This is a genomic window from Rhizobium changzhiense, from assembly GCF_013087625.1.
Taxonomy (GTDB): domain Bacteria; phylum Pseudomonadota; class Alphaproteobacteria; order Rhizobiales; family Rhizobiaceae; genus Rhizobium; species Rhizobium sophorae.
The window spans coordinates 395,443-451,466 of the sequence record NZ_JABFCQ010000001.1; the positions used below are offsets into that span (position 1 = coordinate 395,443).

At 62.2% G+C, this 56,024-nt stretch carries 55 protein-coding genes and 1 pseudogene (2 of these 56 only partly in view); 25 read left to right on the forward strand and 31 right to left on the reverse strand.

The window, feature by feature from the left end; all coding sequences use genetic code 11:
* The 4 genes from G9X68_RS01975 to G9X68_RS01990 form a co-directional block, all read left to right on the forward strand.
* Positions 1-347, forward strand: partial view of an Hsp70 family protein gene (locus G9X68_RS01975; RefSeq protein ID WP_171601055.1) — the final stretch only. The gene continues 946 nt to the left of window position 1, outside the view; only the last 347 of its 1,293 coding nucleotides appear in the window; its start codon lies beyond the left edge, outside the window; its stop codon occupies positions 345-347.
* Between the two features lie 68 nt (positions 348-415).
* Positions 416-1,318 carry a uracil-DNA glycosylase gene (locus G9X68_RS01980; protein ID WP_171601056.1) on the forward strand — a complete coding sequence of 301 codons (903 nt, stop codon included), beginning with the start codon at positions 416-418 and terminating at the stop codon, positions 1,316-1,318.
* Positions 1,319-1,449: 131 nt separating this feature from the next.
* Positions 1,450-1,641, forward strand: coding sequence for a hypothetical protein (locus G9X68_RS01985; protein WP_171601057.1), 192 nt, complete (start codon positions 1,450-1,452; stop codon positions 1,639-1,641).
* 98 nt (positions 1,642-1,739) lie between these two features.
* The gene (locus tag G9X68_RS01990; protein WP_171376485.1) at positions 1,740-1,898 is read left to right on the forward strand and encodes a hypothetical protein; all 159 of its coding nucleotides are present in this window, start codon (positions 1,740-1,742) and stop codon (positions 1,896-1,898) included.
* A 91-nt stretch (positions 1,899-1,989) separates the two neighbouring features.
* On the opposite strand, the gene G9X68_RS01995 is transcribed toward G9X68_RS01990, so the two are convergent.
* Positions 1,990-2,892, reverse strand: coding sequence for a hypothetical protein (locus G9X68_RS01995; protein WP_171601058.1), 903 nt, complete (start codon positions 2,890-2,892; stop codon positions 1,990-1,992).
* A 245-nt stretch (positions 2,893-3,137) separates the two neighbouring features.
* On the reverse strand, positions 3,138-4,076 hold the full coding sequence (locus G9X68_RS02000; RefSeq protein WP_171601059.1) for a DMT family transporter: 939 nt from the start codon (positions 4,074-4,076) through the stop codon (positions 3,138-3,140).
* Positions 4,077-4,421: 345 nt separating this feature from the next.
* Between G9X68_RS02000 and G9X68_RS32145 the strand changes: the two genes are divergently transcribed.
* The 3 genes from G9X68_RS32145 (at position 4,422) to G9X68_RS02015 (ending at position 10,866) form a co-directional block, all read left to right on the forward strand.
* A complete protein-coding gene (locus G9X68_RS32145) occupies positions 4,422-5,528 on the forward strand; it encodes a methyl-accepting chemotaxis protein (RefSeq protein WP_171601060.1) in 1,107 nt (368 codons plus the stop codon).
* A 187-nt stretch (positions 5,529-5,715) separates the two neighbouring features.
* Positions 5,716-8,364, forward strand: a complete 2,649-nt coding sequence (gene pepN, locus G9X68_RS02010) for an aminopeptidase N (RefSeq protein ID WP_171601061.1) — start codon at positions 5,716-5,718, stop codon at positions 8,362-8,364.
* Positions 8,365-8,556: 192 nt separating this feature from the next.
* Positions 8,557-10,866 carry a PAS domain-containing sensor histidine kinase gene (locus tag G9X68_RS02015; RefSeq protein ID WP_171601062.1) on the forward strand — a complete coding sequence of 770 codons (2,310 nt, stop codon included), beginning with the start codon at positions 8,557-8,559 and terminating at the stop codon, positions 10,864-10,866.
* Between the two features lie 183 nt (positions 10,867-11,049).
* Here the strand turns inward: G9X68_RS02015 and G9X68_RS02020 are convergent, their stop codons facing one another.
* On the reverse strand, positions 11,050-13,044 hold the full coding sequence (locus tag G9X68_RS02020; protein ID WP_171601063.1) for a PhoX family protein: 1,995 nt from the start codon (positions 13,042-13,044) through the stop codon (positions 11,050-11,052).
* 346 nt (positions 13,045-13,390) lie between these two features.
* Between G9X68_RS02020 and G9X68_RS02025 the strand changes: the two genes are divergently transcribed.
* Together G9X68_RS02025 and G9X68_RS02030 are read left to right on the forward strand one after the other, a co-directional pair.
* Positions 13,391-13,999, forward strand: coding sequence for a YceI family protein (locus tag G9X68_RS02025; RefSeq protein ID WP_171601064.1), 609 nt, complete (start codon positions 13,391-13,393; stop codon positions 13,997-13,999).
* Between the two features lie 81 nt (positions 14,000-14,080).
* Positions 14,081-15,304, forward strand: coding sequence for a cytochrome b/b6 domain-containing protein (locus G9X68_RS02030; protein ID WP_171601065.1), 1,224 nt, complete (start codon positions 14,081-14,083; stop codon positions 15,302-15,304).
* A gap of 52 nt (positions 15,305-15,356) precedes the next feature.
* On the opposite strand, the gene G9X68_RS02035 is transcribed toward G9X68_RS02030, so the two are convergent.
* The 13 genes from G9X68_RS02035 to G9X68_RS02095 all read right to left on the reverse strand — a co-directional run bounded on the left by G9X68_RS02035 (position 15,357) and on the right by G9X68_RS02095 (position 30,744).
* Positions 15,357-16,007, reverse strand: coding sequence for a glutathione S-transferase family protein (locus tag G9X68_RS02035; protein ID WP_171601067.1), 651 nt, complete (start codon positions 16,005-16,007; stop codon positions 15,357-15,359).
* 100 nt (positions 16,008-16,107) lie between these two features.
* Positions 16,108-19,065, reverse strand: a complete 2,958-nt coding sequence (locus G9X68_RS02040) for a bifunctional [glutamine synthetase] adenylyltransferase/[glutamine synthetase]-adenylyl-L-tyrosine phosphorylase (RefSeq protein ID WP_171601068.1) — start codon at positions 19,063-19,065, stop codon at positions 16,108-16,110.
* A 133-nt stretch (positions 19,066-19,198) separates the two neighbouring features.
* Complete coding sequence (locus G9X68_RS02045) at positions 19,199-20,608, reverse strand: sensor histidine kinase (protein WP_171601070.1); 1,410 nt, start codon at positions 20,606-20,608, stop codon at positions 19,199-19,201.
* Positions 20,605-21,360, reverse strand: a complete 756-nt coding sequence (locus G9X68_RS02050; RefSeq protein WP_372353359.1) for a response regulator transcription factor — start codon at positions 21,358-21,360, stop codon at positions 20,605-20,607. The genes G9X68_RS02045 and G9X68_RS02050 overlap by 4 nt, the downstream gene beginning before the upstream one ends.
* A 66-nt stretch (positions 21,361-21,426) precedes the next feature.
* Positions 21,427-23,022, reverse strand: a complete 1,596-nt coding sequence (locus G9X68_RS02055; RefSeq protein ID WP_171601072.1) for a Do family serine endopeptidase — start codon at positions 23,020-23,022, stop codon at positions 21,427-21,429.
* Between the two features lie 306 nt (positions 23,023-23,328).
* Positions 23,329-23,826, reverse strand: a complete 498-nt coding sequence (locus G9X68_RS02060; RefSeq protein WP_206679611.1) for a cytochrome c-type biogenesis protein — start codon at positions 23,824-23,826, stop codon at positions 23,329-23,331.
* A 143-nt stretch (positions 23,827-23,969) separates the two neighbouring features.
* Entirely contained in the window at positions 23,970-25,964 is a 1,995-nt protein-coding gene (locus G9X68_RS02065) for a heme lyase CcmF/NrfE family subunit (RefSeq protein ID WP_171601074.1), read from the reverse strand.
* Positions 25,961-26,458 carry a cytochrome c maturation protein CcmE gene (gene ccmE, locus G9X68_RS02070; protein WP_171601075.1) on the reverse strand — a complete coding sequence of 166 codons (498 nt, stop codon included), beginning with the start codon at positions 26,456-26,458 and terminating at the stop codon, positions 25,961-25,963. Before ccmE ends, G9X68_RS02065 begins: the two co-directional genes overlap by 4 nt.
* Positions 26,455-27,651, reverse strand: coding sequence for a c-type cytochrome biogenesis protein CcmI (ccmI, locus tag G9X68_RS02075; protein ID WP_420878157.1), 1,197 nt, complete (start codon positions 27,649-27,651; stop codon positions 26,455-26,457). Before ccmI ends, ccmE begins: the two co-directional genes overlap by 4 nt.
* A gap of 182 nt (positions 27,652-27,833) precedes the next feature.
* Positions 27,834-28,256: a hypothetical protein gene (locus G9X68_RS02080; protein ID WP_171601077.1), complete on the reverse strand. Its 423-nt coding sequence runs from the start codon at positions 28,254-28,256 to the stop codon at positions 27,834-27,836.
* 118 nt (positions 28,257-28,374) lie between these two features.
* Positions 28,375-29,778, reverse strand: coding sequence for a sensor histidine kinase (locus tag G9X68_RS02085; RefSeq protein ID WP_018070966.1), 1,404 nt, complete (start codon positions 29,776-29,778; stop codon positions 28,375-28,377).
* On the reverse strand, positions 29,768-30,439 hold the full coding sequence (locus tag G9X68_RS02090; RefSeq protein WP_003546765.1) for a response regulator transcription factor: 672 nt from the start codon (positions 30,437-30,439) through the stop codon (positions 29,768-29,770). Before G9X68_RS02090 ends, G9X68_RS02085 begins: the two co-directional genes overlap by 11 nt.
* Before the next feature lie 56 nt (positions 30,440-30,495).
* Complete coding sequence (locus G9X68_RS02095; RefSeq protein ID WP_027665150.1) at positions 30,496-30,744, reverse strand: hypothetical protein; 249 nt, start codon at positions 30,742-30,744, stop codon at positions 30,496-30,498.
* A gap of 373 nt (positions 30,745-31,117) precedes the next feature.
* Between G9X68_RS02095 and G9X68_RS02100 the strand changes: the two genes are divergently transcribed.
* Positions 31,118-32,344, forward strand: a complete 1,227-nt coding sequence (locus G9X68_RS02100; RefSeq protein ID WP_171601078.1) for an MFS transporter — start codon at positions 31,118-31,120, stop codon at positions 32,342-32,344.
* A gap of 238 nt (positions 32,345-32,582) precedes the next feature.
* Here the strand turns inward: G9X68_RS02100 and G9X68_RS02105 are convergent, their stop codons facing one another.
* Together G9X68_RS02105 and G9X68_RS02110 are read right to left on the reverse strand one after the other, a co-directional pair.
* Positions 32,583-32,888, reverse strand: a complete 306-nt coding sequence (locus G9X68_RS02105) for a Dabb family protein (RefSeq protein WP_168313360.1) — start codon at positions 32,886-32,888, stop codon at positions 32,583-32,585.
* A gap of 51 nt (positions 32,889-32,939) precedes the next feature.
* Positions 32,940-33,644 carry a hypothetical protein gene (locus G9X68_RS02110; protein WP_171601079.1) on the reverse strand — a complete coding sequence of 235 codons (705 nt, stop codon included), beginning with the start codon at positions 33,642-33,644 and terminating at the stop codon, positions 32,940-32,942.
* A gap of 156 nt (positions 33,645-33,800) precedes the next feature.
* On the opposite strand from G9X68_RS02110, the gene G9X68_RS32150 reads away from it, so the two are divergent.
* The gene (locus G9X68_RS32150) at positions 33,801-33,932 is read left to right on the forward strand and encodes a hypothetical protein (protein ID WP_280526503.1); all 132 of its coding nucleotides are present in this window, start codon (positions 33,801-33,803) and stop codon (positions 33,930-33,932) included.
* A gap of 147 nt (positions 33,933-34,079) precedes the next feature.
* Here G9X68_RS32150 and G9X68_RS02115 read toward each other — a convergent pair whose 3' ends face one another.
* From G9X68_RS02115 to G9X68_RS02130, 4 genes are all read right to left on the reverse strand, one after another.
* Complete coding sequence (locus G9X68_RS02115; RefSeq protein ID WP_171601081.1) at positions 34,080-34,640, reverse strand: LmrA/YxaF family transcription factor; 561 nt, start codon at positions 34,638-34,640, stop codon at positions 34,080-34,082.
* 22 nt (positions 34,641-34,662) lie between these two features.
* Positions 34,663-35,124 (reverse strand): nuclear transport factor 2 family protein, encoded by a 462-nt coding sequence (locus tag G9X68_RS02120; protein WP_171601083.1) that lies wholly within the window; start codon positions 35,122-35,124, stop codon positions 34,663-34,665.
* An 86-nt stretch (positions 35,125-35,210) separates the two neighbouring features.
* Entirely contained in the window at positions 35,211-36,143 is a 933-nt protein-coding gene (locus tag G9X68_RS02125) for a pyridoxamine 5'-phosphate oxidase family protein (protein WP_171601085.1), read from the reverse strand.
* Positions 36,144-36,204: 61 nt separating this feature from the next.
* Positions 36,205-36,816: a glutathione S-transferase family protein gene (locus G9X68_RS02130; protein ID WP_171601087.1), complete on the reverse strand. Its 612-nt coding sequence runs from the start codon at positions 36,814-36,816 to the stop codon at positions 36,205-36,207.
* A gap of 141 nt (positions 36,817-36,957) precedes the next feature.
* On the opposite strand from G9X68_RS02130, the gene G9X68_RS02135 reads away from it, so the two are divergent.
* On the forward strand, positions 36,958-37,857 hold the full coding sequence (locus G9X68_RS02135; RefSeq protein WP_171601088.1) for a LysR family transcriptional regulator: 900 nt from the start codon (positions 36,958-36,960) through the stop codon (positions 37,855-37,857).
* Positions 37,858-37,934: 77 nt separating this feature from the next.
* Here the strand turns inward: G9X68_RS02135 and G9X68_RS02140 are convergent, their stop codons facing one another.
* The 3 genes from G9X68_RS02140 to G9X68_RS02150 all read right to left on the reverse strand — a co-directional run bounded on the left by G9X68_RS02140 (position 37,935) and on the right by G9X68_RS02150 (position 41,370).
* A complete protein-coding gene (locus tag G9X68_RS02140) occupies positions 37,935-38,303 on the reverse strand; it encodes a DUF983 domain-containing protein (protein ID WP_171602130.1) in 369 nt (122 codons plus the stop codon).
* 326 nt (positions 38,304-38,629) lie between these two features.
* Positions 38,630-40,033 carry an aminotransferase-like domain-containing protein gene (locus G9X68_RS02145; RefSeq protein ID WP_168313352.1) on the reverse strand — a complete coding sequence of 468 codons (1,404 nt, stop codon included), beginning with the start codon at positions 40,031-40,033 and terminating at the stop codon, positions 38,630-38,632.
* A 377-nt stretch (positions 40,034-40,410) separates the two neighbouring features.
* Complete coding sequence (locus G9X68_RS02150; RefSeq protein ID WP_171601090.1) at positions 40,411-41,370, reverse strand: SDR family NAD(P)-dependent oxidoreductase; 960 nt, start codon at positions 41,368-41,370, stop codon at positions 40,411-40,413.
* A gap of 124 nt (positions 41,371-41,494) precedes the next feature.
* Between G9X68_RS02150 and G9X68_RS02155 the strand changes: the two genes are divergently transcribed.
* Both G9X68_RS02155 and G9X68_RS02160 read left to right on the forward strand, forming a co-directional pair.
* Positions 41,495-42,436 (forward strand): AraC family transcriptional regulator, encoded by a 942-nt coding sequence (locus G9X68_RS02155; protein WP_171601092.1) that lies wholly within the window; start codon positions 41,495-41,497, stop codon positions 42,434-42,436.
* A gap of 156 nt (positions 42,437-42,592) precedes the next feature.
* Positions 42,593-43,498 carry a S1C family serine protease gene (locus G9X68_RS02160; RefSeq protein ID WP_171601093.1) on the forward strand — a complete coding sequence of 302 codons (906 nt, stop codon included), beginning with the start codon at positions 42,593-42,595 and terminating at the stop codon, positions 43,496-43,498.
* Positions 43,499-43,534: 36 nt separating this feature from the next.
* On the opposite strand, the gene G9X68_RS02165 is transcribed toward G9X68_RS02160, so the two are convergent.
* On the reverse strand, positions 43,535-44,536 hold the full coding sequence (locus tag G9X68_RS02165) for a LacI family DNA-binding transcriptional regulator (RefSeq protein WP_171601094.1): 1,002 nt from the start codon (positions 44,534-44,536) through the stop codon (positions 43,535-43,537).
* Between the two features lie 200 nt (positions 44,537-44,736).
* Between G9X68_RS02165 and G9X68_RS02170 the strand changes: the two genes are divergently transcribed.
* Genes G9X68_RS02170 through G9X68_RS02180 form a run of 3 tightly spaced genes read left to right on the forward strand, consistent with a single transcriptional unit; the run spans position 44,737 to position 47,792 of the window.
* Positions 44,737-45,651, forward strand: a complete 915-nt coding sequence (locus G9X68_RS02170; protein ID WP_168313347.1) for a sugar phosphate isomerase/epimerase family protein — start codon at positions 44,737-44,739, stop codon at positions 45,649-45,651.
* Between the two features lie 43 nt (positions 45,652-45,694).
* Complete coding sequence (locus G9X68_RS02175; RefSeq protein ID WP_171601095.1) at positions 45,695-46,618, forward strand: TIM barrel protein; 924 nt, start codon at positions 45,695-45,697, stop codon at positions 46,616-46,618.
* A 7-nt stretch (positions 46,619-46,625) separates the two neighbouring features.
* Positions 46,626-47,792: a Gfo/Idh/MocA family protein gene (locus tag G9X68_RS02180; protein ID WP_171601096.1), complete on the forward strand. Its 1,167-nt coding sequence runs from the start codon at positions 46,626-46,628 to the stop codon at positions 47,790-47,792.
* Between the two features lie 93 nt (positions 47,793-47,885).
* Here the strand turns inward: G9X68_RS02180 and G9X68_RS02185 are convergent, their stop codons facing one another.
* From G9X68_RS02185 to G9X68_RS02200, 4 genes are all read right to left on the reverse strand, one after another.
* Positions 47,886-48,056, reverse strand: a complete 171-nt coding sequence (locus G9X68_RS02185; RefSeq protein WP_168316731.1) for a hypothetical protein — start codon at positions 48,054-48,056, stop codon at positions 47,886-47,888.
* A 66-nt stretch (positions 48,057-48,122) separates the two neighbouring features.
* The gene (locus tag G9X68_RS02190) at positions 48,123-48,515 is read right to left on the reverse strand and encodes a hypothetical protein (protein WP_171601097.1); all 393 of its coding nucleotides are present in this window, start codon (positions 48,513-48,515) and stop codon (positions 48,123-48,125) included.
* A gap of 65 nt (positions 48,516-48,580) precedes the next feature.
* Entirely contained in the window at positions 48,581-50,215 is a 1,635-nt protein-coding gene (gene groL, locus G9X68_RS02195; RefSeq protein WP_171601098.1) for a chaperonin GroEL, read from the reverse strand.
* A gap of 49 nt (positions 50,216-50,264) precedes the next feature.
* Positions 50,265-50,582 (reverse strand): co-chaperone GroES, encoded by a 318-nt coding sequence (locus tag G9X68_RS02200; RefSeq protein ID WP_171601099.1) that lies wholly within the window; start codon positions 50,580-50,582, stop codon positions 50,265-50,267.
* A 512-nt stretch (positions 50,583-51,094) separates the two neighbouring features.
* Between G9X68_RS02200 and G9X68_RS31720 the strand changes: the two genes are divergently transcribed.
* The 8 genes and pseudogenes from G9X68_RS31720 to G9X68_RS02240 all read left to right on the forward strand — a co-directional run bounded on the left by G9X68_RS31720 (position 51,095) and on the right by G9X68_RS02240 (position 55,302).
* Positions 51,095-51,358: a hypothetical protein gene (locus G9X68_RS31720; RefSeq protein ID WP_171601100.1), complete on the forward strand. Its 264-nt coding sequence runs from the start codon at positions 51,095-51,097 to the stop codon at positions 51,356-51,358.
* Positions 51,355-51,690: a hypothetical protein gene (locus G9X68_RS02210; protein ID WP_171601101.1), complete on the forward strand. Its 336-nt coding sequence runs from the start codon at positions 51,355-51,357 to the stop codon at positions 51,688-51,690. Before G9X68_RS31720 ends, G9X68_RS02210 begins: the two co-directional genes overlap by 4 nt.
* The gene (locus G9X68_RS02215; RefSeq protein WP_171601102.1) at positions 51,687-52,016 is read left to right on the forward strand and encodes a hypothetical protein; all 330 of its coding nucleotides are present in this window, start codon (positions 51,687-51,689) and stop codon (positions 52,014-52,016) included. The genes G9X68_RS02210 and G9X68_RS02215 overlap by 4 nt, the downstream gene beginning before the upstream one ends.
* Positions 52,007-52,282, forward strand: a complete 276-nt coding sequence (locus tag G9X68_RS02220) for a DUF1488 family protein (RefSeq protein WP_171601103.1) — start codon at positions 52,007-52,009, stop codon at positions 52,280-52,282. Before G9X68_RS02215 ends, G9X68_RS02220 begins: the two co-directional genes overlap by 10 nt.
* Before the next feature lie 27 nt (positions 52,283-52,309).
* Positions 52,310-53,152 carry a transglutaminase-like domain-containing protein gene (locus tag G9X68_RS02225; protein WP_171601104.1) on the forward strand — a complete coding sequence of 281 codons (843 nt, stop codon included), beginning with the start codon at positions 52,310-52,312 and terminating at the stop codon, positions 53,150-53,152.
* 268 nt (positions 53,153-53,420) lie between these two features.
* Positions 53,421-53,543, forward strand: a pseudogene (locus tag G9X68_RS02230) (D-erythronate dehydrogenase); the annotation flags it as partial.
* Between the two features lies 1 nt (position 53,544).
* Positions 53,545-54,798 carry a 3-oxo-tetronate kinase gene (gene otnK, locus G9X68_RS02235; RefSeq protein WP_171601105.1) on the forward strand — a complete coding sequence of 418 codons (1,254 nt, stop codon included), beginning with the start codon at positions 53,545-53,547 and terminating at the stop codon, positions 54,796-54,798.
* Positions 54,799-54,921: 123 nt separating this feature from the next.
* The gene (locus tag G9X68_RS02240; RefSeq protein WP_171601106.1) at positions 54,922-55,302 is read left to right on the forward strand and encodes a VOC family protein; all 381 of its coding nucleotides are present in this window, start codon (positions 54,922-54,924) and stop codon (positions 55,300-55,302) included.
* A gap of 4 nt (positions 55,303-55,306) precedes the next feature.
* Here G9X68_RS02240 and G9X68_RS02245 read toward each other — a convergent pair whose 3' ends face one another.
* Positions 55,307-56,024, reverse strand: partial view of a LysR family transcriptional regulator gene (locus G9X68_RS02245; RefSeq protein ID WP_171601107.1) — the 3' portion only. Its footprint extends 245 nt past the window's final position; only the last 718 of its 963 coding nucleotides appear in the window; its start codon lies beyond the right edge, outside the window — the gene reads right to left on this strand; the stop codon is at positions 55,307-55,309.

Genomic DNA, 56,024 nt, shown 5'->3' on the forward strand with positions numbered 1-56,024 from the left:
AGATGGCACTCTCGGCATCCGAGGAAGCGCCTTTCGATTTCGCGCCGCTTGGTCGCGGCGGACATCGCAGCATCAAGCGGAGCGACTTCGAAGGCTGGATCGCCGATGATCTCGCCCGCATCGAAGGCGCGCTCGATGACGTGCTCGACAAGACCGAGACGAAGCCTGCGGAGATCGACAAGGTGTTTCTGACCGGCGGCACCTCCTTCGTGCCGGCGGTGCGCCGCATCTTTACCGAACGCTTCGAGCGCGACCGGATCGAAAGCGGCGGCGAACTGCTGTCGATCGCCCATGGCCTGGCGCTGATCGGCGAACGCGACGACATCGCGCAATGGACTGTGCAATAGAGCAAACGAGGGCGGGCAATCTGCCGGCTGCCCTTTCAATGCCTGAGTCACTCCGCTAAGCTTGCCGCATGATCTCCGCCAACGACCTTTCCCCAGCCGAGCTCGCGGCGCTTCTGCATTTCCATGCCGATGCCGGCGTGGAATGGCTGCTGGAGGAAGAGGCGATCGACCGCTTCGCCGAGTTCGAAGCGATGAAGGCCGCCCGCCGCCCGCCGGCGGCACAAGCGCAGCAGCAACGCGCCGCCGCTGGGGAACGCCCTGCCCCAGGTCAGACACCGGTGCGCCCGAATGCAGCGACACGCCCAGTACCTGCCGAACGCGCGGCCTCCGGTCCGCAACCGGCAATCCCGGATGGCGAGGCGGTGCAGCAGGCGCGCTTCGTCGCCGAAACCGCGCGATCGCTCGTCGAGCTCAAGACCGCGATCGAAGCCTTCAACGGCTGCAACCTCAAGCACAGCGCCCGCTCGACTATCTTTGCCAGCGGCGATGCCGAGAGCGGGATCATGGTGATCGGCTCGGCGCCGAGCGCCGAAGACGATCGCGAGGGCATGCCCTTCTCGGGAAAATCCGGTCAGCTGTTCGACAAGATGCTGGCGGCGATCGGGCTGACGCGCTCGGGCGTTCTGTTGACGCAGGTCATCCCCTGGCGACCACCTGGCAATCGTGCGCCCTCGGCGGCGGAAATGGATATCTGCCGACCCTTCATCGAGCGGCAGATCGCGCTTGCCGAACCGAAGGCGATCCTGCTGCTCGGCAATTTTTCGGCGCGCTTCTTCTTCGGCGAAAACGATACGATTCACGGGTTGCGCGGCCGTTGGAAGGAGATTGCCGCTGCGGACTGTGTCATTCCTGCCATAGCCAGCCTGCATCCGCAGGATCTGTTAACCGCACCTGTAAACAAGCGGCTGGCCTGGAATGACCTGCTGGCTTTTCAGGCGAAGCTTAAGTCCCTCTCTTTGCTTAGAAATTAGCCAAAGTTGAATAATTTGTGAATCAATCTATGCGTTTTTCGCATGGCTGTATCCCGCCGTGATGCATTGCGGAATCTATGCTGCATCGCAATATCAGCTGTGTCTTGGGAGGAATCACAGGAACCAAGGCCATGAACAAGCGTTTTCGTCCTATCCATAGCGGGTTTGAAACCCTTCGCCTCGCCGGCGACCAGATTCGTTCAACTCAAGGCTACAGCCGTTTCGGCTTTGCCACGAACGAACAGATGATTGCACGCGGCACCGGCATCAACAGCCGCACGGCGCGCCCGAACGCGATTTTTTCGGACTTCCAGCAATATTGAGCAGGAATTCAACGTCTCGCGGCGTCCTTTGCGCGCCTTAAAAAGACACGCAGCGCGGCAAGCGCCTCGCCTGCCCTTCGTATCAAGAGTACCCCAACATGTCGACGATCCTGATATCGCTTCTGCGCAACATCGAAACCTTCGAGCACATCCGCGTCGCGGTCTGCGCCGCGCGGGAATATGAGCGCGAGCTTTCGGTCAAGCCGGCCGATGTCGGCACGCGCATTGGCGCAGGCGCTGCCTCGATCGTTCTCTAGAACATTTCCGAGTCATGGAAATGCTCTATCTCTTTGTTTTCGCGCATTCCGGACGCAAAACCGCTGCGCACTTTTGCTGGAAGTGCTCTGGTCAAACGGCCATTTCCTCGATCTGGGCCTTTGCCCATTCGAAGGCTTCGTCGACATAGGCGAACTTGACCGCCTGCCAGGCGCAATATTCCTCGACGAAATCCCGCGATATCCAAAGGTGCGTCTTGCGCGGCTCGTCATGCCAGCCGACGCAGCCGCGCTGCGCCGCCTTTGCCAGCAGCCGCTGCAGATGGGTGCGCGACATCATGAAATCGGCAGCGAGCGCGCGGGTTTCGACGCGGCCGACGGACAGCCGTCCCGGCTCTCTGCTTTCCATATCCATCCGGGCCATATCCATCGGGGCCACGTCCATCCGGGCGATGAAGTTGTCGACGACGAGACCGCCGGCTTCCGTCCAGAGGAACAGCGCCACCTGCTCCGGCGGTTCGCGCCAGGCGGCATCTTCGAGGCAATGGCGGGCAATACGCGGCTGAATGAGCCGCATCATTGATGGATTTGCTTGGAAAAAGGCTGCTCTTAGACCGCCGTCGAGCAGGTCGAGCGCAGCGAGATTGGAGTGAATCCAGGCAAACATTCCCTGATGGCTGACGTCGGCCGGTTCGAAATGACGTGGCCGCCGCCGCTCGTCGCCGGGCGTGTGGGTTATGAAGCGATAGGTATAGAGTTCTTCGATGAAGGCGAGCACGGTGTTGCGGCTCGCCACCTTGTTTGCGGTGATACGCCCGGTCAGCCGGACGGCAGTGAAACCCGATGTCGGGTCGCGCGGATCATATTCCAGGTGGAGGGCATAGGCAGTCTGGGTCAGAAGCCAGCGTTGATGGGAGGCGAGCAGTCGCGCCAGCCGCGGGCCGGCATCGAACATGCCGCGCATCTGCCCGGCCAAAAAGCGAATGCTCATCAGAAAGGAAGAGTTCCCTACCAATTGCTCCGCTGTGAATGCCATTATGCTTTTCTCCACCTCCGCTCGCCGGCCAGCGTTCGGAGCAACGACACCCGAGAGCTCCTCCGGCATCAGCGGCCATTCAGACATGCACAGCTTGGAATAAATGATACTCTCTCATGTTCAACAATCATATTCCGCAGACCGGCGGTATCCCAAGAATTCACCATTCTTTTCACTCTCTGCGCGCAAGTTTCAAGCCACCGCAATCCCCGCGTTAAAACCTTGATAACATGCGCTTACGGGCGTCAGGCTTGCGGCGTCGTGGCCTTGCGCGCCTCTCTCTGCTCGATGCCCAGCTGATGCTCGCGATAAATGATGAAGATGCCGGCGGCGATGACGATGACGGTGCCGATCAGCATGGTCACGCTCGGCACGTCGCCGAAGACGAAGTAGGCGACGATGCCGCCGAGCAGGATCGAGGTATATTCGAACGGCGCGATTGTGGAGACGTCGGCATGGCGGTAACTTTCCGTCAGCAGGATCTGCGCGACGCCGCCGCAGAAACCGGCGGCGATCAGATAAAGCGCCGCCGGCCATGCCAGGATGAGCCAGCCGAAGGGAAGAGAAGCCAGCGAGAACACCGAGGCGGTGATCGAGAAATACAGCACGATCGTCGCCGTCTTCTCTTCCTCGACGAGGCGGCGCACCTGGATCATCGCCATGCCGCCGAGAACGGCCGAGAGCAGCACGCAGAGCGCGCCGACGGCCTGTTCTGCTTCCATGCCGCCGTCGCGAAACAGCGTGAGTTTCGGCCAGGAAACGATGGCGACGCCGACGATGCCGACCAGGACGGCGCTCCAGCGATAGATGCGCACGGTCTCACCGAGAAAAACGGCAGCGAAGATGACAGCGACGAGCGGCAACGCGTAGCCGAGCGCGATCGCCTCCGGCAGCGGCAGATGCAGCAGGCCGTAAAAACCGAAAGCCATCGACAAGATGCCGATCGTGCCGCGCTTCAGGTGACCGATTGGATTGGCCGTGTAGAAGGCGGCCCGCAACTGCCTGTTATAGGCCAGATAGGCCATGATCGGGAAAAGCGCGAAGAACGACCTGCAGAAGGTGACCTGACCCGGCGGGATGTCCGAGCCCGCCAGCTTGATGAAGGTCTGCATGGCCAGGAAGACCACGACCGACGAGACTTTCAGCGCAATGCCTCTCATCGGGTTTCTGAGAACCGAGTGCATGATCCTGGCTCTTGATACTGACTTAACCGGAACGGGGAGACGCGTTCGACTCGGGAACGCAGCAGGTGACGCCTTCCATCGTAGCGAAAGAAAAGCCCGATTGGCGAAAAAACCGCAAGCAACTTGAGAGAATCACAAAAACGCCGTCAGTGGCAGGCTCAACCGTGCTGCTTATGCGCCACCGCTCTGAAATTTCCCGTTTTGAGCCATTCACCCCGAAAATGTTCATCTCTCGGGGCTAGCCGTTAACCAATTGAAAACCATAGGCAAGCATCGTTTTTATCGCTGATCTCGAAATTTTCTTCACCACACAAACAATTGCCCGTTCCTTCCAGGATCCATTTGATGAAGCCGCTTAGCGCCGAAACCATTGCCCAGTCGCAGAATGCGACACCGCGCTCCATGCGCGTCGTCACCGACGGTATCAGCACCGACCTCGAGCGCTTCAGCGCTGACAACACCCATATCGTCAAGCAGATCAAACTGCTGGCGATCAATGCGCTGATCGAAGCGGCCAGAGCCGGCGAGACCGGAAAGGGCTTTGCGGTCGTTGCCAACGAGGTGCAGCGGCTGGCGCAGATCGCGACCGACATCACCGGCAGGTTCGAAAGCAACGTGCTTGGCCGCATCGGCCTCAGCCGCGCCATGGCCGATTCGCTGGTCGAGGAGATGGAGGGCGTTCGCCTGACCGATCTGGCGCAGACACTGGTACAGCTCATCGTCCGCAACCTTTTCGAACGCACGGCCGATGTACGCTGGTGGGCGACGGATCCGGCGCTCTGGCAGGCGCTGCAGAACCCGAGTCAGGAAACCGTCGCCTTTGCGGCGGAGCGTCTCGGCGCCATCAACCGCTTCTACACCGTCTATCTCGATCTCGTCATGACCGATCTCTCGGGCAAGGTGATCGCATCCGCCAATCCCAAGTTCCAGCGCAAGATCGTCGGCACGAGCCTTGCCGGCGATCCGTGGTTCCGCGCGGCGTCGGCCTGCTCCTCCGGTGACGCTTATATCGTCGACGACGTCAAAGCGAGCCCGCTGCACGACGCCAGGCATGCGCTCGTTTACGCCACAGGCATCCGCGAAGAGGGCAAGCTCGACGGGCGGCAGATCGGCACGCTCGGCGTCTATTTCGACTGGCAAAACCAGGGCCAAGCGATCGTCGAGAAAGAGGCCAACCTGCCGCCGCAGCTGGCGGAAAGAACGACGGTCATGCTGCTCGACGGCAAGAGCCGGGTCATTGCCACCACCAATCCCACCCTGCTCTTTTCCCATTTCGCCCTCGCCAATCCGTCCGGTCAGGCGAAAGGCAGCTACTACGATAATAATGGCTCGATCGTAGCCTTCGCGCGCACTCTCGGCTACGAGGATTACGACGGGCTCGGCTGGTACGGCGTCGTCGTGCAGCAGACGGAAAACGACGCGACGATCAAGGCTGCTCTCAACCTGAAGTAGCGCCCCTCTCCCCGCTGCCGTGTTCATCCGTTGCCAATAAGATATTTTGCCCGCGAACTTGGTGTTCGCGGGCAATTTGCTTTAAGTTTAGTTCAGACTTTAATGTAATCATCCCCGGCAAAATTTATGGCAGAGTGCGCCCGCCTCTGTATTCGCGATTATCAAATAACGGTCTTCAGGAAACACCATGCGAACAGATACCGGCCAGGTCATTCATCTGGCAGATTACCGTCCCACCGACTTCGTGCTGGAACGTGTGGACCTGACCTTCGAACTCGACCCGACGGAGACAAAGGTCGAGGCGCGTCTGATCTTTCATCGTCGCCCGGGCGCCGATCCGGCAGCGCCGATCGTTCTCGACGGCGACGAACTGACGCTGACGGGGCTGCTGTTCGACCAGGTGGAACTGGACCATTCGCATTACGACGCAACACCGGAAAGCCTGACGGTGCGCGACCTGCCGGAGAGCGCGCCCTTCGAACTGACGATCACTACCGTCATCAACCCTGAGGCCAACACCAAGCTGATGGGCCTTTACCGCACCGGCGGCATCTACTGCACACAGTGCGAGGCGGAGGGTTTCCGCCGCATCACCTATTTCCCCGACCGGCCGGACGTGCTTGCGCCATTCACGGTCAACATCATCGCCGACAAGGACGCCAACCCGCTGCTTTTGTCGAACGGCAACTTCCTCGGCGGCGCCGGCTACGGCCCCGGCAAACATTTCGCAGCCTGGTTCGATCCGCATCCGAAGCCGAGCTATCTCTTTGCGCTCGTCGCCGGCGATCTCGGCGCCGTCGAAGACACGTTCACGACCATGTCCGGCCGTGAGGTGGTGCTGAAGATCTATGTCGAGCACGGCAAGGAGCCGCGCGCAGCCTACGCCATGGACGCGCTGAAACGCTCGATGAAGTGGGACGAAGAAAGGTTCGGCCGCGAATACGATCTCGATATCTTCATGATCGTCGCCGTCTCCGATTTCAACATGGGCGCGATGGAGAACAAGGGCCTCAACGTCTTCAACGACAAATACGTGCTTGCCGATCCGGAGATCGCCACCGATGCCGACTATGCCAATATCGAGACGATCATCGCGCATGAATATTTCCACAACTGGACCGGCAACCGCATCACCTGCCGCGACTGGTTCCAGCTGTGCCTCAAGGAAGGGCTGACGGTCTATCGCGACCACGAATTCTCTTCCGACCAGCGTTCGCGCGCCGTCAAGCGCATCGCCGAAGTGCGCCACCTGAAATCGGAGCAGTTCCCGGAGGACGGCGGCCCGCTCGCCCATCCGGTGCGGCCGACGACATATCGTGAGATCAATAATTTCTACACGACGACCGTCTACGAAAAGGGCAGCGAAGTCACGCGCATGATCGCGACGCTGCTCGGCAAGGACGGCTTCAAGAAAGGCATGGACCTCTATTTCGACCGCCATGACGGTGAGGCCGTGACGATCGAAGATTTCGTCAAATGCTTCGAGGATGCAAGCGGACGCGACCTCACACAATTTTCGCTCTGGTACCATCAGGCCGGCACGCCACTCGTCACCGCGTCGGGCAGCTATGATGCGGCGGCCGGCAGCTTCACCCTGTCACTGGAACAGATGATCCCGGCAACGCCCGGCCAACCGAGCAAGGAGCCGATGCATATTCCGCTCAGCCTCGCGCTGTTTGGCGAAAACGGCGGCAAGATCGAGCCGACCTCGGTCGACGGCGCGGAATATGCCGGCGAGGTGCTGCATCTCACAGGCCGCACGCAGACGGCCGTGTTCCATGGTGTTGGGTCGCGGCCGGTCGTTTCGATCAACCGCAGCTTCTCGGCACCGATCAATCTGCATTTCGATCAGAGCCCGGACGACCTCGCCCGTCTCGCCCGCCATGAGACCGATCATTTCGCCCGCTGGCAGGCATTGACCGATCTGGCGCTGCCGAACCTGCTGAAAGCGGCCCGCGACGCCCGCGAGGGAAAGCCTGTCATCTGCGAGGCGACCTTCGTCGAGACGCTGATTGCGGCGGCCGCCGACGAGAGCCTCGAGCCCGCCTTCCGCGCCCAGGCGCTGGCTCTGCCGAGCGAATCCGATATCGCCCGAGAACTCGGCGGCAACAACGATCCCGATGCCATCCATGCCGGCCGGCAGGCGGTCCTGAAACAGATCGCCGATGCCGGAAAGGATGTCTTTGCCGGCCTCTACGCAGCGATGACGACATCAGGCGATTTCAACCCGGATGCGAAAAGCGCCGGCCTGCGGGCGCTGCGCAATAGCGCCCTCACCTACCTCTCGCATGCCGAAGAGACGCCGGCCCGCGCCAAGGCCGCCTTCGATGCGGCCAACAATATGACCGATCTCAGCCATGCGCTGACGATCCTCGCCCATCGATTTCCCAACAGCGCGGAGACAAACGAGGCGCTCGCCACCTTCCGTGACCGCTTCGCGGAAAATGCGCTCGTCATCGACAAATGGTTCGCGATCCAGGCCGGCATTCCGGGTGCCGAAACCCTGGGACGGGTCCGCGCCCTGATGGACGATCCGCTCTTCAAGCGAACCAATCCGAACCGGATGCGGTCGCTGGTCGGCACCTTCGCCTTTGCCAACCCTACCGGATTCGGCCGCGCCGACGGCGAAGGCTACCGCTTCCTCGCGGATCAGATTCTCGATATCGACAGGCGCAACCCCCAGCTTGCCGCCCGCATCCTCACCTCGATGCGCTCCTGGCGCTCGCTCGAATCCGTGCGTGCCGATCATGCCCGCTCGGCGCTGATCGAGATCGAACGAGCCGCCGATCTTTCGACCGACGTGCGCGATATCGTCGAGCGCACGCTTAAAGGGTAATTTGATTCGACCGGCCATTAGGAAAAATTCGGCGGCCGGTCGCCCAGCACCTCGAATCACCTGGAAAAACCCGAAATTATAAATAGTTAACGGATTTTTACCTTTGCCTCTGGACAAGGCGAATCACCCATGATTCTCTAGGTCAGGTTCGAGCGAGCGGCGCGCGAATCACATGAGGGACAAGGCGAAGAGATGATGGACGTGCGGCGGGCAACCGTGGCCGAAGGACGGCTGCGTGTCGATTTTGACGGGCTCAAAGCCTGGCGCGACAGCCTTTCCGGCCATGCGACATCGGAACCACTTCTCCGTTATCTGCCGAAGGCCGAGCTGGTCTTGAAGCGGGCCATCCCGGCGCTGATCGTCGCCTTCCTCTCCGTCGTTGCCGCCTCGCATTTCTTCGGCATGATGAGCGAATACGGGCGGCTGGAGGCCTCGGCGCGCCATGCCACCGCACTTTCGGCGGCGACCGCCTCTGCTGTGTTTGCCGATGCGGCAGGCATCTTCGACAACGGCGATATCACCGGGGCGCAGGCCCGCCTCGCCAAATACCTGCCGCAAGACCGGCTGGACAGCGGTGCTTTCGTGTTGCTCGTGCAGGCAAGCGGCAAGGTTTTTGCCGCGACCACCGCCGGGCTTTCGTATGTGGGCAGCAATGTCGGTGATTTCTTCCCCGAGGTCTCGGCGATCCGCCGCTTCGGCGATCGCGCCGGCGTCATCGAAACGACGATCGGCGGCGTGCCGCACTATGCCGAGATCACGCTGATGGGCAATGCCGGCGGTTATATCGTCGCCGCCACCTCGCTCGACGAGATCGACCGGCTCTGGCGCGAGGAACTGGCGCTCAACGTCACGCTGTTTGCCGGCATCTCCTCCATCCTGCTCGTCATCCTCTATGCCTATTACACGCAGGTAAAGCGCGCCCGCGACGCCGACGACATCTTCCTGGAATCGAACCTGCGCGTCGAGACGGCGCTGTCGCGAGGCCGCTGCGGCCTCTGGGACTTCGATTTCGAGAACCGCGAATTCTTCTGGTCGCGCTCGATGTACGACATGCTAGGTCTGCCGGGCTCTGACAAGACGATGGGTTTCGGCGAAGCCGCCCGACTGATGCATCCCGATGACGGCGGGCTCTACGAGATCGCGCGCGCCATCGGCAAGGGCGCTTCCGGCCAGGTCGATCAGATCTTCCGCATGCGCCATGCCGGCGGCCACTATGTCTGGATGCGGGCGCGTGCCCAGGTGATCCGCAGCAATTCCGGCCGCATGCACCTGATCGGCATCGCCATGGACGTGACCGAACAGCATCGGCTCGCCCAGCGCTACGCAGAAGCCGACCAGCGCCTGGCCGACGCCATCGAATGCACCTCGGAAGCCTTCGTGCTCTGGGACAAGAACGATCGGCTCGTCATGTGCAACACGCATTTCCAGCAGGCCTATGGCCTGCCGGACAGCGTGCTCGTGCCCGGCACCGAGCGCTCGACCGTCAATGCCGCCGCCGCCCGGCCTGTCATCGAGCGGCGGATTTCCGATGCCGACGGCTCTGGCTATTCGCGTACGACGGAGGTGCAGCTCGCCGACGAGCGCTGGCTACAGATCAACGAGCGGCGCACCCGCGACGGTGGCAGGGTCTCCGTCGGAACCGACATCACGCTGATGAAGCGCCATCAGGAGCGGCTGCGCGAATCCGAGCGCCGGCTGATGGCAACGATCGGCGATCTTTCCGCCTCGCGCCAGACGCTGGAGAGCCAGAAAGCCGAGCTCTCGACGGCCAACGCCAACTACCAGGCGGAGAAGGAACGCGCCGAGGCCGCCAACAAGGCGAAATCCGAATTCCTCGCCAACATGTCGCATGAGCTGCGCACGCCGCTCAACGCCATCCTCGGCTTCTCGGAAATCCTGCAGAACCAGATGTTCGGGCCGCTCGGCTCGCTGAAATACGACGAATATGCCCGCGATATCCATGACAGCGGCAAACATCTGCTCAACGTCATCAACGACATTCTCGACATGTCGAAGATCGAAGCCGGCCATGTCAGGCTGCATTGCGAGCGCATCGACCTTGTGCCGCTGATCGAGGAAAGCCTGCGCTTCACCGCCATGCCCGCGGCTGAAAAGAACATCGTCATCGAACAGCGCATCTGCTCCGGCCTGACGCTGATGGCCGACCGCCGGGCGATGAAACAAGTGCTGCTCAACCTGCTCTCCAATGCGGTGAAGTTCACCGACAATGGCGGCCGCATCGCCGTGCGCACCCGCCGCGTCGATGGCGCCGTCGTCGTCACCATCGCCGACACCGGCATCGGCATTCCACGCTCGGCGCTGTCGAAGATCGGCCAGCCCTTCGAACAGGTGCAGAGCCAGTATGCCAAGAGCAAGGGCGGCTCCGGCCTCGGGCTCGCCATCTCCCGCTCGCTGACCTCGCTGCATGGCGGCCGCATGAAGATCCGCTCACGCGAAGCGGTCGGCACCGTGATCTCGCTGCGCATTCCCGACGATATCTAGGTGTCGGACATAACCCAGTACCGCTGTTATCTAACTCGAAAACCTTGCGACCACGCCCGAGTCGCCCGCGCGTCGCTTGAAAAGGGGGCCGGATGATGCGCTCATCCCGGCCCCTAACTGGTCTTCACAGCTGCCTGGCAGTCTCACTGCCCCATAGTTGGGGCTCGACCGAGTTTTATGCCGTCAGACGGCAATCTTGCCGCCGCCGGCCTTGGTGATGGCGACGACCGCGGGCCGCACCGGCATATCGGGTTTGAAGTCCGGCCAGCGGGTGGAAAGGTCCTCGTAATAGGACGGGCGGCCGTGACCCGGCCAGTCCTCGCCGCCATCGCCGGGATGCTGCACGGCGACGAAGGCGGTCTGGTCATCCGGCGTAAAGAGGGGGCCGCACATTTCGGCGCCGACCGGCACGCGGAAGAACAGTTTCGACGTGGCACGCGCCGCTCCTTCCGTATCGACGGCCCACAGACCGTCGGTGCGGCCGGTGGCCTTATTGTTGTTGCCGTCCGTCGACACCCAAAGGCGACCGGCGGAATCGACGGCGCAGTTGTCGGGCATGCCGAACCAGCCGTTCTTGGTCGTTTCAGTCGAGAAGGTCGCGCCGACGGCCGCAACGGACGGATCGCCGCACTTCAGAAGCACTTCCCACTTGCCCGAGGTGGCCGTGAAGTCGCCGTCGCTTTCGGAGATCTCGATGATATGGCCGAAGGCGTTCTCCGCGCGCGGGTTGGCAGCGTCCACCTGGTCGGCCTTGCGGCGGGTATTGTTGGTCAGCATGACGTAGACCTTGCCGTTGACGCTGTTTGGCTGGACGTCCTCCGGGCGGTCCATCTTGGTAGCCCCGAGCGCGTCGCCGGCGCGGCGACATTCGATCAGCACGTCGGCCTGGCTGGTGAAGCCGTTCTCGGCCGTCAGCGGGCCTTGGCCGAAGATCAGCGGCAGCCACTGCATGGTGCCGTCCTCATTGAACTTGGCGACATGGAGCGTGCCGCTGTCGAGCAGGTTCATGTTGGCGGCGCGGTCGTTCGGGTTGAACGTAGCGTCGGTCACGAACTTGTAGACATAGTCGAAACGCTCGTCGTCGCCGAGATAGAAGACCACCTTGCCGTTCTTGGCGACTATGGATTCAGCGCCTTCGTGCTTGGTGCGGCCGAGTGCGGTGCGCTTCTTCGGCGTGGAGGTCGGGTCCATGACGTCGACCTCGACGATCCAGCCGAAACGGTTCGGCTCGTTGGGCTCCTTGGAAAGATCGAAACGGTCGTAGAAATTCGCCCACTCGTAGCCGCCTTCCGGCACGCCGTAACGCTTGTAATTGGCGGCTTCCTTGTGGCCTTCCGGCAGATTGCCGGAGAAATAGCCGTGGAAATTCTCTTCCGCCATGATGTAGGTGCCCCAGGGCGTGACGCCGCCGGCGCAGTTGTTGATCGTGCCGATGGCACGGGCGCCGGTCGCGTCCGCACTGGTCTTCAGGCGATCGTTGCCGGCGGCCGGGCCGGAAATGTCCATCGGCGTGTTGGCGGTGATGCGGCGGTTATATTTGCCGTCGGCGACGACCTGCCACTTGCCGTCCGCCTTGCGGATCTCGACGATGGTGCCGCCATGAGCGGCCATCTCGACATCCACCTGCTCCTTGCTGAGCGGGCCTTGCTTGATCTTGCCGTCGACGACCTGGACGAGGCCGGGGAACATCAGATGCGGGTTCGTATATTCGTGGTTGACGACGAGCAAGCCGTGCTCGGACGAACCTTCGAGCGGAATGAAGCCGACATAGTCGTTGTTGTAGCCGAACTGCTTGCTCTGCGCATCGGCCGTCTGCTTCGCCGGGTCGAACTCGGGAGCGCCCGGTAGCACGGCATCACCCCAGCGCAGCAGGATATCGGCATTATAGCCTTCCGCAATGTGATGCTTGTCGTCGACGCCGGCCTCCACTTCGGAGAAGTTGAAGGCGGAGCCCTTGTTGTCAGCGGCGCGCGCCTCGTCGGCGCTCATGAGCGCGATCGGGCTGACAGTTGCGGCAATCGCCGAAACGGCAAGCGAGCCCTGCAGAAAATTGCGGCGCGAGAAGCGCTTGCCGATGATTTCGCCCATCGTCGGATTGGCGCTCATGTTGTGGCCGTCGCCATCGGCATCTTCAAGCTGCGTCGTCGGGAATATCTTCTGGGAAATATGCTCGTTCATTGGCTCGCCTCCAAGTTAAGATTTACCCCAAGTCTGGAGCCTTTCTAACCTAAGGTTACACTATTACAGGTGTGCGACACAGGCATCGAAATGTCGAGCAGGCGGCTCACAAGGCTGAGGCAGCACCGTCCTCTCAGAAAAGCACCGCAAAACGACGATCACGCCGTCCTCACTTTTCATTGCTCCTTCTTTATCTCGCAAATTTGTCGTTTTTAAACAGAGACTTACCGTACATCCACCGATTGTCAACAAATGTCGAACAGTTTGTCGCTGTTTCGCGACGGCTGAGCGCCCGCTAGGGAAATGCTGCACGCAATGTGCTGTCGAAACAATTCAAGGATCATCAATGTTTTCCATTAAGTCCGCCTTTGTTGCCGGTGTCCTGGCACTTGCGTCCTCCACTGCATATGCGCAGACGATCGATGTTCCCGCTGGCACCTATCAGGCGGATGTGACCCACACCAACGTTCTGTGGAGCGTCGTCCATTTCGGCCTTTCCAACTATATCGGCCGCTTCGACAAGATTTCCGCGACGCTCGAGCTCGACCCTGCGGACGTTACGAAGTCCAAACTGACGGCAACCATTGATCCGGCTTCGGTCAGCACAAACTATCCGGCAAGCGAAAAGAGCTTTAATGCAGAGATTGCCGGTGAGATGTTCTTCGATGCGGCCAAATTCAGCGAGATCACCTTCGTTTCCACGGCCATCAACGTCAAGGACGGCAAGACCGGAACCGTCACCGGTGATCTGACGTTCCACGGCGTCACCAAGCCCGTCACGCTCGACGTTACCCTGAACGCGGCGCTCAACCCGCACCCGATGTCCAAGAAGCCGACCGTCGGCTTTTCAGCAACCGGAGTGATCAAGCGCTCCGATTTCGGTGTCGCCGCTTTGGTGGGTCCTGTCAGCGACGACGTCAAGCTGACGATCGAAACCGAGTTCGTCGCTCAGTAAGTGTTCGTTGCCGGTGCAGCCCGACATCGTCGGGTTGCGCCGGCTGTTTTGCGCTCCCATTGCGACGACTGGAAGTCACCCATGTCAGCTACACATTCGGTCCGGGCCTACAGTATGGGTGCAATGATCCTGCACTGGCTCATCGCTGCGCTCATCCTGACCCAGCTTGCCATGGGTTTTCTGATGAGCCGCGTGGAGAGCGTTCCAGATACGCTGCGTTTTGCGATGTTTCAGTGGCACAAGACGTTCGGCATCGCGGTCCTGACCTTGACGATCGCCCGCATCGCTTGGCGCCTGTTCCACACGCCGCCCGCGCATGCGCCGATGACATGGGCGGAACGGGCCGCGGCCAGCATCGTCCATGCGCTGTTCTATGCGCTGATGCTGGTCGTGCCTTTGACCGGCTGGCTGCTGGTGTCGGCGTCCTCTACAGGGATTCCCACCCTTCTGTTTCTTTCCGATACCCTGGTCTGGCCACATCTGCCCATTCCAACCTCGATGCGCGCAACAGTTGAGGCCGCGTCCGAGAATGCGCATGTCATTCTGGCCTATGGTTTCGGGTTGCTTCTGGTTCTGCATGTGGCCGGGGCGCTCAAGCATTCGGTGATCGACCGGATGCCCTCCTTTTCGCGAATGATACCTTTCGGCTGGCTGCGCCGGATGCCCTCCTCCGCAATCGGCGTGCTGGTCTCCGTCGTGCTGGCACTGTGCTTTATCGGCGGCGGACTGTTGATCTCCAGAACGGGCGGCACTGCATCCGTCAATGCTGCGGACCTTGGATCGACTGAAGCATCGCCATCCGGCTGGGTGATCGATAAAACGAAGTCTGCACTGACCTACACGATCAATTTCTCCGGAACGCCGACTGCTGGCACGATCGGAAAATGGGACGCATTCATCGAATTCGATCCGGACAATCTTGGCGCCGCCAAGGCGCGGATTGTCATCGACGCCGCCTCCATCGATTTCGATAATTCATTCGTCAGGCCCAATATCGGCGGCGATGACGGCCTGCAGACGGCCACCCATCCGCTGCTGGAGGTTGTGCTCGACCATTTCGAAACGGCGGGCGAGGCCTATGTCGGCAAGGGCAATGTCCTTGTCCGCGGTGTGACGGTGCCTGTGTCGGTCCCGTTTACGATGCAGCGCGACGGGGCGGGACGGGCCATCGTTGCCGGCACGGCGGAGCTGGATCGTCTGGCCCTTGGACTTGGCCTGCAGAATGACGGAAAGGGTGAATGGCTCGACAAGGTCATCCGCGTAGCCTTCAAGCTCGAAGCGACGCCGTCCGGGCCAATGAGCTAAGCCGGAAAGTCGTTGGCGCCCCGGTTCCTTGAAGAAAAAGCAACCTGTGATCTCAGGTGGTCCATGCGGCGGTGAAAACCGCCAGCTGAGCGGCGAAAGCACGCTTGTATGCCGGCCGCGCTTCGCTGCGGGCGACATAGGCGGAGAGGTTCGGATAGTCGTCCAATATATCCGATCCTTTCAGCCTGAGCAGCACCGTCACCATCAGCAGGTCGCCGGCGCTGAACGCGCCGTCGAGCCAGTCGGCATCGCCAAGACGACGGGAAAGATCGTCCAGCCGTTTGCGGATGCTGACCTCGAGGGCATGCAAGCGCTGCTCGTACCAAGGCTCGTTGCGCTCGAGGATTCTGGCGAGGGCGCGGTCGAAGATCGGCGGTTCCACCGTGTTGAGCGCGGCAAACATCCATGCGATCGCGCGCGCCCGGGCATTCGCATCGTCCGGCAGCAGGCCCGCATGGCGCTCGCCGATATGGAAGACGATGGCGCCGGACTCGAATAAAGCGAGATCGCCTTCTTCATAGGTCGGGATCTGCCCGAAAGGCTGCAGCGCGAGATGCGCAGGTTCCTTCATCTCTTTGAACGATACAAGACGCACGTCGTAAGGCTGACCCACTTCTTCGAGCGCCCAGCGAACGCGCATGTCGCGGGCCAGCCCTCTGCCGCGATCGGGCGATCGTTCAAAGGCGGTAATGGTAATCGTCATGGGTGTTCTCCATAGCTTTGTCCTGAAGACGGTCGGCTAAACGAGAATCCGACAGATCATGCTCGAGATAATCCTCGCGGTCGTTCCATCTGGTGTGAGATCAGGCTTTCACGACATTGAGGAATATTTTCCGAACTGCTTTCGACAGCCGCTTCACCTCCGCTTCCAGCGTCTTGATGTCAGGGCAGTCACCGGCGCGGCAGACGAGTTCGACGAGGCCCGCCGGCGCGCCCTTCGGATCGAACAGGCCGTCGATGGAGAGGCGGATCAGTTGCGAAAGGCCGGTATAAAGCGTGAAGGCTTCGAGGCACATGTCGAGATCGTCTGTTGCCATCAGCGGCTCGCCAAGCACCTTCAGGGCCTCGCCGGTGCTCATCCCGTTGACGGCAATGCCGACGCCCCTGGTCGGTGCGATCAGTGCGAGATACTGGGCGACGAATTCGAGATCGATGACGCCGCCGGGAATGAGCTTCAGGTCCCACGGGCCGGAGGGCGGCTTTTCCTTGTCGATCAGTTCGCGCATCTCGGCGACGTCATGGGCCACCTTGGCAATATCGCGATCGGCCGACAGCACCTCGCGGACGATAAGTTCTGCCTCGGCGATCAGGCTCTCATTGCCGCAGATCAGCCGCGCGCGGCTGAGCGCCATGTGCTCCCAGGTCCATGCCTCTTCGCGTTGGTACTTGCCGAAGGCATTGATACGAGTGGCGACCGGCCCCTTGTTGCCGGATGGGCGCAGCCGCATGTCGACCTCATAAAGCACACCTTCGGCGGTCGGCGCCGAAAAGGCGGCGATCAGCCTCTGGGTGATGCGGGTGAAGTAACGCGTCGCATCGAGCGGCTTCGGCCCATCGGATTCCAAGGCCGCATCGTCATAATCATAGAGCAGGATCAGATCGATGTCGGAACCGGCCGTCAGCTCGAAGCTGCCGAGCTTGCCCATGCCGGCGACCGCAATGCGCCCGCCGGGATAGTCGCCGTGTGCTGCCCGCATCTCGCCTACCACGGCCTCGAGTGCCGCCGCAATGATGAGGTCGGCGAGATGGGTGAAGGCGCGTGCGGCCATCACGCCGTTGATCGCGCCTGTGAGCAGGCGGATGCCGATCAGGAAGCGCTGCTCGGCGGCGAAGATGCGCAGCCGGTCGAGCACCTCTTCATAGTGGCGGGCCTGGGCAAGCGAGCTCTTCAGCCGCTCGCCGAGATAATCACGCGTCGGCAGCTCGGCCATCAGGCCGGGATCGAGCATGCCGTCGAAGACATGCGGCTTGGCGGCGATCACCTCGGCAAGCCGGGGGGCCGAGGACATGATGTTGACGATCAGCGACAGGAGCGCCGGATTGCTGCCGAGCAGCGAGAAGAGCTGTATACCGGCAGGAAGGCCCGAGATAAAGCTGTCGAAGCGCAGCAGCGCCTCATCGGCACGCTTGCTTTCGCCGAAGACGCGCAGAAGTTCGGGCGCCAGCTCCGTCAGCCTTTCGCGCGCCTCCACCGATTGCGTCGCGCGGTAGCGGCCGTAGTGCCAGGTGCGGATAATGCGGGAAATGTCGGATGGCCTGGTGAAGCCAAGTTTTTTCAGCGTCTCCAGCGTATCCGGATCGTCGCCCTGGCCGGTGAAGACCAGGTTTCCGGTTTCGGTGGAAAGCTTGCTCTCCTGCTCGAAGAGGCGGGCATAACGCCGCTCGACCGTCTTCAGCACGTCGACCAGCCGTTCGGAGAAGCTCGGCGTGTCGGAAAAACCCATCATGAAGGCGATGCGCTTCAGGTCGGCATCCGTTTCCGGCAGCAGGTGGGTCTGCTCGTCGCGCACCATCTGGATGCGATGCTCGACATCGCGCAGGAACCAATAGGCCTCCGTCAGTTCGTCACGGGTTTCCGCATCGATCCATTTCGCCTTGGTGAGTTCACCGAGCGTCTCCTCGGTCGACCGGCCGCGCAAGGCCGGCATGCGGCCGCCGGCGATCAGTTGCTGCGTCTGGACGAAGAATTCGATCTCGCGAATGCCGCCGCGGCCGAGCTTGACGTTATGACCCTTGACCGCAATGGCGCCGTGGCCCTTATGCGCATGGATCTGCCGCTTGATCGAATGGATATCGGCAATCGCCGCGTAATCGAGATATTTGCGGAAGACGAAAGGGGCGAGCCCGCGCAGGAAATCGCCGCCCGCCGCAAGGTCGCCGGCAACGGCCCGCGCCTTGATGAAGGCCGCCCGTTCCCAGTTCTGACCCCTGCCCTCGTAATAGATCATCGCCGCATCGACCGGGATCGCCAGCGGCGTCGAGCCGGGATCGGGGCGCAATCTCAGATCGGTGCGGAAGACGTAGCCATCCGCGGTGCGCTCCTGCAGGATGCGCACCAACCGCCGCATCATCCGGGGGAATATCTCGATCGCGTCATCCGGGTCGGGCACGATGCCCGCCTGTTCGTCGAAGACGACGACGAGGTCGATATCGGAGGAATAGTTGAGTTCGGATGCGCCGAGTTTGCCCATGCCGAGCACGATCAGTCCGGAGCCGTCGCTCGGTGCCGCCAGATCCCGCAGCCGCAGCTTTCCACCCTCATGCGCCGCCAGCAGCAAATGGTCGATCGCGGCGGCAACCGAAGCTTCCGCAAGCTCGCTCAGCCAGGCCGTCGTCGCCCGCCCGTCGAAGATGCGCGCGAGATCGGCGAGTGCAACGAGGAAGGCCACCTTGCGCTTGATGATGCGCAGCCTGCTCATCACCACGGATTCCGAAGGCGCCGCCCCCTCGCCGTCCCGCCGCCAGCAGCGCCGCGCCTCGGCGACCAACGCCTCGATCTGCGGCTCCAGCGGTTCGGTAATGGCACCAGCGAGGATGGCGGGATCGAGATTGGCGATCTCGCGCAGATAAGGCGACAGCGTCAGCACGGCCGCAATGAAATCGCGAAGCGGGCTTTCCGTCTTCAGCATCGCAGCCACCGACGGCTCGTGCCTGCCGGCCTCCTGAAGGTCGGCCAGCGCCAGCTTCAGCTCCGTCTGGTTCAGCGGACGCAGCAGCCCTTCGGCGACATCCTTCAGACCATGCGTCGATCTCGTCAGCATGCACTCTCCCTGCTTTAGCGCCTAGGGAAACGACCACGCAGAATCGCGGGAACGCCTCCCTGACCGGCATTAAACTAGGGTCTTGGCGGAAAACCGCCAATACGCGATTCAGCCGATCATCGGCAGCGGGCCATCAGGCAGCCTTGGCCGGGAAGATCATGCTGACGGTCAATCCGCGCTGTTCGGGCTTGTCGGGATCGGTATCGGAGAGTTCCAACCGGCCATTGTGCAGCTCCATCACCGCTTCGACCAGCGAAAGCCCGAGCCCTGTCCCGGGCTTCGACCGGCTTTCATCGAGGCGGACGAAGCGCTTCACCACGTCGTCGCGTCTGTCGGCCGGAACGCCCGGCCCATGGTCGGCAACCGAAAGGCAGATGCCATCCGGGCGGCGGGCGAGCTTCAGCGATACCTTGCCCGCCCCTTCGGTATCGGAGGAATATTTGATGGCATTGTCGAGCAGGTTGAAGATCGCCTGACCGATCAGCTCTCGATTGCCCTGCACCTCGACATCCGGCTCGATGCTGGAGCTGAGGCCAAGCCCGGCCTCCTCCGCCGCCGGTTCGTAAAGCTCGGCGCTGTCGGAGACGATGGCCGAAAGTTCCACCGGCGACATCTCTGCGGCGACCGAGCCGGCCTCGACGCGGGAGATCATCAGCAGCGCGTTGAAGGTGCGGATCAGCTGGTCCGATTCGGAGATAATGCCTTCGAGCGCGCTGCGCCGCGCCTCGCCGTCGGCGATATCGAGCGCATCGGCCGCCTTGTTGCGCAGCCGCGTCAACGGCGTCTTCAGATCGTGGGCGATGTTGTCGGAGACCTGCCGCAGGCCCTCGTTGAGCTTCTCGATGCGCTCCAGCATGGTATTCAACGACATCGACAGGCGGTCGAATTCATCGCCGGATCCGCCCACCGGCAGGCGCTGCGACAGGTCGCCGGCCATGATCTTCTTGCTGGCATCCGACATGCGGTCGATGCGTTTCAGTGCGTTGCGGCCGATGCCGAACCAGATGATGATGGCGCCGAGCCCCATGATCGCCAGGGCCACCATCAGCGCCTGGCGCACCAGCAGACGGAAGCGCTCGGGGTCGCCGAGGTCGCGGCCGATCAGGATCCGCAAGCCATTGTCGAGCACGAAGATATTGGCGATCGCCTTGTGGCGGCGCTCGATGCCGCTATCGGTATAGCGCTGATAGGCGAAGGGGGCGGAGGTCCAGCCGATCTCCTCGAAGACGCCCGGCTGCACCGAGGCGACATTGCCGGCGAGAATATCGCCCGAGGGACCGGCGATCACGTAAAGATTGGCGCCCGGCTGGCGGGCACGCCGCTCCATCATGCGCAGGAGAAGGTTCATGCCGCCAGTATCATAGGCGCGCTGCACCTGCTCCACCTCCTGCCTGACGGCGTCGCGGATCTGGCCCGTCAGCAGCCGCTCCGACATCGCTGTCACATAGAAGACGAGCGTCGCGGCGCAGATGGCGAAAAGCAGGATGTAGAGTGCCGAAAGGCGGACTGCTGTGGACTTGAAGAGAACCTTGAAACGGCTCATCCCTCATCCTTGATCATGTACCCCGCGCCGCGAATGGTCTTCAGGAGCGGCTGGCTGTAGTCCTTTTCGATCTTCGAGCGCAGCCGCGAGACATGGACGTCGATGACGTTGGTCTGCGGGTCGAAGTGATAGTCCCAGACGTTTTCGAGCAGCATGGTGCGGGTCACCACCTGGCCGGCATTCTTCATCAGATATTCCAGCAGGCGGAATTCGCGCGGCTGCAGCGGGATCTCCTTGCCGCCGCGGCGCACCTCATGGGAAAGCCGGTCGAGTTCGAGATCGCCGACGCGATAGACGACGTCCTTATCCGGCGTGCCCTTGCGGCGGCCGAGCACCTCGACGCGCGCCAGCAACTCGCTGAAGGCATAAGGCTTCGGCAGGTAGTCGTCGCCGCCGGCACGAAGACCGGTCACGCGGTCATCGACCTGGCCGAGCGCCGAGAGGATGAGGACCGGCGTATGGATCGCCTTGCGGCGCAACTCGCTGATGACGGAAAGCCCGTCCCGGCGCGGCAGCATGCGGTCGATGACGATGACGTCATAAGTATTTTCCGACCCCATGAACAGGCCGCTCTCGCCGTCACTGGCGTGATCGGCGACGATGCCCGCCTCGCGAAAGGCTTTCGTGAGATAGACCGCGGCTTCGAGATCATCTTCGATGATGAGAATCTTCATGCGGCCGACATTACCCGCCGGCTGCGTTTCGGCAAGGCTCAAAGCATCTTCCTGCGGGGCGGCGCTCATGGCGATCATCCTTCAAAGGTCAGAAGAATAGAGCCGCGCGGAGTTTCGTCCGCGCGGCTCCAGTTGTCTTGAGGATCAGCCCTGGCCGTTGATCGGAAGCGCTACGAAACGGCTTCCTTCATTGGACTGGATCTGGAAGAGCGCGCGGGTGCGGCCGTCCTTCTTCGCCTGGTTCAGCACCTTGACGACATCGTCAGGGCTGGCGACCTCCTGGTTGTTGACCGAAGTGATCTTTTCGCCTTCCTTGATGCCCTTGTCGGCGGCGTCGGAGTCCGGGTCGATGCCGGTGATCGCCAGGCCCTTGCCGTCGTCAGACGGGCCGACCGTCAGGCCGAGATCGGCAAGCGCCTTTTCGGAAGCCGGTGCCTCAGGCTGCTGCGGCTGGTTGTTGTCATCGGCGGACGCATCCTTCTGGTCGATCGGCAGCGTGCCGAGTTCGACGGTGAGAGGCTGGGCCTTGCCGGCGCGCCAGACCGAAAGCTCGACCTTGCTGCCCGGCTGCATCGCGCCGATGCGGCGGCTGAGATCACGGGCATCCTTGATCGTCTCACCGTTCAGCGCGGTGACGACGTCGCCGGCCTTCATGCCGGCCTTGTCACCCGGCGATCCGGCCTGCGGGGCAACGACGAGGGCGCCGCTCGGCTCGGAGAGACCGATGGATTCGGCGATATCCTTGGTCACCGGCTGGATCTGCACACCCAGCCAGCCGCGCGAGACCTGGCCGTCCTTCATCAGATCGGCGACGACGTCCCTGGCGGTCGAGGCGGGAATGGCGAAGGCGATGCCGACGCTGCCGCCCGACGGCGAGAAGATCGCGGTGTTGATGCCGACGACTTCGCCGCTGAGGTTGAAGGTCGGACCGCCGGAGTTGCCGCGGTTCACGGCGGCATCCACCTGCAGGTAATCGTCATAGGGACCGGAGCCGATATCGCGGCCGCGAGCCGAGACGATGCCGGCTGTGACCGTGCCGCCGAGGCCGAAGGGGTTGCCGACGGCAACGACCCAGTCGCCGACACGGACATTATTGTCGTCGGCCCAGTTGACGTAGGTGAACTTCTTGCCCTTGCCGTCGACCTTCAGCACGGCAAGGTCGGTGCGCGGATCCTTGCCGATCAGCTTGGCATCGAGCTCGGTGCCGTCATTCATGACCGCGACGAAGGCCTGGCCATCGGAAACGACGTGATTGTTGGTGACGATATAGCCATCCTCGGAGATGAAAAAGCCGGAACCCTGGGCGACGGGGCGGAGGCGACCCTTGCCGCCCGGACCATTCGGACCGCCATTCGGGCCGTTCTGGCCGAAGCGCCTGGAATGGCCCTGCTGATCATTCGGATCCTGGCCGAACTGCTTGAAGAAGCGCTTCAGCGGATGATCATCGGGAAGGTCGTCGAAGCCGCGGCCGTTGAAATCGAAGGAGAAGCCGTCATTGTTGTTGTCGGAGACGGGATTGACGCGGTTTTCGACCCGGACGGAAACGACGGCCGGCGAAACGGCGTCGACGACATTGGCGAAGCTCGGAACGGCAGGCGCCTGAACCTTGACAGCTTCGGCATAAGACCGGGTGATTTCGAGCGGAACGCCGGTTGCGAGCACAGCGGCTGCGATACCGGCGACGGTAGAAGCCTTGAGCACAGTGGCGAGGGACGGACGTCCGTTGAAATTCTTGAGCATTGGAGCACCTTCTCTTGTTCTTAAATCTTCAGACCGGCGACGCCGGATCAGTCGATGACTAAAGATATAGGACGCCGCACCTTACTGCGAACTGTCCGGCCAATGAAAAGTTCGTAATGTTTGCAATGTTTGCTTTCGGCCGAACATGCCGCCGGCTTCTCTAAAGCATGTCGCGCAAAAGTGTGCAGCGGTTTTGCGACAACGACATGCGTAAAAACAAAGACCTACAGCGCGGCAAGCGAATCTGAAAGATCGCGACGCGCTTTAGCGGCCCGAAATGCCCGCCTGCCGGCTCAGCATGATCGATTATTTCTTCAAAAGCTCGCTCAGCTTCACCTGCTCGTCTGCCGTCAGCTTGCTGCCGGTGGGCTTGCCTGCCCTCTTGCGCGCAAAGACCAGCAGTGACAGCCCGCCGGCCAGCACCAGCAGCACCGGCGCACCCCAGAGCAGCACCGTCTTCATGCTGACACGCGGCTTCAACAGCACGAACTCGCCGTAGCGCGAGACGATATAGGTCAGCACTGCCTCGTCGCTGTCGCCATCGGCGATGCGCTCGCGCACGAGCAGGCGCAAATCCTTGGCCAGATCGGCGTTGGAATCGTCGATCGACTGGTTCTGGCAGACCATGCAGCGCAGTTCCGCCGAAAGGGCGCGGGCGCGCGCTTCGAGCGCCGGATCGGCCAGCACCTCGTCAGGATTGACAGCAAAGGCGGAAAGGGGCGCAAAGAGAACGAAAAGGACGATGAGGAGCCGGGAGAGAAGCCGCGACACCTGCTGAATGCGCCTAACCTCTCCTCCCCTCATTCCTGTGCTTGTCACAGGAATCCAGCCACGGCGCGTCCGCGCCGTGAATGAACCTTTTTGCAAATAAGAGTCTCCCGCGCCCAAGGACTTGGGCGCGCTGGATTCCTGTGACAAGCACAGGAATGAGGGGTGCGGTGAGCACATCATTCAGCCGGCTCCATGGTAGTCGCGGCCGGTTTTACCTTCGCCTTCCTGCGCGGGGCGCCGACACGCAGGCGCCGGTCGCTGAGCGAGACGAGGCCGCCCAAGGCCATGAACACCGTTCCGCCCCAGATACAGAGAATGAACGGCTTCCACCAGATGCGCACGACGATGCCGCCGTCCTTGGTGGCGTCGCCGAGCGAGACGTAGAGCTGGCTGAGGCCGAAGGTCACGATGCCTGCCTCCGTCGTCGGCATCTGGCGGGCGGTGTAGAGGCGTTTGGCCGACCAGGTGTCGGCGACCGTGACGCCGGCGCGGCGGATGGTGAAGTGGCCGCGCTCCTCGGTATAGTTCGGACCGGTCGCCGGCTGCATGCCGTCGAAATGCAGGCTGTAGCCGCCGGCATCCGCCGTTTCGCTGGGCTTCATCTCGATGACATGCTCGGTCTGGAAGGTCGTAACGGCGACAATGCCGAGCACGGTCACGCCGAGGCCGGCATGGGCAAGGGCGGTGCCGAAGGCCGAACGCGGCAGGCCGGTCAGCCGGCGCCAGGCGACAGAGCCCGCCACCTTGCCGATGCCGGCGCGATACCAGAGATCGGCGATGGCGCCGAGGATGAGGAACAGCCCGGCCGCCAGCCCGAGCACGGAAAGCACCGGCCCGCCATGTTCGATGTAGAAGAAGGCAACAGCGGCAAGGAAGGCCAGACCTGCCACGACGTAGAGCCGCTGCAGGGCGCCGAGCAGATCGCCGCGCTTCCAGGCCAGCAGCGGCCCGAAGGGCACGATGACGATCAGCGGCGCCATCAGCAGGCCGAAGGTCAGGTTGAAGAAGGGCGGCCCGACGGAAATCTTATCGCCGGTCAGCGTTTCCAACAGCAGCGGATAGAGCGTCCCGGTGAGCACCGTGCCGCAGGCGACCGTCAGGATCAGATTGTTGACGACGAGTGCGCCCTCGCGCGAGATCGGCGCAAACAGCCCGCCGGCCGACAGCTTCGGCGCGCGGAAGGCAAAGAGCGACAGCGCCCCGCCGATGAAGATCAGCAGGATACAGAGAATGAAGACGCCGCGGGAGGGGTCGCTGGCAAAGGCATGCACCGAGGTCAGCACGCCGGAGCGGACCAGGAAGGTGCCCATCAGCGACAGCGAGAAGGTGAGGATGGCGAGCAGCACCGTCCAGATTTTCAGCGCCTCGCGCTTTTCCATGACGAGCGCCGAATGCAGCAGGGCGGTGCCGGCGAGCCAGGGCATGAAGGAGGCGTTTTCCACCGGGTCCCAGAACCACCAGCCGCCCCAGCCGAGTTCGTAATAGGCCCAGTAGGAGCCCATGGCGATGCCAAGCGTCAGAAAGGTCCAGGCGGCGAGCGTCCAGGGCCGCACCCAGCGCGCCCAGGCGGCGTCGATGCGCCCTTCCAGAAGGGCTGCGACGGCAAAGGAGAAGCAGACGGAGAAGCCGACATAACCGAGATAGAGCAGCGGCGGGTGGATCGCGAGGCCGACATCCTGAAGCACCGGGTTGAGATCGCGGCCCTCGGCCGGCGCCGGATCGAGACGGAGGAAGGGATTGGAGGTCAAAAGAATGAACAGCGTGAAGGCGACCGAAATCCAGGCCTGCACGGCCAATACATTGGCCTTCAGCGTCTCCGGCAGATTGCGGCCGAAGACGGCGACCAACGCGCTGAACAGCGTCAGGATCAACAGCCAGAGCATCATCGACCCTTCGTGATTGCCCCAGACGCCGGAATATTTATAGAGCAGCGGCACCAGCGAATGCGAATTCTCCCAGACGTTCCCGACCGAGAAATCCGAGACGACATGGGCATAGGTCAGCACGGCGAAGGAGAAGGTGACAAGCGCAAACATCGCCAGCGAGCCGATCGTCGCCACATCCATCATCGCCCGGTCATGATGACGGGCTCCGATCACCGGCACGATGGAAAGGATGAGCGCGGTTGCCAGCGCCAGCACCAGCGCGTAATGGCCGATCTCGATGATCATTGCGTCGCCTTCACTTGCTGTCCTTTCACTTCCTGGCCCTGAGCTTCTTGGCCTTGACCTTCATTCCACAGCCCCTGGGATTTGAGCCTGTCGGCCACGTCCTTCGGCATATAGGTCTCGTCATGCTTGGCGAGCACGGTGTCGGCGACGAAGACATTCGTGCCAGTGGCGAACATGCCTTCGGTGACGACGCCCTGTCCCTCGCGGAAGAGATCGGGAAGGATGCCGGTATATTTGACCTTCACGGCATTGGTGCTGCCGTCGGTGACGGCAAATTCCACCGTCGAACCGGTGCCGCGCACGACACTGCCCTCGCCGACCAGCCCGCCAAGGCGGATGCGGGTTTCCGGCGCCACCGGCGTCTTGGCGAGATCGGCCGGCATGTAGAAATAGGCGACCGACTGGCTGAAGGCGAACATGACCAGCAGCACGGCGGCGATGATGAAGCCCATGCCGCCCGCAATCACCGCGAGGCGCTTCTGCTTGCGCGTCATTGCGTCGCTCCCTCCGTGGCTATGCCGAGTTCCCTGGCAAGCGCCAGCAATTGCCTGCCCTCTTCGCCGGGCGGCGGAAAAGCCGCAAGCCCGCGTTTCAAGGCGCCGGCGGCGCGATCCTTGTCGTTCAATACGGCGTAAGAGCGGACGAGCCGCATCCATCCCTCGAAATTGTTCGGATCCTCGCTGAGCTTGGCATCGAGGCTTTCGACCATGCCTCGGATCATTTGCTGCCGGTCGCCGGCGCTCATAGTCTCGGCCGCCGCCACATCTTGCTGCGTCGGATTGCCGGGGGCAGCCGAATTGGCGCCCGAGGCAGCCGAACCGGCGCCCGGGGCAGCCGGATTGGCGCCGGGGGCCGGATTGGCACCTGCCGGCGCGCCGCCGTTCAAGGCAATATGCTGGTTGACCAATGGCAGCCAGGGCGCATCGGCGGGCGATTGTTTTGCCAGCGCCTCGAAAGCCTGGCGCGCCTCATTTGGCCGTCCCGCCTGCTCCATGCTGAGCGCGATGTAGAAGCGGGCACGCGGATTATCAGATTCGAGCGTCAGCGATTGTTCCAGCACTTGCCGCGCCTCCTCCGTCACCACGCCGTCCGAGACCGCCATCAGCGTCTCGGCAAGTCCGTCGAGCCGGACGGGGCTCGGGCCGAGAAGCCGGATGGCATTGCGATAAGCCACTTGCGCATCGTTGACGCGCATCGTGCGGAAATAGATCGGCGCCAGCACGTCCCAGCCCTTGCCGTCATCGGGTTTCTCAGCCAGGTGCCGCTCCGCCTTGACGATCAGCACCGCCACGTCGTTGCCGGGATTTTCCAGCCGCGCTTCCAGCGGCTGCGAGGGCAGGTCCGGCCTGCCCGTCGTCAAATAAAGACAGAGCCCGAGAACCGGCAGGAGCAGGAGGACGAAGGCCTCGGTGAAACGGTGATGCCGTGCGGGTTTCGGCGTCTCGGCCGGCTCGTCGGCCGAGACGGCGATCAGCCGCCGGCCGATTTCCGCCCTGGCGTAATCGGCCTCCTCCGGGGTGATCAGCCCGCCATCGAGATCGCGGTCGAGTTCGCGCAACTGGTCGCGATAGACCGCCGCCTCGCCGGCGCGGATATTTTCCGCCGCCTTCGCTCCGCGCAGAAGGGGGTAGAGCAGGATAACGGCGATGGCTGCCGTCAGAGCGGCAACGAGAATCCAGAACAGCATGTCGCCCAAATACGTGAAGCGCGTCTTCATTCCAACTGCCAAAGCCGGAATGACGAAGATTTGAGGCTAGCGCATAACCCCGACAATCGGAATCGATTTTCGGAAAGGATTATGCGCCATTTAAAGTGATAGAGCGTCCTTAGCGCGTCCTATCGGACGCGCGGCGCTCCATAAGCCGCAATTCAGAGCGGCGACCAGCTGCCGTCGCCGTTGCGGCAGGCAGCGCCGCGCGCCACCGTGTCCTTGCCGTCGACGGTCAGCGTGTGGGTATATTGCCGGCAGTTCTGCGAACCGACCTGATAGGGTGCTGCCGCCACCACCTTGCCGGTCACGTCCTTGCCGGTCCAGAGCACCGGCTGGCCGACAGCAGCCCCTTCCAGCGCGCGATATTCCGCCTCGAGCGCCCGCTGCTTGTCGCTGTCGGTCAAGCTCACGCCGCTGCGGCCGACGATGCCGCCCTGCAGCGCGGTGATGAAGGCGGCCGATGCCGAGGGCTTGCTCGAAAAAATGCCGCGCGAAGCGACACTCTTCGTCGTCGTGCAGCCGGACAGCGCGACGGCGACGAGAAGAGCGGAAGCGATCATGCCTTGCGAGCGTAAAATCATTGCGTCGAACCACGATCAGGGGTCAATTTCAGCCGATCGAAGTGCAGCGTCCCCGTGTCAGCATTAAGGCAAAGCATGCTATACATTTGCCAGTATCTTTGTGACATCAAGCAGTTGCTCATGCAACATCCTTTGTGACGCCGGGCAGGATAAGCTTCGCCTTCAGCCCGCCCCATTCACCGCGGGAAAGCTCGAGCCGTCCCTGGTATTCGTTGGAAATCTCGGTGACGATCGAAAGGCCGAGTCCGGTTCCGGGCTTGCTTTCGTCGAGCCGGCGGCCGCGCTTCAACGCCTCGCGGATCTGGTCCGGCTCCAGGCCCGGCCCGTCATCCTCGACGGCGAGCTCCACCCAATGGCGGCGCGCGCTCGCCTCCACCCCCTTCACATCCTCGCCGGCCTCGACGGCCGAAAGCCGCACCCTGCTCTTGGCAAAACGCGCCGCATTTTCCAGGAGATTGCCGACGGTCTCCTCGAGATCCTGCTGCTCCATGGCTACGGCCAGATGCGGCGGCGAGACGACGAGATCGAATTCGGTATCGACGTTCAGCCGGCGCATGACGCGCACCAGCCGCTCCAGCGCCGGCTCGGCATCGGTGCGGGCGAGCACGGATTCGCGCTGCGCGGCGATACGCGCCCGATTGAGATAGGACTGCACCTGCCCCTGCATCGATTCCGCTTGGCTGCGGACCAGCTCGCCATGGGATTTTTCGAGCACGCGCGCTTCGTTGAGAAGCACGGCGATCGGCGTCTTCAGCGAATGCGCGAGATTGCCGACCTGCATGCGGGCCCGCTCGACGATGCGGCGGTTGCTGTCGATCAGCGCGTTCACCTCGTTGGCGAGCGGCAGGATTTCGCGCGGGAAGTCGCCTTTCAGCTGCTCGCTCTCGCCGGCGCGGATGCGCTCCAGCGCGGCACGTGCCTTGTCGAGCGGCTTCAGGCCGTAGAGAATCGCCAGCGCGTTGACGATCAGGCTGCCGACGCCGAAACCGGCGAGCGCCAGATAGAGGCTGTGGGAGAAGGTGCGCACATCGTCTTCGACGACATCGACATTGCCGGTGACGCGGACGCGCGCCGCACGCCCATCGGTATCCAGCACCACTTCGGTCTCGGCCACCTGCACGCGGTTCCCGGAGGCATCCGTCACCTGATAATAGCGCTCGTAATTCTTGTCGAAGGGCGCCTCGACGACCGAGGGAACCGGTATGAGCGCCGAGCCCAGCGAAGGCGACACCAGCGGTGCCGTCGTATAGGTGCCGAGCGGCTCCACCACCCAGTACCAGCCAGTCTTCGGCTGGGCAAAACGCAGGTCGCCGAGCTGCGGGCTGCCGCTGAGCGCGCCCTGATCGCCGATCGTCACCGAATTGATGACATTATAGAGCTGCGCCCGCAACAGATCCTGGAAGCCGCGTTCGGCGCTCTTGCGGTAGAGGGTGGAGATCAGCAGGCCGATCACCACCAGCGCCACCGTCGACCAGACCGTGGTCAGCAACAAAACACGTGCGGTGAGTGATTTAATTCGCATGTTTCGGCGCTTGGATACGGTAACCGAGACCGCGCACCGTTTCGATCAGATCAACCCCCATTTTCTTGCGCAGGCGGCCGACGAAGACCTCGATCGTGTTGGAATCACGGTCGAAATCCTGGTCGTACATATGCTCGACCAGTTCCGTGCGCGAGACGACCTCGCCCATGTGATGCATGAGATAGGAAAGCAGGCGATATTCGTGCGAGGTCAGCTTCAGCGTCGTGCCGTTGACCGTCGCCTTCGAGGATTTGGTATCGAGCCGCACCGGTCCGCAGATGATCTCGGATGAGGAATGCCCGGCCGCACGCCGGATCAGCGCCCGAATGCGGGCCAGCACTTCCTCGACATGGAAGGGCTTGGTGACGTAGTCGTCGGCACCGGCGTCGATTCCGGCGACCTTGTCGCTCCAACGGTCGCGCGCCGTCAGAATCAGCACCGGCACGCCGCGGCCGGCGCCGCGCCATTTTTCGAGAACGGTGACCCCGTCCATCTCCGGCAGGCCGATATCGAGGATGATGGCGTCATAGGGTTCGGTGTCACCGAGGAAATGGCCTTCCTCACCGTCGAACGCCTGGTCGACGACATAGCCTGCCTCCTTCAGCGTGTCGGCCAACTGCCGGTTCAGATTAACGTCGTCTTCGACTACCAGGATGCGCATCGGTCCGCCTTCGTCCGCTTCAAATCGATCAATTGTCCTGAATAAGCCGATTCCGCCTACATCGGAACCTTTACCGTGACTTTGCGTGGGCGCTGGCCGTTACCCTGCACAAGAACGGTGATGATGCAGGTATCGCCCACCGGTTGCACGGACAGGAGCTGGCCGCCAGTCTGCTCGACGACCTGGGCTGCGGCGGCGCTGCAATCGCCTCCGATACGCACGACAAAAGTGCCCGCGGCGTCCGGTGAGGGCGCCGATACCACCAGTCCGGCGGCCAATGCTGCGACGCTCAGAGGAAAGGCCATGTGTTATGCTTTCAAGGTAATGCCAACTTGCCCCGAATATGTACTCACGCGACCTGAATGGCAAATGAATGCACTGTAATGCAGGGTGTTTAGAACTGTTCTCGACTGTTCGGGACAGCCGGTTTCAGCGCCTCTAAATTGCCGCCGTAGCAGGCTCCGGCGGCGGCCGTTGCGGCCAAAAACAATACCCTCAGCCTTGGGATCCACGCATTCTTCATCACCTCCGGTAAGGCGGGAAGCCGGCGGGACCGACACCACAGTCTCTGTCTGCGAATCGGCCGCGCTCTTCTCTTTCCTGCCGCCCGCAGCTTTCACCGGCCGGTTGAAACTGTTATGCCCTTGCTGCCCCACATTTCAGACCGTTTCAGCACCGATGCCAAAATCCTCCCGCTTCCGCTCGGCGCAGACGGTCACCGTCCTTGCCGTTACCCAGCTGATCGGCTGGGGCACGACCTTCGACATGCTCGGGGTCATGGGCCGCGTCGTGGCGCCGGATCTCGGCCTGGCGAACGAAGTGGTATTTGCCGGCCTGACGATCATGATGGTGGTCAGCGCCATCGTCGGTCCGGCAACCGGCCGCTGGCTCGGCCGCTATGGTGCTGTCCGGGTACTTTCGGCCGCCTCGCTGACCTTTGCGCTTGGCCTGCTTCTGCTTGCCGCCGCAAACGGCATCGTGCTCTATGCCAGCGCCTGGGTCATCATCGGTATCGGCGGCGCATGTGGCCTCTCGGCACCGGCCTATACCGCCGTCGTCGAGCGCGAAGGAGCAAACGGCAAACGCGTCATCGCCATCCTGATGCTGTTCACCGGGCTTTCGAGCGCCATCTTCTGGCCGATCCTCAGCCTGCTCAATGAGGCGGTCGGCTGGCGCCTCACCTTCCTGGTCTGTGCGGCGCTGCAATTCTTCGTCTGCCTACCGCTGCATCTTTTCGCCCTGCCGAAGCCGGTCGCAACGCATGTCGAAGGCGGCACAGCCGAAATCGCCCCGGTGCCGCTATCAAAGGCCAAGCAGCGAAAAGCCTTCTTGCTGATCGCCGCGGCGACGACGATCTCGACCTTCGTCACCTTCGGCATCTCTCCATCGCTGCTCGAAATCTTCCGCCAGTCCGGCGCTTCGCCGGCCTTTGCGCTGCAGCTCGGCTCGGCACGCGGCATCCTCGGCATCTCGGCACGTTTCCTCGACATGCTGCTCGGCCGGCGCGGCAACCCCATGCTCAGCGCGGCGATGGGCATCAGCCTGATGATGATGAGCTTCGTTATTATGCTGGTTGCCAGCCCATCGACGCCGCTGCTCGTCACCTTCGTTCTGTTCTACGGGTTCGGCACCGGCGTCATGACCGTCGCCCGCGCGCTGCTGCCGCTGGCGCTGTTCTCACCGAGCGAGTTCGGCCTGCAATCGGCCAGGCTGTCGCTGCCGCAGAACCTCGCCAACGCCATCGCCCCCGTCATCTTCACCGCCGTCCTCGACCGCGCCGGCACCGGCCCGGCGCTCGCCGCCTGCGCCGTTCTCGCGGCCTTGTCGCTCATCTTCGTGCTGATGCTGATGGCGCTGGTGCGCGGTGCCCGCGCATCAGAGTCAGCCATTCTTAATGTCTCTTGATTATCATCCAAGCATGGACGAACGCGGCTTTCCGTCCATACGCCGCAACCGCTGCGGCAGCCAGATCATGAACCAGAACCGCTTTTGACGAATCTTTTGAATCGCTTGCCGCCGCTTTTTCGAAAGGCGAGTCTGAGGACTCAGAAGTTGAGTCAGCTTCCGGGCGATCCGAATCCGGACAATCATTCATCCATTTGAAATTTCAATGGAATACAGCGTGGCCGAACGCTTTCGCAAGTCAGAGCGGCCGCGTCACCGCCGTATGGTTATCGTAGTCGGCGGCGATGCGCTTTTCCCGGAGCGGCCGCACGCGATCGATCGAGAGCTGATAATCGGGATGCGCCTTGTAGGCGGCAAGGGCCGCCTCGTCGTCGAATTCGCCATAGACTACGAGATCGATCTCGGTGCCCAGCTGATCGGTCTTCACATTGGTGCCGATTTCCAGCAGCCGCGCATGCGGAATGCCGGTCAGTATAGAAAGCCCGGCCCTCACCTCCTGCAGATGTTCCTCCTGCACGGTGAAGAAGACGATATGACGGATCACGCGGAAGCTCCTGTCAGATTTGTCAAAGTGATGGAGCGACCTTGGCGCATCCTATCGGACGCGCCGCACTCCAGATCTCAGCCGGGCGATAACATGCGCGCCCCAGGCCTTCAACCGCGCAAGCATGCCATGGGCCGCATCGGGACGTATCGCCGCATCGAAGACCATGGCATAGGCGGCGAGCTTTTCCGCCCGGTCGGTGCCATTGACGATGCGGCGCGCATTCACCCAATCCGCGGTCGTCGCGTTCAGGTGATCGGCGAGCCTGTGGCCGGTAAAGCTGCCCTGCAGCATGCCTTCGATCAGGATCGTCACCGCCGCATCCATCTCCATCGCCCGGTCGGGATCGGCAACGAGGTCGATCCCCGTCAGCACACTCATCGCCTCGTAGTTCCGCTTGTGGGTGAGTTGCACCAGGCCGCGTCCGAGCCAGCTCCGACCATCCTCATCCGGCCGCCAGTAGGGCGTCTTCACCCAGGAGAGCCGGCCCGCGGCAAAGGCCGTCTCGAGGATCTCGACCGCGCGCACATCGCTTTCCGCCAGCGTCTCGCGCACCGGCTGCATCGTATAAGCGGTCTCGTGGTAAGCGGTTGCGAGGATGTAAGCGAGCCACCGCCGGTCGGCATCGGCAAACCGTTCTTCCCAGGCGTCGAGAATCGCCGTGACGCCCACTACCTGAGGCTGAGTCAGGTTTCCCTTGAAGAGTCCGTGCCGCACAACATCGAAAAAGAATGCCCGGTCCATGTGGACAACCATTCCGCGCTTCCCTCAAATATCAAGGTTAAAACTATCTTAATCGATTAAATTCGATTTAATCGTTTAAAGTGTTTAAGCCACTGATTTACACGCCTTTTGTCTTGTGCAATGCATCTTCCTGCCCTGAAGCCTTACCACGAAAAGAGGAGACTTCCGATGCAGACGCCCGCCAATGCCCCAACCACCATTCCCCAGCATGTCGTCGACCAGATGGAAAACGAATGGCGCCAGGTTCGCCCTGAACGGGAAAATACGCGCCCAGCCCAGCAGCCTCAACAACAACGCTGAAATAGACGCAAAGCGGTACCGATGTAAGCTCGAGCGCCGCCCAGCGCCCGATCAATGCCCCGGCCAGTTACTCGTGGCCGGGTGAATTTTTCAAAGGTGCAATAAACGTCCCGGCGGTTTGACCGCCCCTCATCTCGTCACAGCCCCTCATCGCATCACAGCATCCAGCCGTTTCGCCAGCGTGTCCAACGATCGGGTGAAAACCATCCTGTCGTCCAGCGCACGCGACAACACCAGCGCGCCCTGAATACCGGAGACGCCCTCCTCGGCGAGCGCTTGAGCCTCCCCCTCAGGGCAGCCTGCCCGCATCAGCGCCGAACGCAAGGCGTCGATCCAGCGGACGAAATAGTCGCTGATCGCTGCCGAAAACCGTTCCCGTGTCTCGTCGAGCGCGAAGGCACCGACGAGGCAGATGCGGCCCCCGGAGCGGAAATAATCATTCACATTCGTCCACATCGCTGCGATCGCCTGATGGGCGTCGCCCTCTCTCAACGGCTGATAGATCGCATGTTCGAACCAGGCATCGACCTCGGCGAGCACGGCACTCGCCATCTCCTCCTTGCCGCCGGGGAAGAAGTGGTAAAGGCTGCCCTTGCCGATGCCGGTGCGTTCGGTGATCCGGCTGAGCGACGCGCCCTCATAGCCGAGTTCGCGGAAGATTTCCGCCAGCAGCGGTATGATGTCGGCGCGTTCGTAGAGAGTTTTCACCCGCGAACTTCCCTTGGCTTGATCAGAGGCCGAGTTCTGTCAGACCGGGATGCTCGTCCGGCCGCCGGCCGAGCGTCCAATGGTACTTGCGTTCCGATTCCCGGATCGGCAGGTCGTTGATGCAGGCGAAGCGGCGCTGCATCAAGCCGGCGGCGTCGAATTCCCAGTTCTCGTTGCCATAGGAGCGGAACCAGTTGCCGCTGTCATCGTGCCATTCATAGGCGAAGCGCACGGCGATGCGATGATCGGTGAAGGCCCAGATCTCCTTGATCAGCCGGTAATCCAGCTCCTTTGCCCATTTGCGGGTGAGAAAGGCAACGATCTCGGCGCGGCCGGTGATGAATTCGGCTCGGTTCCGCCAGCGGCTGTCCGGCGTATAGACGAGCGAGACGCGATCGGGATCACGGCTGTTCCAGCCGTCCTCGGCAAGACGGACTTTCTGGGTGGCGGTCTCAAGGGTGAAAGGCGGGACGAGGCTGGACATCGGTTCTCCCGGGCACTCCTGTACTGAACGGTTATCATTGTACTGATCGGTATAATTATTGGCAAGCCGCTTCGAGACGGCATTACTCAAAGGCCGGGAGGCAGGCTCCACCGCAGCGGCAGGGCATCCGGGCGAAGCACGATCTCTTCCGGCGTGAAACGCCACAACCTTTCCGCCCGTTGAAAGGTGGCGACCTCGGGTGAATCCAGCAGCACCTCGACCCTTCCCGTCATCTGCAGCATGTCGCCGGTTTCGAAATCGATGAAGACCAGCCCTGCCTTCGGGTTGACGAGGAAATTACCCAGCGTGTTGAAGAACCGATTGCCGGGAAAATCGGGAACGGTCAGCACGCCGTCGGCGCCGACACGCACGAAGCCGGCATTGCCGCCGCGATGGGACACGTCCACCTGCCGCTCGCCATTTTCGCGGTCGACATAGGAGGCGACAAAGAAGGTATCGGCGCCCTCGATCATCCGCCGCGCCCGATCGTCGAATTGACCGGAATGAAGCAGCGCCATCGCTGTCGGCACATCAGGATCGCGGACAAAGGCGGAAGAGCGAGGCTGGATATATTGCGGGCAATTGCCAAAACTCTGGCCGACGCGGACCTGGAAAGCTCCGGCCTCCGTCCTGTGGATGACGCCGTTCAGCCGGTTGCGCCGCCGGGTCTCGAGCTGGATGCCGAGCATTGCGATGGCGCCGCCATCTTCCATGCCGGCGTCGGCAGGATCGGCTGTGTCGCGCGGCAGGTGCACCTCGAGAATCTCCGGCTCCGGCGAAGCTAGGAAACCTGGGTGGCCAGCCCGCACCGTCGCCCAGACGTCGCCCTTGGCATCGACCGCGCCGAGCACGACGAAAGGCAGCATCGGAAAGAAGGCGCGGTGCTGCTCGGGCATCGCCTTGCGGAGGAAATTGCGTCCGGGCCCGTCCATTCGCTCGACGACGCCGACACTGCGCTGCATGGCGAGTTCACCCTCGTGCCAGGGTGACGGCGCGTCCTGTCTTGACTGCTCCAACATCACGGGCCTCCTTGCGGGTATGATTTGAGAAACCGGGACGGCGATCCCGCCCCGGAGGTTCTTATGCGGCAAGGCCGACCTTGGTCTTGCGGAAGCCGACGAAGCCCGGCAGCGCTTCGATGCGCGCAAGCCAGGCGCGGACGTTTGGGTAGGCGGAAGTATCAACATTGCCCTCCGGCGCATTGGCGATGTAGCTGTAGAGCGCGACGTCGGCGATGACAGGATTGTCGCCGAGCAGGAAATTGCGGCCGGAGAGCTCCGCCTCGATCAGCGCCAGAATGCGGTGCGCCCGGGCGATCACCTCGTCGGTGCGGAAATCGGCGCCGAAGACGGTGACCAGGCGCGCGGCACATGGCCCAAAGGCGACCTCGCCGGCCGCAACCGAGAGCCATTTCTGTATCCGCGCCGCCGCCACCGCCTCTTCCGGCAGCCAGTCGGTGCGGCCGTATTTGCGCGCGAGATAGACGAGGATGGCAGCGGAATCGGCAATGACTGTGCCGTTGTCGTCGAGCACCGGCACCTGGCCAAAGGGATTGAGCTTCAGAAAGTCCGGCGCCTTATGAGCGCCTGCCGCCATGTCGACTTCGACCAGTTCATAGGGGACGCCAAGCAGCGACAGGAACAAGTGAGCCCGGTGGGCATGGCCGGAAAGCGGGTGATGGTAGAGTTTCATGATGGTTCCTTTGGTCTTCTAATCGACGACGCGGTTGGCGATGGCCGCTTCGAACCATCTGCGGATTAATTTACTGCCTTCCACCTGCCTGCAGTAGAATGCTAATCTGGAAGGCATGTTACCAAATCATGGAAGGATAGAATGGACCGCCTCGACGCCATGAGCGTGCTTCTTGCGGTTGTCGAACAGGGCAGCCTGTCGGCCGCCTCCCGGCATCTGCGATCCCCGCTCGCAACCGTCAGCCGCAAGGTTTCGGAACTGGAAGCCCATCTCAACGCCCAGCTGCTGCAACGGAGCAACCGGAAGATCACGCTGACGGAGGCCGGCCGCTCCTATGTCGAGGCGGCGCGGGAAATTCTCGATCGGGTGGAAGAGGCGGAACGGACGGCGGCGGGCGAATATAGCGCGCCAAAGGGCGAGTTGACGATGACAGCGCCCATTGTCTTCGGGCGGCTGCATGTCCTGCCTGTCGTGGTGGATTTCCTAAAAGCCTATCCCGACATCAATCTGCGGCTGATGCTTGGCGACCGGCTATCGAACCTCGTCGAGGATCATATCGACGTGGCGCTTCGGATCGGCAACCTGCCGGATAGCAACCTGATTGCCACAAGGCTCGGCGCGATCCGCCGCACCGTCTATGCCAGCCCCGATTATCTCACGCGGCACGCCCTGCCCCGGCATCCAGGCGATCTCGCCGCCCATGACTGCGTCACCTTCGAGGGCATGGCCTCAACGCTGAGCTGGACATTCACCGACGGGAAACATGATCTCGCGGTGCCGATCCGCTCACGGCTTGCCGTCAACACCGCCGAGGCCGCGGTCGATGCGGCTGTCGCCGGCCTCGGTATCACCCGCGTGCTTTCCTACCAGGCCGCACGCGCCGAGATGGCCGGCCTGCTGGTGCCGCTGCTTGCCGATTTCGAACCGCCGCCGGCGCCGGTGCATCTCGTCTATCCCACGCAGGGGCTGGTGCCGCTGAAACTGCGGGCGCTGCTCGATTTCGCAACGCCGCGCCTGCGCGCGACTTTGAATAAACCTTAAAGCGCATCGCGCTTTAGGTCTTTGTTTTTACGCATGTCGTTATCGCAAAACCGCTGCACACTTTTGCGCGACATGCTTTAGGCGAGCTTGCCCTCTTCCGCCTTGTAGAAATACTGGCTGGCCACCAGCCAGCCCTTCAGCGGCCGGAGCGGCGGAATGCATGTGGCAAGCATGAAGGGGCCGGTGACCAGAAGCTGCACCCAGATCGGCGCCGAAAAGGCCACCTCCAGCCAGACGCCGAGCAGCACGCTCGGGATGCAGGCGAAGCAGATGACGAAGAAGGCCGGACCGTCGGCCGGATCGGCGAAGGAATAATTGAGACCGCAGACCTCGCATTCGGGCTGCAATGTCAGGAAGCCCTTGAACATATGACCCTGGCCGCAGCGCGGGCAGCGCCCCTTGATGCCGGTCTGCATCGGAGGAAGTGGGGGATATTCCGTGTCCATGACGATCTCGCTTTCTTGCTCCGCAAACATTATTACCATCAATGTTTGCAATGAATGCATGCAATATAGTTACATTATGGGGAAATTGCCAGTCAATTTGTCAGAATGCCGCAGACCCCCTGGCGCGTGCCGGCAGCAAGCTGACTGCAGATTTTTATCAAGCTGCGTGTGGGGCCGCAGCCAGGCCTGGCAGCCTGGGCGAATCAGAGGTGAACGTGGTGGTGGTGAACGTGACGGTTACGCTTCGCCCATGCCCGGATAGATCTGGGCGCGACCGATCTGATGTCGATCGCTCGCGCCTGAGCAGCCCGGAGCTGGATTCTGCGTCAGAAGAACGACGCTGCCATTTCCGGCGGGCCTTCCAGCGCATGGGCCATGAATTCCAGTGCGCCCTGCAGTTTCTCCCGAGTGATCGGTCCGCCAAGGCAGACACGCACGGCCTCGGGTGCCGTGCCCTCGACCGTGAAGGCATCGCTTGCGACGACGCCGACGCCGGAAGAGCGGGTATGGCTGCCGAAGGTAGAGCGGGTCCAGCCGTTGGAGAGCGGCAGCCAGATGTTGAAGCTGATCGGATCGGCGCGGTAGCTGCCGGCCGGCAGGATGGCGGCGACCATCTGCTGGCGGGCGGCGGCCTCGGCACGGATGAAACGCAGGATCGTATCGGCAGTGCCGTCCTCGATCCAGCGGGTGGCCAGCGCCACGGTCAGCGGCGAGGCCATGACATTGTTGGCGCGCATGGCGCTGACGAAGGGCCACACGGCCTTGCTGTCCGGCGCCACGACATAGGCAAGGCGCAGACCCGCGCCGATGCATTTCGCCAGCCCGCCGATATGCCAGGTCAGATCGGGCGCTGTTGCCGCGAGCGGCGCCGGGCCGTGCTGCGGAATGAAGCCGTAGGCATCGTCCTCGACGATCGGCACGTGATATTTGCGGGCGACGGCGCAGATTTCCTCGCGGCGCCTGGCCGGGATGGTCAGCGTCATCGGGTTCTGCAGCGTCGGATTGAGATAGAGCGCCTTCGGCTTCAATCTCTCGCAGGCCTCGGCAAAGGCGTCCGGCAGGATACCGTCCTCGTCCATCGGCAGGCCGGTCAGATTGAGCCGCAGCTGGGCGGCTATCGAGCGCATGCCGGGATAGGTGATGATTTCCGAAAGCACGGTTTCGCCCGGCTTTGCCAGCAGGCCGAAAATCGCCAGCAGGGCCGGATGGGCGCCGGGTGTGACGAAGATGCGCTCCTGCGACGGCACCAGCCCGCGACGGCTGAGCCAGGAGGCGGCAGCCTCCTTGTCCATGCTGGAGCCGCCGAAACCCTGATAACGCAGCAGCGGAATGAGGTTTGCCGTCACCGCTGACATGCCCTCGCGCATGCGGGCGATCAGCTCGGGATCATCCGGTTCCGGCGGCATATTCATCGAGAAATCGACGATGGAGGCGCGGCGGGGATCGGGCGCGGCGTCGGGCGCGAATCCCTGGCGCTCCTTGTCCGCGCCACCGGTAACGAAAGTGCCTCGGCCGACATGCGAATCCACAAGCCCGCGCTTCTGCGCCTCGACATAACCTCTCGCCACCGTCGTGAAATCGACATTCAGCCGCTTGGCGAGTTCGCGTTGCGGCGGCAGCCGGTCCCCAACCACAAGATGCCCGCTGCGCAGATCCATTTCGATCACATCGGCGATCGCCATATAACGCGGGCTGCTGCTGCGGCTGAGATCGGGATGCCAGTCTTTCATGTCGAAATCCGTATCGGTCTGATTCCTGATGAGATTGACCGTATATTGTTGCACAATGCCGCTGTCACGAAAAATGTCGCGCGCCAAGTCCGGAGAACGACGCAGGACGGAATGGCGCAGCTTTTGCGCACGCCTTGATACGTTTTAATGACGGATTGTCGCCGGATTTGACTGCTGTCTGCGCAAATACAATCTGGCACTGCGACCGCGCTGTCGCAGGCGGATTTCGGCAGCGTGTGCGCCAATGACGTGCTGACGATCCGCTCGGCTTGCCGATCGGCTTTCACCCGAGAAGGCCCGGGTGAGGCGCGAGGACGGCAAGACAATCAGCAGCGTCTTCAGCGCGTATTGACGAGGGTATGCCGCGAGCTACGGCTTCAGGCGTAGGCCGCGAAAGCGTCAATGCCGGTCAGCCTTGCCGACAAGATCCACAGGCGTGCCGCCTCCTCGGGATCGGCTGCATGGTCGCTGACGCCGCCGGGTTCTCCAACCGTTGCGCGGATGGCGATATCGCAGTCCTCGCAATAGAGGCCTCCCATACCGTCGAGTTGCGGCGAGGTCGCCGCCCAAACCTGCGTGGCGGCCCCCTGGGATGCCGTCTTGAATGTCGGATCAATCGGGTTGCCATCCGCATCGATCCAGCCGGCCCCGACCATTTCCTCCTTTGCGAGATGGCGCTGCAAGGGGGTAAAGATCTTGCCCGGGTGCAGCGAGAAGGCGCGGATGCCGGTGTCGCGCCCGAGCCTGTCCAGATGCACGGCGAAAAGTGCGTTGGCGGTCTTCGACTGGCCGTAGGCCCGCCATTTGTCGTAACCGGTCTCGAATTGCACATCCTCCCATCTTATGGCCGAGTTGTGATGGCCACCGGAGGAAACCGAAACGATGCGAGCGCCGCGCGAGATCGCCGGCCAAAGGCGGTTGACCAAGGCGAAATGGCCGAGATGATTGGTCGCGAAGTGTGCCTCCCATCCGTCGCCGACACGCGTTTCCGGGCAGGCCATGATGCCGGCGCTGTTGATCAGGATGTCGATGCTGCGGCCAGACACGACGAACCGCTCGGCAAAGACGCGAACGCTTTCGAGGTCGGAAAGGTCGAGCCGATCAATCTCTACGCCATCGATATCGGCGACCGCGCTGCGCGCCGCCTCGATGCTCCTTGCGCCGATGGTCACCTTGGCGCCGGCGCCCGCCAGAGCGCGCGTGGTCTCGAGCCCGAGACCGGAATGGCCGCCGGTGACGATGGCGCGCTTGCCGGAAAGATCGAGACCGGCCAGAACCTCGCCGGCCGTCGTGTGGGCTCCAAATCCGGAGCCGATGGGGACTTGTTTGTCACTCATGATAATTACCTTTGTTCTGCGGCGTTGCCGTCGCTCGGGATGACGGTCGCGAGAATAAGGCGTAGCCTCCAGACGATCCATGCGCTAAAGTCCGACATATCTTCGCCATCGTCCGGATTTTTACATGGATCCGTTATCCGATGTTCTCGCATTGCTCAAACCGCGCAGCTATGTTTCCGCGGGGCTTGACGCTGGCGGCGCTTGGGCGATCGATTTTCCGCCCCCGGATGGCATCAAGTTCAACGCCGTGATTTCAGGCGCGTGCTGGCTGAGCGTCGATGGCGTCCCCGAAGCTGTCCGCCTGGAGGAAAACGACTGCTTTCTGCTGACGCGCCGCCGAGCCTTTCGTCTCGCCAGCGATCCGGCGCTCGAAGCGATCCCGTCCGACGCGATCTATTCGATCGCCCGCGACGGCATTGCGACTTGCAACGGCGGCGGCGATTTCTTCCTGATCGGCAGCCGTTTTTCCTTTTCGGGAGGAAATTCCGACATCCTTCTCGGAATCCTGCCGCCGATCGTCCATGTGAAGAGGGATTCCGATCACGCCGCCGTGCTGCGCTGGTGTCTCGATCGGATGACGCGCGAACTGCGCGACCAGCAGCCGGGTGGCTTTCTGATGGCGGAGCATTTTGCTCATGTCATGCTCATGCAGGTGTTGCGCCTCCATATCGCATCGCCGAATGCGCGCGGCGTCGGCTGGCTTTTCGCGCTTACCGACCGGCGGATCGGTGCGGCTATCGGTGCCCTGCATGCCGATCCAGCCCGCAAGTGGACGCTGCAGTCGCTGGCTGAACGGGCCTCGATGTCCCGGTCCAGTTTTGCTCTCCACTTCAAGGAAAAGGTCGGGCTTGCGCCGATGGATTATCTGACGCGCTGGCGCATGCTCCTCGCAGGTGACCGATTGACAAACTCGGCCGAAGCAATTGCCGGTGTCGCTCTGTCGCTTGGTTATGAATCCGAAAGCGCATTCAGCACCGCTTTCAAGAGAGTGATGGGATGCTCGCCGCGGCAATATGGTCGCGCTCAGCCGCCCGGTGCCATGCGAGATAGGCTCGGCGCTCAGTGAAACCTTGATTGGTGCAGGCATCGGAGGGAGGTCGCGCGTTGGCCTGCCGAAATTCCCTCCGATACGGTCTTGCACCCGCCGTCCATTCTCTTACCTATTCAAGGAAGAATGCGCCGGCTTTCGGCCTTTCGCGTCGGCGCCCATCGGGATGAAAGCATGAATATCGATCCGATCTTGCGGTCAGTCGTGGCCGTCCGTTCCTCCATTCCGGAAGATGCCTTCACGGCGGAGACGCTGGGCACTGTCCGGGAAGGCAGCGGCGTGGTCATTCGCGACAATGGGCTGGTGCTGACCATCGGTTATCTCATCACCGAGGCCGAAGAGGTCTGGCTGACGACCCATGACGGGCGTGTGGTTCCCGCGCATGCGCTTGCCTATGATCAGGAAAGCGGCTTCGGCCTGGTCCAGGCGCTCGGGGCCTTGAATGCCCCGGCGGTGGATCTCGGCGATGCGGCCACGGCCAAGCCCGGCGATCCCGTCGTGCTTGCCGATGGCATCGGCGAATTTGTCGAGGCAAATATCGTCGCCCGGCAGGAATTTGCCGGCTATTGGGAATATCTGCTGGACGAGGCTATTTTCACGGCACCGGCCCACCCCTCATGGGGTGGTGCGGCGCTGATCGGTTCGGACGGCAAGCTTCTCGGTATCGGTTCGCTTCGCCTGCAGATGAGCCATGGCGACGAGGTTGCCGATATCAACATGGTCGTGCCGATCGACCTTTTGCCGCCCATCCTCGACGATCTCTTGAACCGCGGCCAGGTCAACAAGCCACCGCGGCCCTGGCTCGGCGCCTTCTCCGCCGAGAGCAATGGCGGCGTGGTGGTCATGAGCGTGGCCGAAGGCGGTCCGGCCGCCCAGGCTGGCCTGCGTCAGGGCGATATCATTTCGGAGATCCGCGACGAAGAGGTCGACGGCCTGGCCGATTTCTACCGTAAGGTCTGGAGCAGCGGTCCCGCCGGCGCCGAAATCCCCATGCGGATCCTCAGGAACGGCCGGGAAGCCTGGCTGCGCATCAAATCCGCCGACCGCAACAGCTTTCTCAGAAAGCCGCAGCTGCAGTAGGGCCGCCGGCGCCTCAAAACGCCTATTGCATCCCACTCAAAGATTTTCCCGCGTGGTCGTCAGGAAGCGCACCGGCTCGGCGCTGACCTCCACCTCGATGAGACCCAGCCTGTTCAGGGCAAGGTCTATCGAACGTCTCGCCTGGACCTCCGGCGCCTGGTCGAGCACGATCGACATGATGCCGCGGCGGAGATAGTCCTGCGTCTGCTCGGTCAATTCGTGGCCAACCCAGAAGGGCCGCCGAGCCTTATTGGCCTCGAGCACCCTGGCAACACCCTTGTTGTCGCCGCCGGCACTATAGACGCCGATGATGCCGGGCTCCCGCCGGAGGGCCGCTTGCAGCAGTTCCATTGCATTGTGCTCGTCATCGAGATCGAACATGACCTCGATGAAACGATGTTCGTTTGAACCATTCTCCGAGAGATAGCTGGAGAAGCCGCGGATCCGCTCCTTATGGTTCTCATAGGCGCCGCTGTGGCAGAGAGCGACGAACGAACCGGGGCGCTGCGCCAGCATGCCCGACATGTAGTGAGCCGCGGTGCGTCCGGCAGCATAGTTGTCGATGCCGACATAGGGCAGTTCGGGGGCCGGACGGGTCATGATCTGAACGACGGGAATGCCGAGGCCGGCGGCCTTGCGCACACTGGTGACGACATCGGCATGGTCGGGCGCAACCACGATCAGCGCCGACCGGCGCGCTGTCGGATTGGCGATATAGCGGGCGAATTGCGCCGGCTCGTTCTCGCGGACGAAGGTGCGGTGAACGACAATGCTGTCGTCGAGCGAGGCGGCGATGCGCTCGAACGCCCGGTTCAGACGCGAATAGAAGCTGGTCTCCGGGCGAACCAGGATCACCTCTATGCGGATCAGGCCGCGATGGACGACCGGCAGGCTTTGCCGGTATTCAAGCCGTCTTGCCGCCAGGAAGACTTTCTCCGCCGTCTCCGGTCGCACGCCGCCGCGGCCGTTAAGGACACGCTCGACGGTCGCGGTGCCAACGCCGGCTTGGCTTGCGACATCCTTCAAAGTCACCTTCATCAGGCTCACCCACTCCCAAAACCTGACACAGCAGAGCATCGGCCTGCTCTGAGGTCAATGATCAAATTTGATCAAGGAAGCATTGGAGCATCGGGGCGCCGCAGCCGTATCGTGCCAGCAATCCGGGAGGAGCACCGGACGTCGAAACAACCGAGATCAAGGATCATTCGCCGGCGGCCGGGGGATGACGGAGGAGCCAGATGAAGATCGCACTCGACCCGCATATGCACCGCCACCTCAATCTGCGCGACCTCTGCCGCAAGGCGGCGGAGCTCGGCTATGAGCATATCGAGCTTTCACCGCGTGACGATTTTCTGCCTTGGTGGGTGCGCCCGCGGGCACACAAGGAACGCATCGCAGAATTCAAGGCGGCCCTGAAGGATCACGGCGTCCAGCTCGCCTCGATCCTGCCGATGTATCGCTGGGCGAGCCCGCATGAGGACGAACGGCAGGCCGCAGTGCGCTACTGGAAGGAAGCAATCGCGATCGCGGCCGAAATGGGCTGCGATACGATGAACTCGGAATTCGGCCGCGGGCCGTCGCCGGATCGCAGCCACCGCGCCAGTTGCTGCGGCGGCATGCATACCCATGAGCATAGTGAGGCTGCCTGGTGGCGCTCGATAGAAGAGCTCGTTCCGGTGTTCGAGCGCGAGGGCGTCACGCTCAACATGGAACCGCATCCGGAAGACTGGTGCGAAACGCTGCATCCGGCGATCGACATGCTGAAGACCATCGGCTCGAAGAACGTCAAATTCCTCTATTGCGCGCCGCATACCTTCTATTTCGGTGACGATATGGCGCGGATGATCCGCGATGCCGGCCCGCTGATCGCCCATGTGCATGTGGCCGATACCTATAATCACAAGGCGTCGTCAGGGCTGCGCTACATCATCAATCCGCCGGGCGCGAAGGTCACCATCCATCAGCACATGGATATGTACCAGGGCGAGATCAATTGGGATGTCTTCTTCTCCTCGCTCGCCGCGGTCGGGTTCGACGGCATCATCACCGCCTGCGTCTTCGGCTGGGAGGAGCGTGCCGACGATTCCGGCCGCTTCATGCGCGCTGAAATCCAGAAATATGTCGAAAAATACTGGCCCGGCAAACTTGGCTGATCGTCAACATCCGCCCCGGCACAGCATTATCAGGAATGAAACCGTGACCATCACAATTACGACAGCCCCCTGCTGCTGGGGCGTGGACGACGTCAACAATCCAAACCTTCCCGCTTGGCAACGCGTCTTCGACGAGGCGGCAGCGGCCGGCTATGGCGGTCTCGAACTCGGGCCTTATGGATACGTGCCGCTCGATGATGGGCTCGTCGCAAATGCGCTCACCGAGCGCAATCTCTTCATCGTCGCCGGCACGATCTTCGACGATCTCGTCTCTCCTGAAAATCGGGAGACATTGCTGCGGCAGACCGACGAAATCTGCGCCGTCATCATTCGGCTGCCGCAGCCAGCACAGGTGGCGGGCCAGCGGTTCAGGACGCCCTATCTCACAGTCATGGACTGGGGCCATGACGAACGGGACTATGCCGCCGGACATTCCGATCGCGCGCCGCGTCTCGACGACAAGGCCTGGGCCGGGATGATCGCCAATATCACGGCGATCGCCGAACTCGCTCATCGCAAATATGGCGTGCGCGCCGTCATCCACCCGCATGCGGGCGGCTATATCGAATTCGCCGATGAGATCGAGCGGGTGGCAGGAGACATTCCGCAGGCGGTCGCGGGCTTCTGCCTCGACACCGGCCACACATATTATGCCGGCATGGACCCGGTGGAGACGTTGCGCCGCTATGCCGACAGGCTCGACTACGTCCATTTCAAGGATATCGACCAAGCCGTCTTCGACCGCGTGCTCGGCGAAAGGATCCGCTTCTTCGAGGCCTGCGGACAGGGCGTGATGTGCCCGATCGGCCGCGGCGTCATCGATTATCCCGCCGTCAAGCGGACGCTCGAGGAGATCGGCTATCACGGCTTCATCACCGTCGAGCAGGAGCGCGATCCGAGGAATGTCGCCGGCAGCCTCGAAGATGTGAAGCAAAGCCGCGATTACCTCAGGTCGGTTGGTTTTTAGGGAAAAGATGATGACGAATGACAGGCGAAAGCCGATCCGCTGGGGCATGGTCGGCGGCGGCAAAGGCAGCCAGATCGGCTATATTCATCGCTCGGCAGCGCATCGCGACGAGGTTTTTGCCCTTGCGGCGGGTGCCTTCGATATCGATCCGGAACGCGGCCGCGCCTTCGGCCTCGATCTCGGGCTCGACGAAGCCAGGAGCTACCGGGACTATACGGCGATGTTTGCGGCAGAATCCGGGCGGGCTGACGGCATCGAGGCGGTGTCGGTCGCAACACCCAACAATACCCATTTCGCGATCTGCAAGGCAGCACTCGAACATGATCTGCATGTGATCTGCGAAAAGCCGCTCTGCTTCACGACCGTCGAGGCCGAAGAGCTGAAGGCGCTTTCTGAGGCGCGCAGCCGCATCGTCGGCGTGACTTATGGTTATGCCGGCCATCAGATGATCGAGCAAGCGCGCGCCATGGTCAGGAATGGCGATCTCGGCGAGATCCGCATCGTCAATCTGCAATTCGCCCATGGCTTCCATAGTGCTGCGGTGGAGGAGCAGAACCCCTCGACGCGCTGGCGCGTCGATCCGAAATTCGCAGGCCCCAGCTATGTCCTCGGCGACGTCGGGACCCACCCGCTTTATATCGCCAAGGTCATCCTGCCGCACCTGAAGATCAGGCGTCTGCTCTGCACCCGCCAGAGCTTCGTCAAAAGCCGAGCGCCGCTCGAAGACAATGCGGTGACCCTGATGGAATATGATAATGGCGCAATCGCTACCATCTGGTCGAGCGCCGTCAATGCCGGCTCCATGCACGGCCAGACGATCCGCATCGTCGGCTCGAAGGCCAGTATCGAATGGTGGGACGAGCGGCCGAACCAGCTGTCTTACGAGATCCAGGGCGAACCGGCCCGTATTCTCGAGCGTGGCATGGACTATCTCTATCCCGAGGCCAGGATCGACGACCGGATCGGCGGCGGCCACCCGGAAGGTCTCTTCGAAGCCTGGGCGAACCTCTATCGCCGCTTCGGCTTTGCCATCAACAGAGAGCGCGGCCTCGCCCCTGCGGGGATCGAAGAGCTCGTCTTTCCCGATGTCGATGCCGGACTGGAAGGGGTGCGCTGGGTGGAAAACTGCGTGCGTTCCGCCGATGCTGGCGGGATCTGGCTGGATTATCGCTAGGTCTTCAAGGAGCCCTGGTGCGTCCCTGTCTAGCGCCATATGCCGGCTTTACACAGCTGCGCTGGAGTTCAAGGACGGCCTTTCCGTGCCCTCTCAGATAAGCGGATCGTCATCTTCCGTTGCCTGCGGCGGGCGGCGACGCGTGCTGTCGTTGGCGGCCTTTTTATGCTCGTCGGCAGCTGCTTCGCGGATTTTCTGGAAGCGGTTGTCGCCAGCGCCGTCTGCGGGTGGCTGCGGGTCGCTTTTTTTCACAAAACGGATCATTGGTCATTTCCTGCTTTGAGAGTGGAAGCGCTCCGCACACATATCGGAGCGCTCTGGAAAATGCTGTCAGACGGCAAGCGCGGTGGCGCAGGCCTGAACACTTCGGCTGTCGGGTGAGGTCTGCCCAGGCATGGTCGCCCAACCGCCGGCCTCGACGAACTGACGCTGCTTGTAGCCTTCGGTAATCGCCTTGAACTCGATCAGTTTAGCGCTCGCATCCGGCGCCGCATTGAACCGCTCGACGCAAATGGCCGACGCCAGTTCTCCGCGTGCGGTGTCGCCGGCGGCGGCTGCCGCTTTGCTTGACGTGCCGCCTGTTACCCAACCTCCCCAGCTGAATCCGATAATCATCGTGGCGATCGCCGTGACGACGCAGGCCCAGACGAGAAGCGTCTTGGATGGCTGGTAGCTGTCGAAACGCTGGGTGATCGATGTCTTGTTGCTGCTCTGTACGGACATTGGAATTCTCCCTGTCTGTTATTCGGGTTGTGCCGTCCGGCGACGCCGGACCGGTCAAGCTGGCCTCAGTATCCCATAGCGCCCATGCCGCCATTTCCGGCCGCAGGCGCAGAATCTTTCGCGGGAATGTCGGCGATCATCACCTCGGCGGTGATCAGCAGCGCCGCGATCGAACCAGCGTCCTGCAGAGCGGTGCGCACGACCTTGGCAGGATCGACGATGCCGGCCTCGATCATATCGACATAGGTCTCCGTCTGTGCGTCGAAGCCCTGATTGTGATCATTGCTGTCGGCGAGTTTGCCGACGACGATGGAGCCTTCGAACCCGGCATTGTCGGCGATCTGCCGGATCGGGGCTTCGAGCGCCCTCAGCACGATCGAGATGCCCGCCGTCACGTCGGCGTTCTCCCCGGTCAGGCCCATGAGCGCCGACTTGGCGCGCAACAGTGCCACGCCGCCGCCGGGCACGATGCCCTCTTCGACCGCCGCACGGGTGGCATTCAGCGCATCGTCGATGCGGTCCTTCTTTTCCTTGACCTCCGTCTCGGTCGCGCCACCGACGCGGATGACCGCGACGCCGCCGGCGAGTTTCGCCAGGCGTTCCTGCAGTTTTTCCTTGTCGTAGTCGGAGGTGGTGTCCTCGATCTGCGCCTTGATCTGCTGGATGCGCGCCTGGATGGCCGCTTTGTCGCCGGAGCCGTCGATGATCGTGGTGCTTTCCTTGTCGATCAGCACGCGCTTGGCGTGGCCGAGCATATCGAGCGTGACGTTCTCGAGCTTGATGCCGAGATCCTCGGAAATCATCTGGCCGGCCGTGAGCACGGCAATGTCTTCGAGCATCGCCTTGCGGCGATCGCCGAAGCCCGGTGCCTTGACGGCTGCGACCTTCAGGCCGCCGCGCAGCTTGTTGACGACAAGCGTCGCCAGCGCCTCGCCTTCAACGTCCTCCGAGATGAGGAGCAGCGGTTTGCCGGTCTGTACGACGGCTTCCAGGATCGGCAGCATCGCCTGCAGGCTGCCGAGTTTCTTCTCGTGAACGAGGATATAGGGTTCCTCCAGTTCCACGAGCATCTTCTCGGCATTGGTGACGAAATAGGGCGAGAGATAGCCACGATCGAACTGCATGCCCTCGACGACATCGAGTTCGGTCTCGGCGGTTCGCGCCTCTTCGACTGTTATGACGCCCTCATTGCCGACCTTGTCCATCGCACTGGCGATCATCTCGCCGATGGCGGCGTCGCCATTGGCGGCAATGGTGCCGACCTGCGCGATCTCGCCTGATGACTTGACCTTCATCGCCCTCGCCTTGATTTCCTTGACGACGGCGATAACGGCGAGATCGATGCCGCGCCTCAGATCCATCGGGTTCATGCCGGCAGCGACGAGCTTTGCGCCTTCGCGGAAGATGGAGGCGGCGAGCACCGTTGCCGTCGTCGTGCCGTCGCCGGCAAGGTCATTGGTCTTCGAAGCCACCTCGCGCACCATTTGCGCGCCCATGTTTTCGAACTTGTCTTCGAGCTCGATCTCCTTGGCGACGCTGACGCCGTCCTTGGTAATGCGCGGTGCGCCATAGGCCTTGTCGATGACGACGTTGCGACCCTTCGGGCCAAGCGTCACCTTGACGGCATTGTTGAGCAATTCGACGCCGCGCAGCAGGCGGTCGCGCGCGTCGGTGGAGAACCTGATTTCCTTGGCAGACATGATATTTCTTCCCAGTTCGGTCTTGAGTTGCGGGTCACAAATTCGACCCTCAGGCGGCTTTGCCGGCGGCCGCTTCGGTCTTTTCGACGATGCCCATGATGTCGGTCTCCTTCATGATCAGAAGGGTTTCGCCATCGATCGTGACCTCGCTCCCCGACCATTTTCCAAACAGAATGAGATCGCCGACCTCGACATCAAGCGGGTTGAGATTGCCGCTTTTGTCGGGTAGGCCCGGGCCGACTGCCACCACTTCGCCTTGCTGCGGCTTCTCCTTGGCGGTGTCTGGAATGATGATCCCGCCCTTGGATTTGACATCGCCTTCCGCACGTCGAATGACGACGCGGTCGTGAAGTGAACGGAATTTCATAGAGGTCTTTCTGCTGCCGGCGCGTATGGCGGCTGCAACTCATAAATAGCACTCGTGGCACTCGATTGATAGGAGTGCTAAGAAATATTCTTCGCGGAGGAAATTTTTTGAGATATTCAGGAAATCAATCCGACCGGATTTTTTGCAACAATCAGGAAATTGATAGAACTTTTTGCGCCGTCGCGTTCCATTTTATTTGCGTGAACGAAGAGTTAATTTCGCGTTTTTCATAGATAAATCAGAATTTATCTTGATTTAAACTCAATCGAGGCGCAATGATAGGCCTCGTCGATTTGGCCGACTTGGCTTCGCGGTGTCAGAGACCTACGACCCGCCATCACCACTGAATTCTCGATAGCGATCTATGACGTCGTTCCGGCGTTGATTTCGCCTATTCCGATCCGGAATGAGCTTGGCGCTGACCGCGGATGTACCGGCAGCCTCGAGTTCGTCCGGTTCGGATCTCAACGATACAGGAAACGCATCGGTGTCTTCCTGCGGAGGCCTCAACCGTGACAAGTCGCACCACACAAACCGTCGTTCGCTTTTCATCCCCATTCCGCCTGCCCGGTTTCGACGGGGCGCGGCCAGCCGGAGAATACCGCGTCGATTATGACGAGGAATTGATCGATAGCGTTTCCAGGCTTGCCTGGCGACGGGTCGGCGCGTTCATCCACCTGCCGGCGATCGCCGCCCGGAGTTCGACGCAGCAGATGATGCCCATCCACCTGTCAGATCTCGAAACCGCGCTCGAAAAGGACCACAAACCGTCATGACCGCTACGCGCATCCCGCAACGCAATGGACGCTCAATCCGGCGCGAGGCAGCAACACATATCTTCAAGGTGGGGCAGACTGTCCGGGTGAAGGACGGGTTCTTGGTCGTTCCCTCCAAGCTCCCCGACACATACCGCATTACCGCCACGCTGCCTCTGAGAGGAAATATGCTGCAATACCGCATCCGCAGTGACGATGAACGTCATGAGCGGGTCGCGACGGAAGACAGTCTGGAACTGGTAAACCTATCGCCCGCCGGCGGCGGCGCAACACTGATCGAGAGGACGTTTGGCCATGGCCACGGCCCGAATGACGAAAGGTTGACATCGTGAACAGCCATGAAGACGAAGCCGAACGAAGACGGAATGCCTTTGCCGTCGGCACGTGGGAAAACAAATGTGGCGCTTCCGGCCGCTACTCCATGGAGATCGAACACGACCGCCGGATCGAATCCGCCCGTTCGTCGACCGTCTATCGTGTATCAGCAAACCTTCCAGTGCGCGCCGATCATGCCGTGATCGGCAAGAGCCGTTCGCAGGCCGGGAAAGACATGATGTCCTTCAATCTTCTCAACATAGGATACCGGAAGGAATGGCTCAGGCTGTCGGACGCCGCCCGGAGTGCTCGTCAGACCCCGCCGGTTCAACCATGGCGCTAGCCTTCCTGAACCAAAGCCGCAGCTTCGATGCAGCGAGAAATGCTGTGCGCTTCGTCGGCCATGACGGCATGTTTCAGGTGTTGTTCTTCATCGAGGTTGGCGCTCTGGCGAAATCCGACACCGCATTGCAAAGAACCGAGCCTTCGGAAACGAGGTGGCTTTCGTCGTTCGACGCCCTGCGCAACTCCATTCAGGACGTGGCACACAAAGCCTATTCCTACCGCCGCCGCGCCTTCTATACTCTAACTGCGGCGGACTTCCGCTAGACGGATCCGGACGCGCGAGAACGCTCCATGTTGATCCGTTACGGCTATGAAATCACGCTGACCTGCCCACAGCCGACCGCATTGGTATGTCTGTTGTCGGTGCATGAGGATCGTGCGGCCGACATCAGAATTCCGGAAACGGTCTTCACCACCCCTGATGTTCCCACTTCGACTTATCGCGACCTCTTCGGCAACCGCTGTCTTCGGCTGGTTGCCCCGGCGGGCGACCTGACCATATGGGGCGATGCGACGATCGAAGACGACGGCCAGGCGGACAGGTCGCTGCCAGGCGCCAGGGAAGTCCCGGTTTCGGAATTGCCGGATGATTGCCTCGTCTACCTGATGGGCAGCCGCTATTGCGAGACGGATCGTCTCAGTCAAATTGCATGGGATATGTTCGGCACCGTCTCACCCGGCTGGGGCCGCGTTCAGGCGATCTGCGACTTCGTTCACGGCCACATTCAATTCGACTACATGCAGGCACGATCGACGCGGACAGCCTTCGAGGCATTCCACGAACGTGTCGGCGTCTGTCGCGACTTTGCGCATCTCGCGGTGGCGTTGTGCCGTTGCCTTAACATTCCTGCCCGATACATCAATGGCCATCTCGGCGACATCGGTATTCCCGTCGTTGATCCGATGGACTTCAGCGCCTGGATCGAGGTCTTCCTCGACGGTGCATGGCATACGTTCGATCCGCGCAACAACACGCCGCGGATCGGTCGTATCATCGTCGCACGCGGGCGCGACGCCGCCGACATACCGCTCATCAATTCCTTTGGACCGCATGTGCTGAAGGCGTTTCGAGTCTGGACTTATGAAGTGGCGGACCTGCAGCACATGCAGGGCCTCGCCGAAGGCGCTGTTTAGAGCGAGACCTGTCCAGCCTCAGGCTGCTGCAGGCCGCAGCTGTCGCAGGAGTGCCCGTCCGTTCCCGGTCCATAGCAGCGCCGAGCGAACTGCGCCCTCCCCAAAATCACGTGACAGCGTCGCTCGCCTTGTCTTAACTAGGGCATTGCCGGTTCGGGGCGACTCGCGCCGGAAGCCGGCGTCGATGTCTTCGAGTGGAGGGCCGCTTCAGATGAAAATCCTTGTCATTGGCGCGGCCGGAATGGTCGGCCGCAAGCTGGTGGCTGCGCCGGGCAATTTCGATGCGAGCCGGGCGCTGGCGCTCGGCTTTACAGCCGCAACATCCTTCGACGAGATCATTCGCGTGCATATCGAGGACGAGCTCGAAGGCCGCCTGCCGGAGCTTTCCTGACATGCTGCTTGGGGCGATTGCCGATGATTTCACCGGCGCCAGCGATCTTGCCAACACGCTTGCGAGAGGCGGCATGTCGACCGTGCAGTTCGTCGGCCCCGGCCGCGGCAAGACGGATTGCGAGGCCGGCGTCGTCGCACTGAAGACGCGCTCGGCGCCGGTCGACGATGCGGTGCGTCAGTCGCTGGAGGCGGCGCGCTGGCTGCTCGAGCAGGGCTGCGAGCAGATCGTCTTCAAATATTGCTCGACCTTCGATTCAACACCGACCGGCAATATCGGCCCGGTGGCCGAAGCGCTGCTGCGCCTCACCGGCACCGGCGTCGCCGTCGTCTGCCCGGCCTTTCCGGCGACCGGCCGGCGGCTTTTCATGGGACATCTCTTCGTCGGCGACCGGCTGCTCAGCGAATCCGGCATGCAGAACCATCCGTTGACGCCGATGACCGATCCCGACATCCGCCGCTGGCTGCAGCAGCAGACGAAGGGCGAGATCGGCAGCATTGCGCTCGACGTGGTGCGCTCGGGCGCTGCGGCCTTGCGCAACGGCCTGCGCGCCGAACTCACCGCCGGCCACCGCCTGGTCGTCGTCGACGCCATCGAGGACGGCGACCTTACGACGATCGCGGCCGCGGTCGCCGACCACAAGCTGGTGACCGGCGGCTCGGGCATCGCACAGGGCCTGCCGCAGAATTTCCGCGACCAGGGCAAGCTCTCAGGCGCTGCGGCCGAAGTGCCCCTGGTCGACGGTTTCGGTGTCGTGATCTGCGGCTCCTGCTCCACGACCTCGCAGAACCAGGTCGCCTGCCACCTGCAGAACCATCCGGGGTTTGCGATCGATCCGGCGGTGCTGATGCGCGGCTCGATGTCGGTGGAGCGCGCGGCACGCTGGGTGGAGGCGAATGCGGCCGAAAATCCGATCGTCTATTCGACAGCGGCTCCTGAAGTGGTGAGCTTCGTGCAGCAGCGTTTCGGGCGCGAGGACGTGGCTGGAAAAATCGAGGCCTTCTTTGGCGGACTGGCGCGGCGGCTCGCCGATGCCGGCACGCGGCAGATTGTCGTCGGCGGCGGAGAAACCTCCGGCGCGGTAGTGGAGGCGCTCGGTCTCAAAAACATGATGATCGGGCCGGAAATCGATCCCGGCGTGCCGGTCCTAGTAGCCGACCGCTCCGGGCCGCTCGGGCTTGCGCTGAAGAGCGGCAATTTCGGCTCACCACACTTTTTTGCCAAGGCGCTGGACAGGATCGCCGGTCATGAATGAGCGCGCAGGCCGCTGACGATGCGCCCGTTCGCTTAGGGCGGCGGTTGAAAGATGTTGGCATCGTGCCATCTTGGGTGCGAGCAGTCCTTTGGGAATTAGCGGAAGATAGGGAGTTCGCAGTCCATGTTCGATCATATTTCCATCGGCGTAAAAGACCTGGAAAGAGCCCGCCATTTCTACGATGCGGCACTGGCACCGCTCGGATATGAGCGTCTGTCCAATTCCGACACCATGATCGGCTACGGCCCGGAAACGGTCGGGCTCTGGGTGATGCAGGTTGAACAGCCTGTTGTTGCCGACATACGATCGGGGCTGCATTTCTGCTTCGTCGCGCCGAACGAGGCCGCGGTCGATGCCTTTCACGCGGCGGCCATTGCATCCGGCGGCACGGACAACGGCGAACCGGGTATCCGGCCGGATTACGGGCGCTTCTATTATGCCGCCTTCATCATCGACCCGGACGGCTATCGCCTCGAAGCGTATTTTCACAAAGGCGAGATCTAAAAGATCAGGCGGCAACTCTCGATATCGATACGCGGCAGCCGGAGGCTTCGAGCGCCTGGCTGGCGACGTCCAGAAACAGGCGGCGGAACCAGCGCGCCCGGCCGTCGGCCTGGTCGACGCGGCGATAGAGCATCGTCACGGGATCGGCGGGCAGAGGAAGCGGCGGCTGGCAGATCGTCAACCCATGCAATTGCGCCATGCAGCGGCCGATCGATTCCGGCACGGTGGCGATGGCGGGCATGGCCCGAAGCGCCGTCGGCAAGGCAGAAAAGCGCGGCACGGTCGCCACCACCTGCCTGACGTGACCGGTGCGGCTCAGCGCGATGTCGATGCTGGTCGCGGCATTGCCTTCGAACGAGACGGTGACATGGGCGACATTGGCGAAATCCCTGAGGCTCAACGGCGCCTTCAACCGGAGCTGGGCGTCGTCGTAAATGCAGATCGAGGCCTGATCGAACAGTGGCGCGCGGATGTGCCAGGAGGCCGGCTCGTCATGCACGGAGACGCTGAAGTCGAAGACGCCCTCATCCAGCCGGCGCGCGGCATCGCGCTTTTCGGAAGCGATGCCGATCAGCCGGGCACCGGGTGAAAGCTGGAGAAGACGGGCGACGAGCGGGCCGAAGAAAGCCGATTCGAGATTGTCGCACATGCCGATGCGGAACTCGCCCTGCCAGCTGGCCGGATCGAATTCGGCCTGCGGGCGGATGGCGCGCTCGATGCCC

Bases quoted from the DNA above. Each gene is read 5' to 3' on its own strand.
- G9X68_RS02145 (WP_168313352.1), bottom strand. From the start codon at position 40,033: ATGAAAGACTGGCATCCCGATCTCAGCCGCAGCAGCAGCCCGCGTTAT.
- otnK (WP_171601105.1), top strand. From the start codon at position 53,545: ATGCTGCTTGGGGCGATTGCCGATGATTTCACCGGCGCCAGCGATCTT.
- G9X68_RS32150 (WP_280526503.1), top strand. From the start codon at position 33,801: ATGCAGACGCCCGCCAATGCCCCAACCACCATTCCCCAGCATGTCGTC.
- pepN (WP_171601061.1), top strand. From the start codon at position 5,716: ATGCGAACAGATACCGGCCAGGTCATTCATCTGGCAGATTACCGTCCC.
- G9X68_RS02020 (WP_171601063.1), bottom strand. From the start codon at position 13,044: ATGAACGAGCATATTTCCCAGAAGATATTCCCGACGACGCAGCTTGAA.
- G9X68_RS02125 (WP_171601085.1), bottom strand. From the start codon at position 36,143: ATGTTGGAGCAGTCAAGACAGGACGCGCCGTCACCCTGGCACGAGGGT.
- G9X68_RS02040 (WP_171601068.1), bottom strand. From the start codon at position 19,065: ATGCTGACGAGATCGACGCATGGTCTGAAGGATGTCGCCGAAGGGCTG.
- G9X68_RS02045 (WP_171601070.1), bottom strand. From the start codon at position 20,608: ATGAGCCGTTTCAAGGTTCTCTTCAAGTCCACAGCAGTCCGCCTTTCG.
- G9X68_RS32145 (WP_171601060.1), top strand. From the start codon at position 4,422: ATGAAGCCGCTTAGCGCCGAAACCATTGCCCAGTCGCAGAATGCGACA.
- G9X68_RS02170 (WP_168313347.1), top strand. From the start codon at position 44,737: ATGAAGATCGCACTCGACCCGCATATGCACCGCCACCTCAATCTGCGC.
- G9X68_RS02100 (WP_171601078.1), top strand. From the start codon at position 31,118: ATGCCAAAATCCTCCCGCTTCCGCTCGGCGCAGACGGTCACCGTCCTT.
- groL (WP_171601098.1), bottom strand. From the start codon at position 50,215: ATGTCTGCCAAGGAAATCAGGTTCTCCACCGACGCGCGCGACCGCCTG.
- G9X68_RS02095 (WP_027665150.1), bottom strand. From the start codon at position 30,744: ATGGCCTTTCCTCTGAGCGTCGCAGCATTGGCCGCCGGACTGGTGGTA.
- G9X68_RS01995 (WP_171601058.1), bottom strand. From the start codon at position 2,892: ATGGCATTCACAGCGGAGCAATTGGTAGGGAACTCTTCCTTTCTGATG.
- G9X68_RS02060 (WP_206679611.1), bottom strand. From the start codon at position 23,826: ATGAGGGGAGGAGAGGTTAGGCGCATTCAGCAGGTGTCGCGGCTTCTC.
- G9X68_RS02185 (WP_168316731.1), bottom strand. From the start codon at position 48,056: ATGATCCGTTTTGTGAAAAAAAGCGACCCGCAGCCACCCGCAGACGGC.
- G9X68_RS02080 (WP_171601077.1), bottom strand. From the start codon at position 28,256: ATGATTTTACGCTCGCAAGGCATGATCGCTTCCGCTCTTCTCGTCGCC.
- G9X68_RS02210 (WP_171601101.1), top strand. From the start codon at position 51,355: ATGACCGCTACGCGCATCCCGCAACGCAATGGACGCTCAATCCGGCGC.
- G9X68_RS02110 (WP_171601079.1), bottom strand. From the start codon at position 33,644: ATGGTTGTCCACATGGACCGGGCATTCTTTTTCGATGTTGTGCGGCAC.
- G9X68_RS02090 (WP_003546765.1), bottom strand. From the start codon at position 30,439: ATGCGCATCCTGGTAGTCGAAGACGACGTTAATCTGAACCGGCAGTTG.
- G9X68_RS02035 (WP_171601067.1), bottom strand. From the start codon at position 16,007: ATGACGATTACCATTACCGCCTTTGAACGATCGCCCGATCGCGGCAGA.
- G9X68_RS02155 (WP_171601092.1), top strand. From the start codon at position 41,495: ATGGATCCGTTATCCGATGTTCTCGCATTGCTCAAACCGCGCAGCTAT.
- G9X68_RS02240 (WP_171601106.1), top strand. From the start codon at position 54,922: ATGTTCGATCATATTTCCATCGGCGTAAAAGACCTGGAAAGAGCCCGC.
- G9X68_RS02135 (WP_171601088.1), top strand. From the start codon at position 36,958: ATGGACCGCCTCGACGCCATGAGCGTGCTTCTTGCGGTTGTCGAACAG.
- G9X68_RS02085 (WP_018070966.1), bottom strand. From the start codon at position 29,778: ATGCGAATTAAATCACTCACCGCACGTGTTTTGTTGCTGACCACGGTC.
- G9X68_RS02000 (WP_171601059.1), bottom strand. From the start codon at position 4,076: ATGCACTCGGTTCTCAGAAACCCGATGAGAGGCATTGCGCTGAAAGTC.
- G9X68_RS02050 (WP_372353359.1), bottom strand. From the start codon at position 21,360: ATGATCGCCATGAGCGCCGCCCCGCAGGAAGATGCTTTGAGCCTTGCC.
- G9X68_RS02130 (WP_171601087.1), bottom strand. From the start codon at position 36,816: ATGAAACTCTACCATCACCCGCTTTCCGGCCATGCCCACCGGGCTCAC.
- G9X68_RS02120 (WP_171601083.1), bottom strand. From the start codon at position 35,124: ATGTCCAGCCTCGTCCCGCCTTTCACCCTTGAGACCGCCACCCAGAAA.
- G9X68_RS02065 (WP_171601074.1), bottom strand. From the start codon at position 25,964: ATGATCATCGAGATCGGCCATTACGCGCTGGTGCTGGCGCTGGCAACC.
- G9X68_RS01980 (WP_171601056.1), top strand. From the start codon at position 416: ATGATCTCCGCCAACGACCTTTCCCCAGCCGAGCTCGCGGCGCTTCTG.
- G9X68_RS02025 (WP_171601064.1), top strand. From the start codon at position 13,391: ATGTTTTCCATTAAGTCCGCCTTTGTTGCCGGTGTCCTGGCACTTGCG.
- ccmE (WP_171601075.1), bottom strand. From the start codon at position 26,458: ATGACGCGCAAGCAGAAGCGCCTCGCGGTGATTGCGGGCGGCATGGGC.
- G9X68_RS02030 (WP_171601065.1), top strand. From the start codon at position 14,081: ATGTCAGCTACACATTCGGTCCGGGCCTACAGTATGGGTGCAATGATC.
- G9X68_RS02160 (WP_171601093.1), top strand. From the start codon at position 42,593: ATGAATATCGATCCGATCTTGCGGTCAGTCGTGGCCGTCCGTTCCTCC.
- G9X68_RS02140 (WP_171602130.1), bottom strand. From the start codon at position 38,303: ATGGACACGGAATATCCCCCACTTCCTCCGATGCAGACCGGCATCAAG.
- ccmI (WP_420878157.1), bottom strand. From the start codon at position 27,651: ATGCTGTTCTGGATTCTCGTTGCCGCTCTGACGGCAGCCATCGCCGTT.
- G9X68_RS02225 (WP_171601104.1), top strand. From the start codon at position 52,310: ATGTTGATCCGTTACGGCTATGAAATCACGCTGACCTGCCCACAGCCG.
- G9X68_RS02015 (WP_171601062.1), top strand. From the start codon at position 8,557: ATGATGGACGTGCGGCGGGCAACCGTGGCCGAAGGACGGCTGCGTGTC.
- G9X68_RS02165 (WP_171601094.1), bottom strand. From the start codon at position 44,536: ATGAAGGTGACTTTGAAGGATGTCGCAAGCCAAGCCGGCGTTGGCACC.
- G9X68_RS01985 (WP_171601057.1), top strand. From the start codon at position 1,450: ATGAACAAGCGTTTTCGTCCTATCCATAGCGGGTTTGAAACCCTTCGC.
- G9X68_RS01990 (WP_171376485.1), top strand. From the start codon at position 1,740: ATGTCGACGATCCTGATATCGCTTCTGCGCAACATCGAAACCTTCGAG.
- G9X68_RS02180 (WP_171601096.1), top strand. From the start codon at position 46,626: ATGATGACGAATGACAGGCGAAAGCCGATCCGCTGGGGCATGGTCGGC.
- G9X68_RS02150 (WP_171601090.1), bottom strand. From the start codon at position 41,370: ATGAGTGACAAACAAGTCCCCATCGGCTCCGGATTTGGAGCCCACACG.
- G9X68_RS02200 (WP_171601099.1), bottom strand. From the start codon at position 50,582: ATGAAATTCCGTTCACTTCACGACCGCGTCGTCATTCGACGTGCGGAA.
- G9X68_RS02190 (WP_171601097.1), bottom strand. From the start codon at position 48,515: ATGTCCGTACAGAGCAGCAACAAGACATCGATCACCCAGCGTTTCGAC.
- G9X68_RS02055 (WP_171601072.1), bottom strand. From the start codon at position 23,022: ATGCTCAAGAATTTCAACGGACGTCCGTCCCTCGCCACTGTGCTCAAG.
- G9X68_RS02220 (WP_171601103.1), top strand. From the start codon at position 52,007: ATGGCGCTAGCCTTCCTGAACCAAAGCCGCAGCTTCGATGCAGCGAGA.